This window comes from Sphaerisporangium flaviroseum, assembly GCF_039537005.1.
GTDB classification, from domain to species: domain Bacteria; phylum Actinomycetota; class Actinomycetes; order Streptosporangiales; family Streptosporangiaceae; genus Sphaerisporangium; species Sphaerisporangium flaviroseum.
This window is the reverse complement of record NZ_BAAAZR010000003.1, coordinates 101,080-158,322: the sequence shown is the minus strand read 5'-3', so window position 1 is coordinate 158,322 and position 57,243 is coordinate 101,080. Positions and strand designations below refer to the sequence as shown.

The following is a 57,243-nucleotide window of genomic DNA, read 5'->3' as shown; positions in this document are numbered from 1 at the left end:
GTGCGGGCAGAGGCGCCGGGCGCGCGTCATCGGCATCGCCGAGTGCACGCCGAACCGGCGCGCCTCGTAGGTGGCGCTGAGCACCACCCCGCGAGCGCCCGTGGCCCCGATGATCACCGGGGTGCCCTTCAGCTCAGGACGCTCGAGCAGCTCGACGCTGGCGAAGAAGGCGTCCATGTCGACATGGAGGATCGGGCAGCCGGTGTCGTCGGCAAGCGGCGCCGGGCCCGGGACACGGCCCTGCCGTGACTCCGACCGCATAACCTGCTTGCGCGACACAGGACAATCCTAACCGAACATGCGTTCTACCAGTGGCTTCCGGTGACATCCATCGGCGGCGGTCACCGGTGACCGAGCACGTGGAGCTGGGTGGCGATGTCCCGGAGCACGGGATGAGCCGCGGCGGCCTGCTCCAGCGCGATCAGCGCCCGCGCCGCCCCCGGCTCCCCGTCGAGCAGGCGGCCCGGCACCAGGTCGGCGAAGACGCGCACGCCTCTCGCCTCTCCAGGCGTGAACCCGGCGGCCGACAGCAGCCCGGCGAGGGCCTCGCCGCTGAACCGGCGGGGCGTCGGATCCTGCTCGCCCCACCTGCCCGCGGGGTCGGCCAGCGCCTGCCGCGCCTCGTCGAAGTGCCCGGAGAGCGAGCGGTGGATCGCCGTGGCGACCGGGTTGGCCGCGAGCACGCTGACGACGCCGCCGGGCCTCAGCAGGCCCGCGACGGCGGCCAGCGCACGCTCGGGATCCTCGACGTATTCGAGGACGCTGTGGCAGAGCACCAGGTCGGCGCTGTCCGGCTCGAGCAGGTCGCGCAGGTCGGCGGCGTCGCCCTGGATGCCCTTGACGCTCATGCCCGCCTCGGCGGCCCGACGCTCCAGGGCCGCGAGCGAGTCGGGGCTGGGATCCACGACGGTGACCGCGTGGCCCAGCTCGGCGAGCGGCACGGCGAACCCGCCGGTGCCGCCTCCGGCGTCGACGATGTCGAGCCGCTCACGCCCGGTGGCCCCCACCCGCTCGGCCAGCGCGGCTCTGAGCGCGTCCCACACCACGGCCGTGCGCACGGCCGGAGAGGTGGCCGCCTGGCGTGTGGCGCCTTCGGTGCGCAACTTCAGCTCGCCTCCTTGAAGCATGTCGGTCGGGCCCAGCCTACGTCGTGCCGGCGGCATGCCCGCTGATTACCCGGACCCTTCCGGGTCCGGGCCACCCGGTCGGTCCACGAGCGGGGTCAGAGGGCGAGGGAGGGCTTGAGCTGCTTGAAGCGGGCCAGCAACCCGTTGACGAACTGCGGGGACTCGTCGGTCGACAGCTCAGAGGCGAGATGGACCCACTCGCTGATGACGACCGCCTCGGGGACGTCCGCCACCCACAGAAGCTCGTAGGTGCCGGCCCGTAACAGGTTGCGGTCGACGGCCGGCATGCGGTCGAGGGTCCAGCCCTCGGCGTAGGTCGAGATCAGCTCGTCGATCCGCGCCCGGTGCCGGTTCACCCCCTCGACCAGCGTCGAGGTGTACTCGTTGACCGGTGGCTCGGCCCGCTCGATCCGCTCCGCGAGCACGCTCGCCGGGGGCTCGCCCCGCAGCTCGGCCTCGAACAGGATGTCCAGTGCGCGCCTGCGCGCCTTTCCCCGAGCGGACACCTCAGGCCCGGCCGAGGTACTCGCCGGTGCGAGTGTCGACCTTCACCTTTTCGCCGGTCGTGATGAAGAGCGGCACCTTGACCTCGGCGCCGGTCTCCAGCGTGGCGGGCTTGGTGCCGCCGGTGGAGCGGTCGCCCTGCAGGCCCGGCTCGGTCTGGGCGATCGTCAGCTCGACGGCCGCCGGAAGCTCGATGTACAGGACGTTGCCCTCGTTCACCGCGACGGTGGCGAGGGTGTTCTCCAGCAGGTAGTTGGCCGCGTCGCCGACGGTGGGCCGCGAGACGTGCAGCATGTCGTAGGTCTCGGTGTCCATGAAGACGAAGTCGTCGCCGTCCATGTAGGAGTACTGCATCTCACGCTTGTCGACGTTGGCCACCTCGACCTTGACGCCGGCGTTGAAGGTCTTGTCGACGACCTTGCCGGACAGCACGTTCTTCAGCTTGGTGCGCACGAAGGCGCCGCCCTTACCCGGCTTGACGTGCTGGAAGTCCACCACCGTCCAGAGTTCACCGCCGTCGAGCTTGAGCACCAGGCCGTTCTTTAGGTCGTTGGTCGTCGCCACTCGTTCTCTCCTGCGTCGTCTTGGTCGCGCGTCGCCCGGCCGCCGTCCTGCCTACAGGATCAGCAGCTCCTTTGTCGTGCGGGTGAGGAGCTCCGGACCGTCGGCGCGCGTCACGAGAGTGTCCTCGATCCGGACGCCGCCCCTGCCTGGCAGGTAGACGCCGGGCTCGACGGTGATCGGAACCCGATCCTCAAGTCTACCGGCACCCGCAGGACGCAGGAACGGATCCTCGTGGATCTCCAGGCCGACACCGTGACCGAGGCCGTGCCCGAAGTGCTCGCCGTATCCGGCGTCCTTGATCACGTCGCGGGCCGCGGCGTCCACCTCCTCGGTGCAGGCTCCCGGCACAAGGGCGTGCCGCCCGGCCCGCTGCGCCTCGCGGACCAGGTCGTACAGCTCACGCTGCCAGCCGGAGACCTCTCCCATGGCGACGGTCCTGGTCATGTCCGCGTGGTAGCCCTCGTACAGCGCCCCGAAGTCCATGGTGACCAGATCTCCCCGTTCGACGGGCCGGTCGGACGGGGAGTGGTGGGGAACCGCGCCGTTCGGCCCGCTCGCCACGATGGAGTCGAAGGCCGGCTTGTCGGCGCCGAGCTCCACCATGCGCGACTCCAGCGCCTGGGCGATCCGCTTCTCGGTCATGCCCGGGACCATCGTGGCGACCACGTCGGCGAAGGCCCGGTCGGTCAGGTCGCAGGCGGTGCGCAGGGCGTCGATCTCGGACTCGTCCTTCACCACGCGCAGGAGCTCCACGATGCCGTCGAGGGCCGCGGGCTCGCCGCCGAGACGCCGGTAGAGGGCCACGGACATGTCATGCGCCTCGATGCCGGGACGCCGCGCCATCTTCACAAGGGCGCCGGCCGCGTCCCGCTGCTCCATGACCTCGATGCCGTCGCAGACCCGGCGCGCCGTCTCGATGTAGCGGGAGTCGGTCGCCAGCACCGCGGACGCGTCGTCCCGCACGAGCACGGCGGCGTTCGTGCTGACCAGGCCGGTCAGGTAGCGAACGTTGACGCCCCGGGTGACCAGCAGCGCGTCCACGTCGTTGGCGGCCAGCAGGGCGGCGAGCCGGGCACGCCGGGATTCATGCATGACGGACATGGTCCCGACTGTACGGCCTGCCCCTGCCGGTCGCGGCCCGGCTCCGGCGCGCATACGGCGCGGTCACGCGACCCGGCCGGTGCCGCCATCGCTGCCGGCGCCTTCGCCGGTGCGGGACGAGCGCAGCGGCAGCTCGCGCAGGAACAGCACCGCGACGAAACCGAGCACGGCCGCGGGCACCGACGCGAGGAACACCGACTGCATGGCCCGGGTGAAGGCCTCGATCACGATGTGCTGGATGGCCGGGGGCAACCGGCCGATGGCCTCGGGGGTGCCGAGGCTCAGCCCTTCGCCGCCGGGCACCGCGAGGTGGGCCGCCGCCAGCATTCCGGACATCTCGTCCCTGACCCGGTTGGCCAGGACGGCGCCCAGGGCGGCCACCCCGACCGCGCCGCCGAGGTTGCGGAAGAAGGAGATCCCGGAGGTGGTCACGGCCATGTCCCGGGGCTGGGCGGCGTTCTGCGCGGCCAGGATGAGCACCTGCATCGTGAGCCCCATGCCCGTGCCGACGATGGCGATGGCGGCGCCGATGACCCAGTGGCCGGAGTCGCTGTGCAGCAGGGAGAGCACTGCCATGCCGGTGGCGACCAGCAGCAGGCCCGCCGCCGGGAAGATCTTCCACCGGCCCGTACGGGTGACGATCCGCCCGCAGCCCACCGAGGAGACCAGGAGGCTGACGACCAGGGGGGTCGTCATGATGCCGGACATGGTCGGGCTCATGCCCTTGACGATCTGCAGGTACTGCGGCAGGTAGATCAGGATGCCGAACATCGAGACGCCCACCAGCAGTGACGCCGCGCCCGCCAGCACGAACGTACGGTCGCGGACGAGCCTGGGCGGCAGGATCGGGTCGGCGGCGCGCCGCTCGGCCATGATCGACAGGCCGAACAGGACCAGCACGACCCCGCCCAGCCCGTAGGTCCACGGGGAGTTCCACGCGAACTCGTGGCCGCCGAAGGACAGGAGCAGCATCAGCGCGGACGCTCCCCCGGTGAGGGTGAAGGCCCCCCACCAGTCGATCCGGGCGTCCCGCGGGTCGTGGTCGAAGCGGAGCACCCTCTGGATGACGGCGAACGCCACGATCGCCAGCGGGACGCAGACGTAGAAGCACCAGCGCCAGCCGAGCCACGAGGTGTCGACGAGGAAACCGCCCACCAGGGGTCCTCCGACGGTGGAGACGCCGAACACCGCGCCGATGTAGCCCGAATAGCGGCCCCGCTCCCTCGGTTCCACCACGTCGCCGAGGATGACCTGGGTGAGCGCCGACAGGCCGCCGGTCCCGAGGCCCTGCACGGCGCGGGCGGCGATGAGCATGCCCATGCTCTGCGAGAGCCCGGCGACCATGGACCCGGCGACGAACAGCCCGAGGGCGAGCTGGAACATGCGCTTGCGCCCGAACAGGTCGGACAGCTTGCCCCACAGCGGGGTGGAGGCCGTCATCGTCAGCAGCGTGGCGCTCGCGACCCAGGAGAGCTGCTCCTGGGCGCCGAACTCGCCGACGATCGTGGGCAGGGCGGTGGCGACCACGGACGTGGAGATCATGGACGTCAGCAGGGCGAGCAGCAGCCCTGACATGATCTTCATGATCTCGATGTGGGTGTAGGTCCGCCGCGCCCCCGGATCGCCGTGCGACTCCGCCTGGGCCTCCCCCTGCACTACCACCAAAGACCCCCCGACATCACCGCTTTACCAACTCTTTGTAGTAGGCGCTTGTTTACCTGTCAAACCACTACACTGCGTCACATAAGGAGAAATGGGGTATAAGTGACGGATTCGTCGCAGGTTCGGGACCGCGAGGCCACGAGGCGCCGGCTTCTCACGGCGGCCCGGCACCTGTTCGCCGAGCACGGGTACGACCACGTGACCGTGCGGATGATCGCCGCCACGGCCGGGGCCAATGTGGCGCTGATCAACCGCTACTTCGGGTCGAAGGCCCAGTTGTTCGCGGAGGTGCTGGTCAGCGAGTCGGCGATGGAGTCCGTCATCGAGGGCGATCCGGCGAAGCTGCCGCAGAGGCTGGCCGCGCACATGGCCCACCGGCTCAGCGCGGGGGCCTCGGACCCGATCGTTCGGGTGATCGACCGCGCGGGCAGCGGCCCGGAGATCAGGGCGGTGCTCCGCGACCGGGTGGAGTCGGCCCTCGCGGGACCGCTCGCCGCGCGCCTGAGCGGGCCGAGGGCCGAGGAACGCGCGCTGCTCGCGACGTCGGTGATCCTCGGCGGAGGGTCCCTCCGCCGCGTCCTCGGCGCCGAGTCGCTGCGCGACGCCGACCCCGCCTACCTGGAGGACCGGCTGACGGCCATCTTCACCGCCTGCCTCGCACCCTGACCGCACCTGCTCGTACGTCCCCGATCGGGCCTCCAGGTACCCCCTGAGGACCGCAAAGGCCGCAAAGGCCGCAAAGGCCGCGCAGTACGTACCGGCCGCACGGGAGGCGGGTGAGCGCGGGACGGCCGTGGGTCAGGCGGCCAGATCCTTGATCTTCTCGATGAGCTTGAGGCGTTCCTGATGGGTGCCGGCGATCGGCGCGACGTTGATCGTGGTGACCCCGGATTCCTTCATGGCCGCGATGCGGTCGCGGACGAACCCCTCGGACCCGACCAGCGACATCTTCTCCAGCAACTCCATGGGGACGAGCGCCGCGGCCTCGTCCTTCTTGCCCTCGAGGTAGAGGTCCTGTATCTGTTCGGCCTCCTTCTCGTAGCCGTAGCGCCGGGCGAGGTCGTTGTAGAAGTTCTTGCCCTTGGCGCCCATGCCGCCGATGTAGAGCGCCGCCATCGGCCTGCCGAGCTCCAGGAGACCGGAGACGTCGTCCCCGATCGCCAGGGTGGCCTGGGCGATGACGTCCAGCTCGCCCAGCTCCTCGTCGCGCCTGGCCTTGCCCGCCGCCAGCGAGGCGCCCCACACGTCGGCGGCCTTCTCCGGCACGTAGAAGATCGGCTCCCAGCCCTCGGCCAGCTCGGCGGTCAGCTCGACGTTCTTCGGGCCGATGGCCGCGATCACGATGGGGACGCGCGGGCGCACGGGGTGGTTGATCAGCTTGAGGGGCTTGCCGAGGCCGGTGCCCTGGCCGGGGGGCAGGGGCAGCGTGTAGTGCCTGCCCTCGTAGGTCAGGCGCTCGCGCCGCCACACCTTGCGGCAGATCTCGATCACCTCGCGGGTGCGGCCCAGCGGGGCGGTGTACGGCACGCCGTGGAAGCCCTCGATCACCTGCGGGCCGGACGCGCCGAGGCCTAGCACGAAGCGGCCGTCGGAGACGTAGTCCATGCCCGCGGCGGTCATGGCGAGCAGTGTGGGCGTGCGCGAGTAGATCGGCAGGATGCCCGAGGCGATCTGCACCCGTTCGGTCCTCGCGGCGATGTACCCCATCTGGCTCACGGCGTCGAAGCTGTAAGCCTCGGCGACGAACACGATGTCGAGACCGGCGTTCTCGTAGTCGGCCAGCTCCGCCACGGTCTCCTTGAAGCCTCCGGCGTAGTTCAGGGCCATGCCGATGCGCATCCCGCGTCCTTCCGTCCAAGGCGAACCGAATGTTGTTCCAGTCAGTGTGAGGCAAGGCTACCGAGTCGCCTCGCCGGGGCCAACCCCAGGTGACGCCGGTGCCTCCTCGCGGCCGGAGAGCCGGAGGAGGTCGTCCACGGTGTCGATGTCGGACGGGTCGCCCACGTCGTCACAGGGAACCGGCGTGACCAGGTCCCGGTGCGCCCGCAGGAAGGGGCGCGCCCCCACGTCTCCGACCGCGAGCCTGCCCACCTCGCCGAAGTGCTCCCTGCCGATCAGCACGGGGTTGCGCATGGCGCCGCCGTAGGTCGCCACCGCCACCGCCGCGCCGCCCTTCCTCGCCTCGATCAGGCGTCGTACGGCCTCCGCCCCGATGAGGGGCTGGTCGACGAGGGCGATCACGACGGCCTGGGCGGCGAGGGGCACCGCGTCCAGCCCGACGCGCAGGGACGATCCCATCCCCGTCGCCCAATCGGGGTTGCGCACGGCCACGGCGCCGTGGACCTGCACGGTGACGGCTCCAAGGACCACCACGACCGGATGGCAGCCGCCTTCGTGGAGCAGGCGCGCTCCCCGGTCGACCAGCAGCTCCCCCCCGAACCGGACGGCCGCCTTGGGGGTGCCGAGCCGCTCGCCCCGCCCGGCCGCGAGCAGCAGCCCGGCGCATCCGGATCCGCTGGTCACGTTCACGCGCCCCCTCCCCCGGCCTCCTCCGCCGGGTCGTGCCCGTGGATGCGCCCGCTGGTCTCGGTGAGCGGCCGGGCCGATCCGCCCCAGCGGAGCTGGATCAGCTCGGCGGCGATCGACACCGCCGTCTCCTCAGGGGTTCTCGCGCCCAGGTCGAGGCCGATCGGCGAGCGCAGCCGCGCCAGCTCGTCCTCACTCAGCCCGGCCTCGCGCAGCCGTTCGAGCCGGTCCGCGTGGGTGCGGCGGGAGCCCATCGCGCCGACGTATCGCGCGCCGGTGCGCAGCGCCACCTCCAGCAGGGGCACGTCGAACTTCGGGTCGTGGGTGAGCACGCAGATCACCGAGCGCTCGTCGACGTGGGCGGTGGACAGGTAGTCGTGCGGCCACTTCACGATCACCTCGTCGGCGTCCGGGAAGCGCTTGGCCGTCGCGAACACCGGCCGGGCGTCGCACACCACGACGTGGTAGCCGAGGAACTTGCCGATCCTGGCGACCGCCGCGGCGAAGTCGATGGCGCCGAAGACCAGCATCCGCGGCGGCGGGGCGAAGGACTGGACGAAGACCGGCAGGTCGTCCAGCCGCCGCTCGCCCTCGGGACCGTATCGGCGCACGCCCGTCAGCCCCTGGGCCAGCATGCCGCGCGCGTCGTCGTCGACGGCGGCGTCGAGCCTCGGCACTCCCAGCGAGCCCGCCACGCGGTCGCGCCAGATCACCCGGCGCGCGCCCGCGCGCCCCGGCTCGGACAGGATCGTCGCCACGGCCACCGGCTCCTGCCGCCGCACCGACTCGGCGATCTCCCCCAGCTCGGGGAAGCCGTCTCTCGACACCGGCTCGACCAGGATGTCGATGATGCCGCCGCAGGTGAGGCCGACGGAGAAGGCGTCGTCATCGCTCACGCCGTACCTCTGCAGGACGGGGCGGCCCTCCTCCACGACCCGTCGCGCGAGCTCGTACACCGCGCCCTCCACGCAGCCGCCCGACACGCTGCCGACCGCCTCTTCCCCGAGCACGGCCATGGAGGCGCCGGGCGGCCGGGGCGCGCTGGAGAAGGTGTTGACCACCGTGGCGAGGCCGAACCGCTCGCCCGCCTCCCACCAGCGCAGGATCTGCGACAACACATCACGCATGGGACAGCCTCTCAGCGAGCTCCTCGAACGCGGCCAGGCTGTGCCCGGCGACGAAGGCTCCAACGTACGGCAGGGCCGCGCGCATACCGCCGGTGAGCGGCTGGTAGCCCTCCTGGCCCTTGTGGGGGTTCACCCAGATCACCCGGTGGGCGAGCCGTGACAGCCGGGCCATCTGGCGGCCGAGGAGGGAGGGGTCGCCGCGCTCCCACCCGTCGGAGGCGATCACGACGATGGCGCCCCTGGCGCCGGACCCCCGGTCGATGAACTCCTTCAGCTCCTCGCCGAGCCGGGTGCCCCCGCTCCAGTCGGGGATGGCCGCCGACACCTCGCGCATCGCCGTGCCCGCGTCGCGGTGGCGCAGTTCGGCGGTGACCCGCGTGAGCCGGGTGCCGACGCTGAACACCTCGGTGGCGCGCGGCTCGCACCGGACCAGCACGTGGGCGAACCGCAGCAGCGTGTCGGCGTAGGGGGCCATCGAGCCGCTGACGTCGACCAGCAGCACGACGCGCCGCGGCCGTACCCGGTGCCTCCTGCGGCGCAGGCGGGAGGTCTCGCCGCCCCGCCGCAGGGTCTCCCTGATGGTGCGGCGGGCGTCGAGCCGCCCGCGATGGGCCGGGGCGAACCGGCGGGACCTGCGCGACTCCCGCCGCATGCGCAGGATCGACAGCAGGCGCTGGACCTCGGCGAGCTCGGCGGGGGTCATGCGGGCGACGTCGCGCTGCCTGAGCACCTCGGTGCGGCTCGCGGTGGCGGGCAGCGCCTCGTCGTCCCCGGCCTCTCGCGGCCCCGCGGCGTCCAGGGACACCGTGTGCCGGGTGACGGTCACGACGGGCGGGGCCGTACGGCCGGCGCGCGGCCGCTCGCCGCCGAAGTAGGCCGCGAAGCACCGGTCGTACCGCGGGAGGTCGTCCGGGCCGGAGCACAGGGTGAGGCGGCCGGCCCAGTAGACCGCGTCGCGATCGGTCACGTCGAGGTGGCCCGCGGCGCGCAGGAGGTTCTGGGTGCGTTCGTGGTCGGCCGCGACCCCGGCCGCCCGCAGCGTGCGGGCGAAACCGGTCATCGTCGCGGTGAGGTCACGCATGGTGGAGGAGCCCGTTCTTCAGCACGGCCTCCTGGTCCTCGCGGTACTTCAGCACCGCGCCGAGGGTCGTCGCGGCCAGGCCGGGGTCGAGATCGCGGGCGCCCAGCGTGAGCAGGGCCTCGGTCCAGTCGAGGGTCTCGGCGACCCCCGGCGGCTTGATCAGGCCGGCGGAACGCAGGCGCCCGGCGGCGCGGGCAACCTGGCCGGCGAGGGTCTCGGTGCATTCGGGCAGCCGCCGGAGCAGGATGGCGACCTCGCGGTCGAACGCCGGGTGCTCCAGCCAGTGGTACAGGCACCGGCGCTTGAGCGCGTCGTGGACGTCGCGGGTGCGGTTGGAGGTCACCACCACGACCGGAGGCGTCTTGGCGCTGATCGTGCCGAGCTCGGGGATGGAGATCGTGAAGTCCGACAGCACCTCCAGCAGGAACGCCTCGAACTCGTCGTCGGCACGATCGATCTCGTCGACCAGCAGCACGCTCGGCTGGGTCTCCAGCGCCTTGAGCAGCGGGCGCGCGATCAGGAACCGCCGGTCGTACAGCTCGCCCTCCAGGCGCGCGGCGTCGGTGGCGCCGGTGGCCTCGGCGGCCTTGAGGTGCAGCAACTGGCGGGCGAAGTCCCAGTCGTAGAGCGCCTGGGCCGCGTCGAGCCCTTCGTAGCACTGCAGGCGGATGAGCGGCGCGCCGAGGACCGCGGCGAGCGTCTTGGCCAGCTCGGTCTTGCCGACACCCGCCTCCCCCTCCAGGAACAGCGGCCGGCCCATGCGCAGCGCGAGGAAGCACGCCGTCGCCAGCCCCTGGTCCGCCAGGTAGGCGTGCTCGTCGAGCAGTTCGGCGAGCCTGCCTGGGGTTTCGATGTCAGAGGTCCGGAGCGTCCTGTGCCACACCCCCTCAGGTTACGCGTCACCGGTGTCACACGGCTGTGGCTGAAATCGCCAAAGGGAACCGGGAACGAAGAGCAGGAAAAACCTATTGACTTGGTAGGTAATAGCGGCAATTATTCGGGTGACGCCGCACGCGACAACCCCTGCGAGGTCCTTCCATGCCCTCCCCCGCACTGGACGTTCAGGCGGCACGCGAGCCCATCCGGCCCGCCGGCCCGCCGGACATACGTGATCGCCCACCGCGCCCTCCGTCCGCCCGTACGCCGGCCCGGTCCACGGCGTGGCGGCGGTGGCTCAGCCCGCTGGCCGTCGTCGTGATCTGGCAGGCCGCCAGCGCCACCGGGCTGCTGCCCGAACGCCTGCTCGCCGCGCCCACCACGATCGCCGCCACCACCGTCGACCTGCTCACCGACGGCACGCTTCCCACGGCCATAGCCGTCTCGATCCAGCGGGTCGCCGCAGGGTTCCTGCTCGGCGGGCTCTGCGGCGTGCTCCTCGCGCTGGTCGCCGGGCTGAGCCGGGCCGGCGAGCACGCCGTCGACCCCATCATGCAGATGCTCCGCGCGCTGCCGTTCTTCGGGCTGATCCCGCTGTTCATCCTGTGGTTCGGCATCGGCGAGACCCCCAAGGTGGCCCTGGTCGCCCTGGCCGTCTCGTTCCCGCTCTACCTCAACACCTTCGCGGGCATCCGAGGGGTCGACGGAAAGCTCGCGGAGCTGGCACGCACCCTGAAACTCAGCCGTACCGCCCTGGTCCGCCACATCGTGCTGCCGGGGGCGCTCCCGCAGACGCTGGTCGGGCTCCGGCAGAGCCTCGGCGTGGCCTGGCTCGCGCTCATCGTGGCCGAGCAGGTCAACGCGGACGCCGGGCTCGGCTTCATGATCAACGACGCGCGGGAGTTCCTCCGCACGGACGTCATCGTGGTCGGCCTGCTCGTCTACAGCGCGCTCGGCCTGCTCACCGACGCCGTCGTACGGCTACTGGAACGGAGGGCGCTCTCGTGGCGGCGCGGCTTTCTCAGCGCGTAGCCGGGGTCCGGGACCTGACCCGGCGGTTCGGCGACCGCGTCGTCCTCGACGGGCTGGACCTGGACATCGAGGGCGGGGAGTTCATCGCCCTCCTCGGCAGGAGCGGGTCGGGCAAGTCGACGCTGCTGCGCGCCCTCGCCGGGCTCGACCGCGACGTCGAGGGCCGGCTGGAGGTGACCGGCTCGGTGGCCGTCGCCTTCCAGGAGCCGCGCCTGGTGCCCTGGAAACGCGTGGGGTCCAACATCACGCTCGGCCTCGCCGTACCGGACGCCGGCGAACGCGCCCGCCGGGCGCTCGCGGAGGTCGGGCTGACCGAACGGGCGGGCGCCTGGCCGCTGACGCTGTCGGGCGGCGAGGCGCAGCGTGCCAGCCTCGCCCGCGCGCTGGTCAGGGAGCCGGAGCTGCTCCTGCTCGACGAGCCGTTCAGCGCGCTGGACGCGCTCACCCGCATCACCGTGCACCAGCTGGTGGTCCAGCTCTGGACCGTGCACCGCCCGGCCGTACTGCTGGTCACCCACGACGTCGACGAGGCGCTGCTCCTCGCGAGCCGCGTGCTCGTCCTGGACGGCGGCCGGATCGCCTACGAGGCCGCCGTCACCGCGGCCCGGCCCCGCCACCGCGACCATCCCGAGCTGGTGTCCCTGCGCACGCGCCTGCTCACCGTGCTCGGAGTGACCGGAGACGCCGATGACGTACGCACGGCATGACCCCGAAGGGAAGACGATGATCGGCAAGGTCGTCCGGATGGTAGCGGCGTTGGGGCTGGCGGCGGTGCTGACCGCCTGCGGAGGCGCTTCGGCGGGCGGACCCGCCACGGGCGAGGCGTCCGGGACCGCGGAGGTGACCCTGCGGATCGGCGACCAGAAGGCCGGCTCCCAGGTGCTGCTCACCGCCGCCGGCGAGCTCGGCAAGCTGCCGTACAAGGTCACCTGGGCGCAGTTCACCTCCGGCCCGCCGCTGCTGGAGGCCGTCAACGCCGGAGGAGTCGACCTCGGCGGGGTGGGGAACACCCCGCCGATCTTCGCGGCGGCGGCGCGCTCGAAGATCGCCGTGGTGGCGGCCGAGCGGCAGAGCGTCGCCGGGTCGGCCATCGTGGTGCCCTCCGGATCGACGCTCACCTCACCCGCCGCGCTCAAGGGCAGGCGAGTCGCGGTCGCCAAGGGCAGCTCGGCGCACTACCACCTGCTCGCCGTGCTGAAGAAGGAGAACCTCACCTTCAAGGACATCACGGTGAACTACCTGCAGCCCGCCGACGCGCTCGCGGCCTTCAGCGCGGGGCAGATCGACGCCTGGGCCATCTGGGACCCGTACACCTCGCAGGCCCTGCTGCGGAACAACGCCAAGGTGCTGGTCAACGGCAAGGACTACGTCAACGGCTACGCCTTCCAGGTCGCCGGGCAGGCCGCGCTCGCCGACACCGCCAAGGCGGAGGCCATCCGCGACTACCTGAGCCGCCTCCAGCGCGCCAAGCTCTGGGCCAACACCCACCAGGCCGAGTGGGCCAGGGTGTGGGCGAAGGAGACCGGCCTGCCGATCGAGGTCACCACGGCCGCCGCCGCCAACCGGACCACCACCCCGGTGCCGATCGACGAGGCGCTCATCGCCTCGGAGCAGGAGATGGCCGACGCCTTCACCGCCGAAGGGCTGATCCCGGGGAAGGTCGCGTTCGCCGACTTCGCCGACCGCAGGTTCAACGACATCGTCACGAAGGACGCCTGACCATGGCTTTGAAGTTCCACTGGTTCCTGCCCACCTCCGGAGACAGCCGCTCGATCGTCGGGGGCGGACACGGCCTGCAGCGCGGGCACGGACGCGCCACCGCTAGCGCCTACCGGCCGCCCTCCATCGACTACCTCGGCCAGATCGCCCGATCGGCCGAGCAACTCGGATTCGAGGCGGTGCTCACGCCGACGGGCACGTGGTGCGAGGACGCCTGGCTGGTCACCGCCGCGCTGACCCAGCAGACCACGCGCCTGAAGTTCCTCGTCGCCTTCCGGCCGGGGTTCGTCTCCCCCACCCTGGCCGCCCAGATGGCCGCCACCTACCAGCGCATCTCCGGCGGGCGCCTGCTGCTCAACGTCGTCACCGGCGGCGAGACCACCGAGCAGCGCCGCTTCGGCGACTTCCTGTCCAAAGACGAGCGGTACGCGCGCACCGACGAGTTCCTGTCGATCGTGCGCGGCGCGTGGAGCGGCACGCCGTACGACTTCACCGGCGCCCACTACCAGGTGGAGGGCGCCACGGTCGCCGAGCGGCCCGACCCGGCGCCCGAGCTGTACTTCGGCGGCTCGTCCGCGGCGGCGGGGACCGTCGCGGCCCGGCACGTCCAGACCTATCTGACCTGGGGCGAGCCACCCGCCCAGGTGGCCGAGAAGATCGCGTGGGTACGCGGCCTCGCCGCCGAGCAGGGACGGACGCTCAGATTCGGCATCCGGCTGCACGTCATCACGCGCGACACCTCCGAGGAGGCATGGGCGGAGGCTGGCCGCCTGCTCTCCGCGATCGACCCCGCCGACATCCGCACCGCGCAGCAGACGCTCGGGCGCAGCGACTCCGTCGGGCAGAAGCGAATGCTCGCCCTGCACGAGGGCTACCGGCGCGACGGCGGAAGCGTCCACGACCTGGAGGTCTACCCGAACCTGTGGGCGGGCGTGGGGCTCGTGCGCGGAGGCGCGGGAACGGCGCTCGTCGGCGGCCACAGCGAGGTCGCCGACCTCATCGAGGAGTACGCCGGCCACGGCATCACCGAGTTCGTCCTGTCCGGCTACCCGCACCTGGAGGAGGCCTACTGGTTCGGCGAGGGAGTGCTACCGGAACTGCGGCGGCGGGGCGTCCTGGACCGTGCGGAAGGACTGGCCCGCCTCAGCGCGTGATCCGCCGTTGAGCACCGGGTCGGGAGCGTCGGTGCTTTCTCCTGCCCGTTCCGGGGTTTTTGCCGGATTTCTCGGCTTTCGAGCATTGAGGACCCGCGGCTTCCGGGGAGCCGAGTTCCGGGGCGACGGATATCCCGCCGGTGCTTCCGGCGGGATATCCGTGCGCCGTAAGACCCCTTGCTTCCCTCAGGCGCCGGGGTCGGCGAGGTGTTCCAGCGACTTCTTCGTGAAGGAGAGGATTCCTCGCACGACATCAGGCGCGGACACCCAATCGAGCATGTCCATCGCGACGACGATGGCGAGGAACTGGACGCCGAGCAGAATCAGATGGGCGAAACACCCGTACTGGCCGCCCTCGAACAACCCGACGAAGACGTTGCCGACCCCGACGGCGAGCGCGACGAAGGCGCCCAGCTTGTAGGCCCAGGTGTCGGCCGTGATCCCCATCTCCCTGCCGAAGGTCACCACGAGGATCATGAGGATCCACGCCCCGAACATGGCGAACCACCCGAAGCCCCCCACACGCGAGTTCGGCGTGCGCCGGTAGGGGGGCGCCTCCGTCTTGCTCGTCGCCAGCTGTTTCCTCGCCACGACCAGTTGATGCCACCCGATGTACACCGATATCAGGCTCGCCAGAAAGGCGACGGCACCCGCTATGCCGACTGGACTCGAATCGTTCTCCGTGACCGCACCGAGTGTGGTGACGATTGTCATTGCGCCTCACGCTTCACCGGTTCCCCATCGTGATCGGTGAACGAGCGAGCTTCGGCTAAAGACTCCCGAAGTAAGGAACATATCTACTCGGCGTGACATGCCCGGCTAATGCGTGAGATAGTTTGAATGGCTATCTATTACTTAAGCGATTCAAGGGTAATATGTCGCCTTTATGGGCATTTGCCCCTGCGTTGACGGGAATTGCGCGGGTCAATGGAAATAATGCGCCGGTAAGTCATCCGTAGACGTCCCGGATACGATTCACCTCTGAACGGGGATCGCCGCGTACTGCAAACGATCTCAACTCAGGTTCCGACGAAGGGAAGCTTTCCTAGTGGCCCCCACGCACGCCGCCCGATTCCATGCGCCGCGCCGTCCCTCCGGGAAGCCAGGAAGGCCGACCACACACTCCGGGGACACGGCACACGTCCGATGAACGCGAACGGCCTGACGCTCGCGCAGGTCCAGCGGAGCTACGGCAATACGTGGGAGATCGTGGACTTCTACGGGGGGTGGGTGGCCTACCGGCGCCATCCCTGGTCCACCGCCGCCGCGGGGTTCGGCGTGTCCAACGTGCTGGGCGCCGACGACCTGGAAGACCTGGTCCGCCAACTGGAGGAACAGTCCGCGGCCGAATCGCGCCGCAAGAGCCGTTACCCCCCTCCCGAACCCACGTGAGAGGTGTCAGGTCGCATGCCGTCGCCGGTAACGGCGGGCGGCTGAACCCGACCCCCTGACCCACCGGCTAGCGCCGGTCGGGGGCCTCGCCGTAGTGGTGGATGAGGGCGCGGAGTTCGCCCACGGCCTTTTGGGAGCGGGCCTTCTCGGTGCCCTGGATGCCCATGGCTCCCACGCTGGAGCCGTCGGCCAGGTCGAGTTTGGGCCACGGCTCCCCCTCCGGCAGGGATACGCCGAGGACCTCCGGCCATTCGTAGCGGTGGACGCGTACGGCGTTGACCACGGTGATCCCGCCCTCGTCGGCCTCGACCCGGAGCCGTCCGAGCAGGTGAAGGATGAAGGCGACCAGGCACCCGAAGGCGACCAGACCGATCCTGTCGGGGAGCTTGAACGGCGGAGGGAGGAGCACGGCGAGCACGATCGAACCCACGATCATCACCATGGCGAAGCCGTACGCCAGAATCCTGGCCCGGCGCGGCCGCCAGGTGATCGGCAGGGAAGGCACGTCGCTGTCAGGCACGGCTGCCCGCCCGGCGGATGCGGCAGGTTGATCGGCGCGGCAATTCCTCATCCCTTCAGTTCACGCAGTACCAGGGCTGTCTCGATCGCCGCGACCGTGGCCTCGTAACCCTTGTCCTCGTGGCTTCCGGGCAGGCCCGCCCGGTCGACGGCTTGATCAAGGTTGTCACACGTGAGGACCCCGTTGCCCACCGGAGTCGACTCGTCCAGGGACACCCGGGTCAGTCCCGAAGTGACCGAGTCGCAGACATACTCGAAGTGCGCCGTCTCCCCCCGGATGACCACACCGAGCGCGACCACCGCGTCACACCGCCGGGCGAGCGCCTGGGCCACGACGGGGATCTCCAGCGAGCCCGCCACCCGCACGGTGACGCCGGCCGCGCCGCAGTCCTCCACGGCCCGCTCGGCGCGGGTGAGAAGCTGGTCGGTGATCTGCTCGTGCCAGCGGGCCGCGATGATGCCGACGGTCAGCCCCTGGGCGGTGACGGGGGTGGCCTGGGGCCGTCCGGTGCCGCTCATCGCTTCCCCTTCCGATCGGCTGGAGGTGCGCCGTGCGATCGACGCGCGTCACCCGCTCCGCCTTGGAGCCGCGGCGCGTGGCCGGTGTGCCGGGCCGGGCGGTTCATCGGACTCCTTCTATCTGGTGGCCGAGGCGGTCGCGCTTGGCCGTGAGGTACTTGATGTTGTGTTCGTTGGCCGCCACCGGCATCGGTTCACGGCCGAGGACCTTGATGCCGTAGCCGTCGAGGCCGCGGAGCTTCGCGGGGTTGTTGGTCAGCACCCGCACCGACTTGACCCCGAGGTCGGCCAGCATCTGCCCGGCGTTGGAGAACTCGCGGGCGTCCACCGGAAGGCCGAGCTCCAGGTTGGCGTCCACGGTGTCGCTGCCGTTGTCCTGAAGACTGTAGGCCCTGAGCTTGGCGAGCAGCCCGATGCCACGCCCCTCGTGTCCGCGCAGGTAGACGATGACGCCTCGGCCCTCGGCGGCGACGGCCCGCATGGCGTGGTCGAGTTGCACCCCGCAGTCGCAGCGCAGCGAGCCGAACACGTCCCCGGTCAGGCACTCCGAATGCGCGCGTACGAGGATGTTCTCACCGTCCCCGAGCTCTCCGTAGACCAGGGCGATGTGCTCGCCGCCGTCGATGCCGCTCGCGAAGCCGTACGCGCGCCACAGGCCGTACCGGTTGGGGATCTCGGTCACGGCGACCCGCGTGACGACCCGCTCGGTGCGGCGGCGGTACTCCGTCAGTTGCTCGATGGAGACCAGCGCGAGGTCGTGCTCGTCGGCGAACCTCCGCAGTTCGGGCAGCCGCGCCATCGTGCCGTCGTCGTTGACGATCTCGGCCAGCACGCCGGCCGGGGTGAGGCCGGCCAGCCGCGAGAGGTCGACCGCCGCCTCGGTGTGTCCCCGGCGGGCCATCACCCCGCCCTCGTGGTAGCGCAGGGGGAAGATGTGGCCGGGGCGCACCAGCTCGAACGGCTCGGTGGCGGAGTCCGCGAGCGTACGGATGGTCTTGGCCCGGTCGGCGGCGGAGATGCCGGTGCTCACGCCGTCACGGGCGTCCACGCTGATCGTGTAGGCCGTACGGAGCCGCTCGCGGTTCTGGTGGACCATGAGCGGAAGGCCGAGACGGTCGAGGTGCTCGCCCAGCATGGGCACGCAGATCACGCCGCTGGTGTAGCGGATCGTGAAGGCCAGCAGTTCGGGAGTGGCCTTGGACGCGGCGAAGATGATGTCGCCCTCGTTCTCACGGTTCTCGTCGTCGACGACGACGACGGGCCGGCCCTCGCGGATGTCGTTGATCGCGCGCTCGATGGGGTCGAGCGTGATGTCGCTCATACTGTGACTACCTCCAGCCGGCGGCTGTACTGCCGCCGCCATTCGCGGATCCCGAGCAGAACCATGACGAAGAAGACGCCGTACACCACGCCGGACACCACGAGTCCGGAGCTGAACGCCAGGGGGACGCCCACCAGGTCCACCGCGATCCAGATCCACCAGAAGTCGATCAGCGCCCTGCCCTGGGCGTAGGTGGCGATCGCGCTTCCGACGAAGATGTAGGCATCGGGCAGGGGCGCCCACGACCAGCCCGTGGCGGAGAAGAACAGGGCGACCAGCCCCGTGGCCACCACCATGACCGCGATCAGGGTGAGGCGCTCGCCGGTGGTGCCGGGCCGTACGGGCAGGGTCTTGCCGTCCTTGGTGCCGCCTATCCAGCGGACCCAGCCGTAGACGGCCAGCAGGCCGAACATCGCCTGCTTCAGCGCGTTGCCGGTGATGTGCGCCTCGATCGAGGCGACGAACAGCAGCACCGAGCCGACGAGCTGTACCGGCCAGGTCCAGATGGTGCGCTTCATGGCCAGCCACACGGTGGTGAGCGCGCAGGCGTTGCCGACGAGGTCGATCCAGAGCACGTGCTGGCCGGCCAGGGTGAAGCCGGCCTGGGTCCAGTTCATGACGCCGTGTCCCGGGCGCCGATGAGCTTCTCGACGTACTTCGCGATGATGTCGACCTCGAGGTTCACCGGGTCGCCCGGCTGCTTGGAGCCGAGCGTGGTGAGCTGGAGCGTGGTGGGGATGAGGCTGACGGCGAACTCGGCGGCGTCCACGCTGACGACGGTCAGGCTGATGCCGTCGACGGTGATGGACCCCTTCTCGACCACGTAGCGGCCGAGCCCGGCCGGCAGGGAGATCCGCACGACCTCCCAGTGCTCGGCGGGCTCGCGGGACAGCACCTCGCCCGTGCCGTCGACATGGCCCTGCACGATGTGGCCGCCGAGGCGCTGGTCGGCGCGGACCGCGCGTTCCAGGTTGACCGGCATGCCCGGCGTGAGGGACCCCAGTGAGCTGCGGTCGAGGGTCTCCTTCATCACATCGGCGGTGAAGGTCTCGCCGCCGACGTCCACGACCGTCAGGCAGACGCCGTTGACCGCGATCGACTCGCCGTGCCGGGCGTCGGCGGCGACGGTCTTGCCGCGGATCGTGAAGCGTGCCGCGTCGGGCAACACCTCCACCCCGGCGAGCTCCCCGAGCTCCTCAACGATTCCAGTGAACATCAATGCTCCTTATGCGACACGGCCGGGCGAGGAGCCGGAGCTCGGGCCGATCAGAACCTGCGTGAGGAAGCAACCCGCGAGGCCCCGCCCGTCTTCCGGAGGACAAGGGAGTCCCCAGATGGGCGTGGGCAGGAGGACGCGTACGAGCACGGGGGTACTGGCCGGTCCGGTACGACCGTCGTGGGGCGGCTCGTACGGGGCTGGGCCAGGTGGCGCGCATGCGCAAGCCGGGAACGGCAGGGAAAGGTGCGGCGCGCCCGGTCGCGCGGCACGTGGTGACGTCCGGTCGGCCCACCCGGCCCCTCCTACTCGCCAGTAGCTCTATTGCCACGGCGGGCCCCGGGGGGATCGGGTGCGGCACACGCACCACGGAGGCGTCCGGCGACAGGGTCGCCGAACGCTCGCGCGCTTCCTCCCATCCGGACTTTCACCGTCGGTCCCGGAATTTCACCGGATCCACCGGCCGATGGACTCGGCCGGGTCGCGGACTGTCACCGCCGGTTCGGAATTACACCGACCCCGGAGCACGCTGCTCTGCCTATCAGTGTGCCATGCGTGGCAAAGCCGGCGTAACCCTCGCACCCCCACTAAAACCAAGCGCTTGCTAGGTAGGGGTGTCCCCTGCTTCCGGCGACCGTTCCCCAGGTGACGGCCTCACAGGGCCGGCCGCGACGGCACCAGACCCCAGAAGGTTCGAGCCCGGACCGCCGAGGGAGCGTGTCAGGCCGCCGACATCAGGCGACGGGCCCGCCGGGCGTCGGGGCTGTAGCGCAGGTACTCGGGGATCGCGTGGGTGCCGCAGTGCAGGGCCCTCAGCGTCGCGGTGGCCCACAGGTCTTCCAGCGGCGTGGCAGGCAGGCTGTACAGCCTGCGCGCCCAGCGCGGCAGCGTCGCGAAGGCGAGCAGTGTGACCAGCGGGAAGGCGGGCTTGAGCGCCGCCAGGCGAAGCGGCAGCGGCGCGTTGAGCGACAGGCGCAGAGGGTGGGCCGCCTCCGGGACGAAGTACAGGCCAGGGCGCTCGGCCGCGATGTAGTCCTTCAGCTCCGCCACCGAGCCCGGCACCTCATCTGGGCACAGGCCCACGAGCTCGGCCGCCCGGCGCTGCTCGGCCACGAACCGGTCGGCGTCGTCGTCGCTCAGCGCGACCCCGGCGCGGCGGGCCACCGTCAGGTAGGAGTCGACCTCTCCAACGTGGACCCAGCGCAGCGCGGGCGGGTCGTCGAGGCGGAAGCGCTCGTCGCGGTCGGGGTCGTACGCGGTCAGCGTGGCATGGATCCTGCGTACCCGGGCGCCCGCCTTCGCCACCTCGGCATGGGTGCCGTAGGTGCGGACCCGGACGAACTCGGTGGTGCGCAGGAAGCGCGACCAGGCCTCCGAGGAGTCCATCAACGCGGAGTTCTGCACGACGCCGCGCATCGCCCGAGGGTGCAGGCCCTGCATCAGCAGCGCGCGAAAGCCGCCCACCAACTGGACCGGCTCACCCATCACCCGCCATGTCACCGACTCGGGACCGAACAGCCCATGGTCCATTGCGCCACCTCCGGGGGACCCTGTAAGCAAGGGGTTACCCCTCAGGCCCGGCGCCCACACCCGGCGGCGAACATCACGACGCTTTTGGGCGCTTGGTGAATAATCGGGCGATTTCGTCATGGCCACGTCATGCTTGTGTCACAAAATCGTGACAATGAACATTGCATGCAATGGATAGTCTGTCCCAGGGCATCGTCGCAGGTCAATGGGTTTACGGACACAACCTGATCGACATTCCACAACGAACGGCGAAACCGTGTAAAGAATGCGTCGCGGACATTGACCAACGGGTAATAAATTGCCAAGGTTCCCTCAAGTCACGATTTACTGCGATCGATCTCTGGTGGCACCCGCACAATGACTCTCCCCTCAAAGGCCGCGACCGAGGCCGGTTCCACCCTCGACCCCGTCCCGGCCCCGCAGGCCGGCGGGGGCGGCTCCCCTATGGTGGGCCGCTCGCCCGCTCAGCTCATGTGGCGGCGCTTCCGCCGTGACCGCACCGGGGTGGCGTCCGCCTGCGTCGTCGCGTTCTTCTTCCTCGTCGCGATCCTCGCCCCCGTGATCTCGTGGCTGTACGGCAAGGACCCGTACACCACCTACGGGCAGAACACACCCGGGCTGCTCAACGAGTACGGCTATCCCATCGCGCCCAACGGAGGCGTCAGCGGCGACTTCTGGTTCGGCCTGGAGCCGGGCCTCGGCCGCGACGTGTTCATGCAACTCGTGTACGGCATCCGCACCTCGCTGTCCATCGCCATCATCGTCACGATCATCACGACGATCATCGGGGTCGTGATGGGCATCTGGTCGGGCTACGTGGGCGGCAAGACCGACTACGTGATCGGCCGGGTCATCGACACGCTGCTGGCGTTCCCCTCGCAGTTGTTCCTCATCGTGATGCTGCCGGTGGTGGAGGCGGCATTCGTGTCGCCGGAGCAGGAGACGCCGGTCTGGCTGAGGTACGTCTCCATCTGCGTGGTCCTCACCGTTCTCGGCTGGGCCACCATCTCCCGCCTCCTGCGCTCGCAGGTCCTCTCGCTGCGCGAGCGGGAGTTCATCGAGTCGGCCAGGGTCACCGGGGCCTCACCGGGCCGGATCATCTTCAAGGAACTGCTGCCGAACCTCTGGACGCCCATCATCATCCAGTCGACCCTGGCGCTGCCGCTGTACGTCGGCGCGGAGGCCGGGCTCGGATTCCTCGGCGTCGGCATGACCGAGCCGACCCCCGACTGGGGCCGCATGTTCCTGGTCGGCTCGAACGTGTACCACCAGGACATCACCTACCTGGTCTTCCCCGGCGTATCCATGGTGATCTTCGTCGTCGCCTTCAACCTCCTCGGAGACTCCCTGCGGGACGCCTTCGATCCCAAGACCCGGCGTTGAGCCGTCCACCCCGCTGACCTGCCGACCAGGAACAGCAAGCATAATGATCAGGAAGGTCGATATGAGATTCGCACGCAGGAGGGCGACCGCAGCGGCGGTGATCCTGACGGCCGGGGCCCTCGCTCTGGCCGGCTGCGCCAAGGGCGGTGGCGGCGGTCCCGTCGCGACGGGCGGAAGCAACGCCCCCACCAAGCAGCTGGAGAACAAGGAAGTCAGCTCGATCACCGTCGGCACGGCCGCGGATTCCACCGGCCCGGCCCCCGCTGTCGAAGGCTCCAAGAGCGGCGGCACGGTCAACATGATCGACCGTGACGACTTCTCGCACCTCGACCCCGGTCGCATCTACCTGAACTACAACTCGACCGTCTCGTTGCTGTTCACCCGGCAGCTCACCGGTTACCGCCAGGAGGCCAACGGCATCAAGCTCGTCGGCGACCTCGCGACCGACACCGGCACCACGACCGACGGCGGCAAGACGTGGAAGTTCACGCTCAAGGACGGCCTCAAGTGGCAGGACGGGACGCCGATCACCTCGGCTGACATCAAGTACAGCGTCGAGCGCCTGTACGCCCCGTTCATCACCGAGGGCCCGACCTACGTCCAGCAGTGGCTGGTCAAGGGCGACTACCGCAAGGCCTACGAGGGCCCGTACAAGGGCAAGTCGCTGGACGCCATCCAGACGCCGGACGACAAGACCGTCGTGTTCAACCTGCAGAGCGCGCACCCGGACTTCAACTTCACCGTGGCCATGACCGGCTACGGAGTGGTGCCCAAGGCGCAGGACACCAAGGAGAAGTACGACAAGAAGCCGTTCTCCTCGGGTCCGTACCAGATCGAGAGCCACGTGACCGACAAGTCACTGGACCTCGTGCGCAACCCGCACTGGGACCCCAAGACCGACCCGATCCGCAACGCCTTCCCCGACAAGTGGCACATGGAGTTCGGCGTGCAGGCGCAGAACTCCACCGAGCGCTTCCTCGCGGACTCCGGACCGGACAAGACCGCGATGACCTTCCACAACGCCATCGCGGCCGAGCGGGTGCAGGAGGTGCTGAACAACCCCGAGGCGATGTCGCGATCGCTCCAGGGCCTGACCCCGTTCACCACCTTCTACAACATCAACACCAAGCGGATCACGAACCTGAAGGTCCGCCAGGCGATCATCAAGGCCTGGCCGTCCAAGCAGATGCAGCTGATCTCGGGCGGCGAGGTCAACACCGGCAAGATCGCCACCACGGTGATGAGCCCGACGGTCCTCGGCTACGAGGCCTTCGACCTGTACGGCATGCTGGACAAGCCGACCGGTGACCCCGAGGCCGCCAAGGCGCTGCTGAAGGAGGCCGGCGAGCCGAACCCGACGGTCGTCTACGCCTACAACCAGACGCCGACGCAGGAGAAGATCACCGTCGCGGTGAAGGACGCGCTGACCAAGGCCGGCTTCAAGGTCGTGGCCAAGCCGCTCAACCCGGCGACCTTCTACGACGCCATCGGCCCGGTGGACAACAAGTTCGACATCTACTGGGGCGGCTGGGCCGCTGACTGGCCGACCGGTTCCACGGCCATCCAGCCGCTGTTCGACGGCCGGCTGATCGCGGACAACGCGTCCAACTACAGCCACCTCAACGTCCCCGAGATCAACGAGGGGATCGACGCCGCGAACGCCATCACCGACCCGGTCGAGGCGGGCAAGGCCTGGGCCGCGCTGGACAAGAAGATCATGGAGCAGGCGGCCATCGTGCCCGAGTACTACCAGACCTACTTCGGTCTGTACGGCTCCGGCCTGGGCGGTGTGAAGTTCGACCCGATCTCGGGCGAGCAGTACCCGCTGAACGTCTACGTCAAGTAGTCACCGCGGGCGCCGCCCGGACCCTCCTCCGGGCGGCGGCCCCGCGGCCCCGCCCTCACCGGGGCGGGGCACGGACCCGATCCCCACGGGCCGCAAGGCGCCCTGACATCGCGTTCGACCGGCACGGCCCCGCGTACCATCGGCGCCGGCGGGGTCCACGAACCCACAGTCCCACCAGCAGGAGAAGAAGCCCGAGGCCATGTTCCGGTTTTTCGTCCGTCGACTCATCGGCGCCGCCGTGATCCTGCTGATCATCAGTGCCGTCACGTTCTTCCTCTTCTACGCCATCCCCCGCGACCCCGCGCGAGCGTTCTGCGGAAAGATCTGCCCGCCCCAGAACCTGGTGCTGATCCGGCACAACCTGGGCATGGACGAGCCGCTCTTCCTGCAGTACTGGCATTGGCTGGTCGGCATCTTCGCGGGCCGTGACCTGGTGCAGTTCGGACAGTGCGACGCTCCTTGCCTCGGCTACTCGTTCGCCAGCCAGGAGCCGGTCTTCAGCGCCATCCTCGACCGCTTCCCCGTCACCCTGTCGGTGACCATGGGAGCGGCCGCCGTGCTGCTGAGCTTCGGCATCATCACCGGAATGATCGCGGCCTGGCAGCAGGGGAAGCCGCTCGACAAGATCGCCAGTACCTCGTCGGTGATCGGCGCCTCCCTGCAGATCTACTTCGTCGGCCCCCTGGTGGTCTTCTTCGTCGTGGACAGCATGGGCCTGCTCCCCCGGCCCTCCTACATCCCCTTCACCGAGGATCCGGTGGGCTGGTTCGTCCACCTGTTGATCCCCTGGGTGGTGCTGTCGATCATCTTCACGGCCAACTACACCCGTATGACCCGGTCGGTGATGGTCGAGCAACTGGCCGAGGACTACGTCCGCACGGCCAGGGCCAAGGGAATGTCGAGTCGCACGGTCTTCCTCCGGTTCGCCTGGCGCGGCGCCATGATCCCCATCATCACCATCTTCGGCGTGGACCTCGCCACCTTGCTGGGCGGAGCCATCATCACCGAGCAGACGTTCACCCTGCACGGCATCGGAGAGCTGGCCGTCCGCGCGGTGCAGAACACCGACCTGCCGATGCTTCTCGGGGTCACCCTGGTGGGAGCCTTCGCGATCGTGCTGCTGAACATCGTGGTGGACGTGCTCTACGCCTTCATCGACCCCCGTGTCAGGCTGGGCTGACCGGCCGATGCGCGCAAGCCGTACGACCTCAAGGAGCAGCAAGTGACCACCGTGACCTGGGACCGCGAGCCTGCCACACCGCGTGGTCCCGGGCCGTTCCTCTCGGTCCGCGATCTTTCGGTGCAGTTCAGCACCGAGGACGGCGTCGTCCACGCGGTGGACGACCTGTCGTTCGACCTGGAGAAGGGCACCACCCTCGGCATCGTCGGCGAGTCCGGATCAGGCAAGTCGGTGTCCAACCTGTCGATCCTGGGCCTGCACGACCCGTCGTACACCACGATCAGCGGTGAGATCTGGCTGGAGGACAGGGAACTCGTCGGAGCCGATCGCCGCACGATGGAGAAGCTCCGGGGCGACAAGGTCGCGATGATCTTCCAGGACCCGCTGACCTCGCTGTCGCCGTACCACTCGATCGGCCGCCAGATCTCCGAGGTCTACCGCAAGCACAAGGGCGCCAGTAAGGCCGAGGCCCGCGCGCGGGCCATCGAGATGCTGGAGCGCGTGGGCATCCCCCACGCCAAGACCCGGGTGGACGACTACCCCCACCAGTTCTCCGGCGGCATGCGCCAGCGCGTCATGATCGCCATGTCGCTGGTGTGCGACCCCGACCTGCTCATCGCCGACGAACCGACGACGGCGCTGGACGTCACCGTGCAGGCGCAGATCCTCGACCTGCTCAAGGACCTCCAGCAGGACTTCGGGACCTCGATCATCCTGATCACCCACGACCTCGGAGTGGTGGCCAAGACCGCGCACAACGTGCTGGTGATGTACGCCGGGCGGGCCATCGAGCAGGGAAGCGTCCAGCAGGTGCTGCGCGAGCCGCACCACCCCTACACCTGGGGGCTGCTCGGCTCGATGCCGAAGCTGACCTCCAACGTCGACCTTCCCCTGCTGCCCGTGCGCGGCACCCCGCCTAGCCTGCTCAACCCCCCGTCGGGCTGCCCCTTCCACCCTCGCTGCGACTACCGCGAGCTGGTCGGATCCGACCTGTGCGCCACCGAGCGGCCCGAGCTCTCCCCCGCCGAGGGACACCGGGACGCCTGCTACCTGACGCTCGCGCAGAAGCGGGAAATCTTCAACGGCAAGATCAAGGAACGACTGTGACCGAGACCCTGCTGGAGCTGTCCGGCCTGACCAAGCACTTCCCCGTCATGGGAGGGCTGATCTTCAAGCACCAGGTCGGGCGCGTGCACGCCGTCGACGGCATCGACCTGACCGTCGGGGCGGGCGAGGCCCTCGGCCTCGTCGGCGAGTCGGGCTGCGGCAAGTCCACCACCGGCCGCCTGGTCGCCCGGCTGATCGAACCGACGGCGGGCACGATCCGCTACGACGGCAAGGACATCTCCCACGCCAGCCGGCGCGAGCTCAAGCCGATCCGGTCGGAGATCCAGATGATCTTCCAGGATCCCTACTCGTCGCTGAACCCGCGCCACACCGTGGGCACCATCATCAGCGGGCCCATGGAGGTCAACGGCATCCAGCCCCCCGGAGGACGTCAGAAGCGCGTCCGGGAACTGCTGGAGATCGTCGGGCTCAACCCCGAGCACTACAACCGGTTCCCCCACGAGTTCTCCGGCGGCCAGCGGCAGCGCATCGGCGTCGCCCGCGCCCTGGCCCTGGAGCCCAAGCTCATCGTCGCGGACGAACCGGTGTCCGCCCTGGACGTGTCCATCCAGGCCCAGGTGGTCAACCTCCTGCAGCAGCTCCAGCGCGACCTCGGCATCGCGTTCCTGTTCATCGCCCACGACCTGGCGGTGGTACGGCACGTCTCCCAGCGTGTGGCCGTGATGTACCTGGGCAAGATCGTCGAGGTGGGCGACCGTGAGTCGATCTACGAGCGTCCCCGCCACCCCTACACCCACGCGCTGCTCTCCGCCGTGCCCGAAGTGGCGCTCCCGGAAGACGGCGCGGGGATCGAACGCATCCGGCTCGCCGGCGACGTGCCCTCGCCGATCGACCCGCCGTCCGGCTGCCGGTTCCGCACGCGGTGCTGGAAGGCCCAGGACAAGTGCGCCGCCGAAGTGCCGCCGCTGATCCAGATCAGCGGCAACCGCGACGGCCACCTCACCGCCTGCCACTTCCCCGAGGAGCCGACCACCCACGGCAAGGACATCGTCCTCGACCCCGCTCTGGCCTGAAACGCGCTCGCGCCGCCCGTACGGAGACCGTAGGTTCGACCATGAGCCGGTGCACTTGGTGGATCCGGCCGGGGTTGGATCGGTGAACGAACGGCAGGGTGGAGGCCGGAGTGACCGTACTGCAGGGGAAGAAGGCCGTCGTCACCGGAGGATCCCGGGGCATCGGGCGGGCGATCGTCGAACGGCTCGCCCGCGACGGAGCGGACGTGGTGTTCACCTACGCGAGCAACGCGCAGGCCGCGTCGGAGGTCGAGGAGGCGGTCAAGGCGGAGGGCGGCAGCGCCCACGCGGTGCACATCGACCTGGCGGAGCCCGGGGCCGCCGAGCGGCTGATGGAGCTCGCCGCCGACCATCTCGGGTCCGTGGACATCGTCGTCAACAACGCCGCCATGAGCTTCACCCTCTCCGTCATCGCCGAGACCGACGAGGATCTCTACGACAGCGTCATGGCGGTCAACGCCAAGTCGACGTTCCTGACCACGCGGTACGCCGCCCGGCACATGCGCGACGGCGGCCGCGTCATCAACATCTCCACGATCAACACCGTGCGCCCCGCGCCGGGCATCGTCGCGTACGCGGCCAGCAAGGGAGCGGTGGAGCAGATCACCGCCGTGGCGGCGCAGGAACTCGGGCCGCGCGGCATCACCGTCAACACGGTCTCCCCCGGCGCGACCGACACCGACCTCCTGCGCGGCACCAACCCGGAGGAGAGCCTGCGGATGGCGGCCTCCATCACCCCGCTCCGCCGCCTCGGACAGCCCTCCGACGTGGCCGACGTCGTGGCGTTCCTCGCCGGTCCGGACGGCCGCTGGGTCACCGGGCAGAACATCCACGCCGCCGGCGGCATGGCTTAGCGGGTCTTTGGCGGTCTTGCCGGGTTGTTTCGGCAGTCGGCCGGGTCGCTCCGGCAGTCGGCCGGGTTGCTTCGGCGTTGCTTCGGCGCTGGGCCGGGTTGCTTCGGCAGTCGGCCGGGTTGCTTCGGCGTTGCTTTGGCGCTGGGCCGGTTGCTTCGCCAGTCGGCCGGGGTTGCCTCGGCAGTGGTTCTTACCAGTGGCCGTGTGATCGGCTCAGTGGAGATCGGGGAGTTGCATGGCGGAAGACGCAGCGGGCCCGCCGCAGGTGGGCGAGACGGTACTGCTCGTCACCGTGCCCGAGGCCGAGCCGCTTGTGGGCCGATGGCGTCAGCGGTACGACGCCTCGGCCGCGGCGGGGGTTCCGGCGCACGTGACGGTGCTCTACCCGTTTCTGGAGCGCGCCCGCATCGACGATGGCGTACTGGGCGACCTGGAGACACTCCTGGGCGCCCACCGCGCCTTCGACGTCCGGTTCCGATCGTGTGCGCGGTTTCCCGACGTGCTCTACCTGGCACCGGTACCAGACGGCCCGTTCCGGGCCCTCACCGAAGCGGTCACCGGACGCTGGCCCGAGGCCCCGCCCTACGGGGGCCGGTTCGCTGAAGTCGTCCCGCACCTGACGATCGCCCACGACCAGGGGCTGAGCGTGTACGACGAGATAGAGGCCGACCTCACCGGCCGCCTGCCGGTAACCGCACGCGTCTCGTCGGTCCGGCTATTGGTCCGCGACGGCACCCAATGGCACGAACGGGCGATGTTCCCTTTGGGGAGATGAGATCGGGGACGCGGGAGCGCGAAGGGCCTTTCACCGGCTTTCGGGTCTACCTATGAAAGGCCCTCCCGGCACCGAGGCGTTGCACTTGGTGGATACGGCTGGGGTTGCTAGATCTATGGAAGGCCCTCCCGGCACCCGTTTGATCGGGGAACCCGGTTGACTCCCACCCAGACCAGGACCACACCCCGTCGAGATAGCAGGAACCTACCGGGCAAGCCGGAAAGCCGGGGGATCCGCCTGGTGTGAGGTGTCGGCCCCGAGCGCCCGGCGAAGATCGCGGAACCCAGCGCCCAGCGAAAACCGTGGGCCCCAGCGCCTGGCGAAGATCGCGGAGCGAGACGGTCGCCTATGTGGCCGTGAGGCGGCGGGCCGACGTGGCACTACGGCATCGCTGTGAACAGGGCTGTTCCGGCTAGGAGGCGTGCCGGACGAATATGGCACCACGGCATCGCTGTGAACAGGGCTGTTCCGGCTAGGAGGCGTGCCGGACGGATGTGGCGGAGGGCGGCGTTCTAGACTGCGGCCTCATGGCCGTACAGATCTCACCCAGCATCCTCACCGCCGATTTCGCCCGGCTGGCAGACGTCGCCGCCAAGGTCGCCGATGTCGCCGACTGGCTGCACGTGGACGTCATGGACAACCACTTCGTGCCCAACCTGACGATCGGGCTCCCGGTGGTGGAGTCGTTGCTCAAGGCGACCGATCTGCCGCTCGACTGCCATCTCATGATCGAGAACCCCGATCGCTGGGCGCCTGCCTACGCCGAGGCGGGCGCGGGCAGCGTCACGATCCACGCGGAGGCCGCCAAAGCACCCGTACGGACGCTGCGTCAGATCCGGTCCGCCGGGGCCAGAGCCGGGTTCGCACTCAACCCCGGCACGCCGGTCCAGGACTACGAGGACCTGTTCGGTGAGATCGACATGCTCCTGGTGATGACAGTCGAGCCCGGGTTCGGTGGACAGTCCTTCCTCGACATCATGCTCCCGAAGATCCGCAAGGCCCGAGAGATGATCAGCAAGCATGGCGGACAGATCTGGCTCCAGGTCGACGGCGGCGTCTCGCCCAAGACCATCGAACGCTGCGCCGAGGCCGGAGCCGACGTGTTCGTCGCCGGCAACGCGGTCTACGGCTCCGACGACCCGGCCCGAGCCGTCCAGCACCTACGCGCCCAAGCTGAACACGTGATCTAGCCCGAATACGGCGCCCAGTCCGGGACGAGCGTGCCTCACCTGGGAGGTGAAGTGCTGCTTGACGGCCTGACGTTCGAGGTAGACCACAACCTGGCCATTGGACCGAACCCCGAACTACCCGGTCCGGGGACTACGTCCCCCACTGCCCGGTCCGGGGAGTACCTCCCTCACTGCCCGGTCCAGGGACTACGTCCCCCACTGTCCGATCCAGGAGTAAGTCCTGGCTGCCCGACGTCCCGGCTGTCTGGTTCGCAAGTACGTCCGGGCTGACCGGTCCGGGAGTACGTCCCGGCTGACCGGTCCGGTAGGTCGCGGCCCGTCCGGTACGAATGGCCGCCGGCTGCTGGTTCGGCCGATAGGTCCCCTTCGGGCTCGTCCTGGGCTGCTCCTTGGCTGGGTGGGCATCAACCGGGTTCCCCGATCAAACGGGTGCCGGGAGGGCCTTCTACCTAGACCACCAACCCCAGCCGTATCCACCAAGTGCACCGCCTCACGGTCTACCCACGACCGGCTGCTGGTTCGGCCGATAGGTCCCCTTCGGGCTCGTCCTGGGCTGCTCCTTGGCTGGGTGGGCATCAACCGGGTTCCCCGATCAAACGGGTGCCGGGAGGGCCTTCTATCTAGACCAATCGCAGCCATATCTACCAAGCGCACCGCCTCACGACCTACCCCGTCCACCCGATGCACCAGCCCACGGCCCCCCGCAAGCCGACCAAACCCCAACCGCCGTCTCCCGAAATCAGCGGCGCCCGTCGCCTGGTTCCTGGCCTCCGAGGACGACCTCCTCCATGTACCGTCCCCAGTCGGGCCGGGTGCCGTCCGTGTCGCGGAAGCCGTACTCCTTCGCCAGCCGCCACGATGAGAGCGCCTGGCCGGACCAGCGCGCCACCTCGGGGTCGGCCGCGAGCGCGGCCACCGCTCTGCCGACGTACGCCGGTGTCTCGGAGGCGATGAAGTGCGGGTCCTTGGCCGTGCCCGCGCGCCAGTCGTCCTCGGTCACGCCGAAGTGGTCGAGCATCGCCTCTGACCGGAGGAAGCCGGGCGTCAGCGAGAGCGCGGTGACGCCGTGACCGCTCAGTTCCTTGGCCTGCGCCACCGCAAGGCGCATCACCGAGACCTTGGCGAGGTCGTAGAAGAACGAGCCCCGGTAGTCGAGGGAGTCGCCGTCGGTGATCTCCACCACCAGCCCGCCGCCCCGGGCGACCATCAGCGGGACCAGGTGCCAGCTCGTGATGATGTGAGTGTGCACGGCGGTCTCGTGCAGGCGAAGCCCGTCCTCCAGGGGGTGCTCGTAGAAGGGCACGTCCCACCGGGTGAGCGGGTCGCCGCCCCAGATGTCGTTGACCAGCACATCGAGCCGCCCGTCCTGCTCCCGCGCGACCCGTTCTGCGAGGTTCTTCACCTGCGCGGGGTCGAGGTGATCGACCTGGACGGCGATGCCGTGCCCGCCCGCGGCGGTGACCAGTTCGGCGGTCTCCTCGATCGTCTCGGCCCGGCCCATCGGCGATCCGCCTGCCCGCGTGGTGCGCCCGGTCGCGTAGACGGTCGCCCCGGCCGCACCCAGCTGCACCGCGATGCCGCGCCCCGCGCCCCGTGTGGCGCCCGCCACGACCGCGACCTTGCCTTCCAGCGGCTGACCCATCTCGCCTCCATTAGTAAATGACTGTTCATTAACTAATCTAGGCCCTACCGAGGGGAAAGCGAAAGCACCACCGTGCGCCCCCGCCCGGAGGCGCACGGATCGCGGTATGCCGGAGACCTCAGACCATGTACTGGTCGTGGCGGAGGTAGAGCTCGGCCCACTCCTCAGAGGTGAGCCGGCGTCCGGTCTCGGCGATCTCGGCCAGCTCCTCGAAGTACGCCTCGCGTGGGGCGCCCGGCGAGAAGTGCACCAGCATCGACGCGGGCTTGCCGGACTCGTTGGCGAACGCGTGGACGCCGCCCGGCGGGACGTACAGGAAGTCGCCCTGGGTGGCCTCGATCCACTTGTCCCCGTTGAACAGGCGCATCGTCCCGGACAGGATGTAGAACGACTCCGAGATCGTGCGGTGGAAGTGGGGACTCGGACCGGTGGGCCGCCCGCTCATGTCCCACCTGTACAGGCCGAACTGCCCGTCCGTGGTCGCGCCGGTCGCCAGGTAGCTCACCTTCGTGCCGCCGGCGCCGAGGGTGAGCTCGGCCGCCTGCCCCGAGGACCGGTAGACCGCGCTGACCTCGCCCTCGTCCGCGAGATACCGCGCATCCGGATAAGACATATATGCCACCCTTCATGACCATATTTCGTTCGGGCCAGCTTACGGACAACGCGCCCGCGGGTGGCCACGGCCGGGAACGCCGCCGAACGGGTCAGGACACCTTGCGCAGCAGAGCGAGGAACATGGCGTCGGTGCCGTGGCGATGCGGCCAGAACTGGGCGTACGGGCCGTCGCCGAGCTGGTCGACCTCTTCGAGGAACCCGGGAGCGTCGAGGAGCTCCGCGCCCCCTCGGCGCTTCACCACATCGCCCACCACGGCCTGGGTCTCCGCCAGGTGCGGCGAGCAGGTCACGTAGGCGACCACCCCGCCGGGGCGCACGGCGTCCAGGGCCGAGCCGAGCAGCCGGCGCTGGAGGGCGGCCAGGTCGGGCACGCTCGCGGGATCGCGCCGCCAGCGGGCCTCGGGACGCCGGCGGAGGGCGCCGAGACCCGTGCACGGCGCGTCCACCAGCACCCGGTCGAACGCCCCGGAACGCCAGGCGGGCTCGGTGCCGTCGGCCGTGATGACCCCCGCCCTCCGCGTCGCCCGCCAGACCAGCCGGGACCGGTGGAAGCGCTGATCGGAGGCCAGCAGGTGGCGGCCCTCCTCCACGGCGAGCGCGTCGAGCAGCCCGGCCTTGCCCCCAGGACCGGCGCACATGTCGAGCCACAGGCGGTCGGAACCGTCGACCGGGGGCCGGGTCAGGGCCAGGGCGACGAGCTGGCTGGCCTCGTCCTGGACGGCCGCGCGCCCCTGGGCGACGGCCTCGATCGAGGCCGGGTCGCCTTCGGGGAGGTAAGCGGCGTACGGCGAGTAGCGCGCGGCGACGGCGCCGGCGTCGACCAGCTCATCCACCGTGCTGCGGCCGGGCCACGCGACCAGCGTCACCCCGGGACGCTCGTTGTCGGCGGCGAGCAGCGCCGCGGTCTCCTCGGCGCCACCGCCCACGGCGTCGCGGAGCGCCGAGGTGATCCACCGGGGATGGCTGTAGGCGACGGAGAGATGGCCGACCGGGTCCTGTTCGGCGTCGGGCGCCACGATGGGCAGCCACTCGTGGAGATCCCGCGTGGCGACCTTGCGCAGGATCGCGTTGGCGAACTTGGACGCGCCGGTGCCGATGCGCAGCCGTACGAGATCGACCGTCGCACTGACGGCGGCGTGCGGCGGCACCCGGGTCTTGAGCAGCTGGTGGACCCCGATGCGGATCGCGTCGAGCAGCGGCGGGTCGATCTCCTCGGGCGGCCGGTCGCTGCACGCGGCGATGATCTCGTCGTAGGTGCCGAGGCCGCGCAGCGTGCCATAGGCCAGCTCGGTCGCCAGGGCGGCGTCGCGCCCGGCCAGGCCACGCTCGCGCAGCAGAGTGGGCATCAGCAGGTTGGCGTAGGCGTCACGCTCGTCGACGGCCCGGAGCAGGTCGTAGGCGACGTTGCGCGCCTCGTCGCGCACCGGCTTCGGACGCCTGCCGTGCACACGGCCCCGGGCCTTCGACCGACCGGCCGCCCCGTCACCCTGCATCACATTTCCCCCGTAACGTCGCGTCCATCACCACTGCCGGTCCACCGGCGTCACACCTCGGCCGTCACCTTGATCGCCTGCCTGAGGCGAGCGGCTCATGGCCGCGGTCAGTCGAGCCGGTCTCCAGGCGCGAGACGGACGCCGCGTGCCCACTCCCCTGCCGTCATCAGGCGCTTGCCCTGCGGCTGGACCTCACCGAGCCGCACGGGGTGGCTCGCGGTGCCCACCAGGACGGTGTTCTTGGCGACCGCGATCTCACCGGGCGCCAACGGGCCGATGCCGGGGACGAGCTGCGCCGCGTCGGGCGCGAGCCGCACCGGTCCGAGCTTGAGCCGCTGACCGCGGAACTCGGCCCAGGCGCCCGGCGAAGGGGTGCAGGCGCGGACCAACCGGTCGACCCGCATGGCCGGAGCGGTCCAGTCGACCCGGGCGTCCGGGACGTCGATCTTGGAAGCGTAGGTCGTGCCGTCGCCCGGCTGCGGGCGTGCCTCGAGCTTGCCGTCCTCCACGCCGTCGAGCGTCGCGGACAGCAGCCCGGCGCCCGACTCGGCGAGCCGGCCCAGAAGCGAGCCGGTGGTGTCGTCAGGCCGGATCTCCTCGGTCACGACACCGTAGACCGGTCCGGCGTCGAGCTCCTTGACGATCTGGAACGTCGTCGCGCCGGTGATCGGATCGCCGTGCAGCACGGCATGCTGAACGGGGGCGGCGCCCCGCCACGCGGGCAGCAGCGAGAAGTGCAGGTTGATCCAGCCGAACCGCGGGATGTCGAGCGCCGACTGCGGCAGCAGGGCACCGTAGGCGACGACCGGGCAGCAGTCGGGATCGATGGCCTTCAGCCGGGCGAGGAACTCCGGATGGCCGGCCTTCGCCGGCCGGAGCACCTCGATGCCGGCGGACTCGGCGAGCTCGGCCACGGGGCTCGAATGGACCTTGCGCCCCCGCCCAGACTGGGCGTCCGGCCGGGTCACCACGGCCACCACCTCGTGCCGGGGCGAGTCGAGCAGCGCCCGAAGCGACGGCAGGGCGGTTTCCGGGGTTCCGGCGAAGACGAGGCGCACGGGCTAGAGAGCCTTCCCTTGAGTGGCATGCGGCGAGAACTTGACCGCGGGGACGGAAAGGCCGCTCCACTCCGCCTCGCGGATCGCCTTCATCGCCAGCTTGCGCTGCTTGAGATCCATGCGGTCGATGAACAGCACCCCGTCGAGATGGTCGGTCTCATGCTGCACGCAGCGGGCCATCAGGTCGGTGCCCTCGATGGTGATGGGCTCGCCGTGCATGTCGACCCCCTTCGCCACCGCGCGGATCGCGCGCGGCGTCGGGAAGGTGAGGCCCGGGAAGGACAGGCAGCCCTCCTCGCCCTCCTCGTCCTTCTCGTCCGACAGGTCGAGGGTGGGGTTGATCAGATGGCCGAGGGTGTCGTCGACGTAGTAGGTGAACACGCGCAGGCCCACGCCGATCTGCGGCGCCGCGAGCCCCGCCCCCGGAGCGTCCATCATGGTGTCGGTGAGGTCCTTGACGAGCTTGCGCAGCTCCTTGTCGAAATCCACCACCGGCTCCGCGGGGGTGCGCAGCACCGGATCGCCGAACAGGCGGATCGACTGAATTGCCACGGACGACTCCGATCACATCACGAATTAAGGGTCCCTCTAGTTTATGGCTCACAGCGGACCCGGCGATTACCGATCAGCCAGCGCGCCGGAGGACCCAACCGGGGGCCGCTCGGTCGGGAGCGACCGAAGCCGCGGCACTGATCAGCGGGAACGCGCCTTCATGGCGGCCTTGCGCGCCGCCTTGGCGATCGCGGTGTCCGGGTGGTGGGAGCCGAGCAGCTCCAGGACGGCGATGGCGTCGGGATGGCTGCTGCGGCTGACCTCCTCCACCAGGCGAAGCAGCTCGTCGCCCGCCTCCAGCGCCTCGAACTCGCCCATCGCCTCCTGGGCGTCGGGGAGGTGCAGCAGGGTGGCCAGCGTGTCGACCGCGAGCCAGGTGCCGTCGTCCTCGGTGAGGACGGGCGCGTCCAGGTCGCGCACGCCGAGCCAGACCGCCGCGTGCCGCCACATCGTGGGCTCGGCCAGCGCCTCCCTCAGCGCGGGCTCGGCCTCCGGCCCCATCTCCTCGAGGACCGTGCCGATGACCCCCCGCTGCCCGGCGGTGCCGGAGGCCGCGACCTTGATCAGCTCGCGTGCGGCGTCCTCTGGGACGCGACGCTCCACCCACAGCATCGGGGCGCTCGACGGCGCCTCGCCCGACAGCATCGCGTCGACCAGCTCGGCGGCGCTGAGCTCGGCGAACCCGGCGACCTCGGAGAGCAGCGGCGCGTCATGGCCCTCGCGCAGCAAATCCTGGCGGACGGCCCACACGCCGAGCGGGGTCAGCCGGACGCCGTCGGCGGTGCGCTCGAAAAGCCCGCAGTAGCGCAGGAGGTCGAGGGCGACGTCGAGCTCGGCGGGAAGCTCCTCGCGCAGCCGCCGCATCTCGGGGGCACGGGCCTCACAGCCGATCTCGTGCGCCTGGAGCATGCCCTCGACCAGGGCGGCGTAGGTGATGCCGTCGCTGGTGGCGTAGATCGTGGCGAGCATCTCGGTCAGGTGCTCGTCGGCCACCGCGGAGCCCGTGAGCCCTTCGTCGGTGCGGTCGAGCACATCCATGACCACGCCGTCCCAGAACTCCATCAGGTCGGGCGGAAGGGCACGCCCGGGCGAGGCGCCGGCCCGGTCGATGCGGAGCAGGCCGCTGTTGACGGCCACGATCCAGACCAGGCGCAGCCGCTCGCCGGTGAGACCGAGCTCACGGCCGGCCTCGGCCGCGTCGGCGGGGAACAGCATGCCCTCTTCGGTCACCTCGCGGGCGCCGGTCCACACGGCCAGCCGCCGGGCGTCGCTGACCAGCGGCACGGAGAGGACCGCCTCGGCGAGCTCGGCCGCGGACGCGACCTCGACCGGCGGAAAGCTCAGCACCTCGCTCCCGCAGTCGCCACAGTCGCACTCGTCGTGTCCACCTGCCATCTCGGCGAGCAGCGCCTCGCGCTCTTCGCCGGAGACGCCACCCAGCTCGTCGATGAGGCTGCGCAGCTCCCCAAGATCGAAGATACCGCCGTTCCCACTGTTGGCCATTCAGGCAACTTACTCCACAGCAGCCACACCCGATGACCGACTCCGGACGTTGGCCGCGACCCGTCAGTGAATCCCGCGAGAGCGGGCCTTGAACGCCGCCTTCCTGGCGGCCTTGGCGACGTTCCGGTCGGGCAGGTGACGGCCAAGGAGGTCGAGCACCTCCGCGACGTCGGGGTGGTCGACCCGCCACATCTCCTCGATGACGTGGGCGGGAGGCCCCGCGCCTGCGAGGTTCCCTGCGAACTGCTCGGGGTTCTCCTCGGCGGCCGGCATCGCCAGGGCCAGCATGTCGACGCTCACCCACAGGACCTCGTCGGCGGTCAGGGCCGGTGCGCCCATGCTCTTGGACTCCAGCCAGTGGACGGCGTGCGGGCGCAGCTCCGGGTCGTCGAGGAACGACCGCACGGCGGGGGCCGCCTCGGGCCCCAGGCGGTCGACGATCGTGACGGCCACCCCGCGTGTCACCGCCACCGCTCCCCGGACGGCGGTGAGCAACTCGCGTGCCGCCTCCTCGGCGGAGCGCCGCTCCAGCCACGAGGCGATGTCCCGCTCTGCCTGCTCGGCCGGCATCTCGCCCAGCAGCGCCGCGATGAGCCCGTGCGCGTCCCCCTCGGCGGGGTCGGGGGCGATGGGCGCCGCGACGCCCATGCGGGAGTACATCTCGCGCAGCCCCCACAGACCGTGAGGGGTCAGCTCAACGGCGTCCCCCCGGCGCCGCACGGTGCCGCAGGACGCGAGGACGTCGAGCGCCGCGTCCAGCTCACCGGGGTCGTCGCCGCTCGGCCGGTCACCCGCCCAGGTCTCGTCGAGGTGCTCGCGGATCGCCAGGACGGTCATGGGCGCCTGCAGCCGGTAGAGCAGGTCGTGGATCGCGTAGAGCTCCCGGTCGAGCTCGGCCCAGCCGGTGACCTCGGCGGCCGGGCCGCCGGTCAGGAAGGCCACCGTGCCCGCCCAGAGCTCCAGGACCTCCTCGTCGTCGCGTTCGGCCAGCGGCCGAAGGCCACGCGCCGTGACCGTCGTGCCGGAGACCTCCGCCAGCTCGATCGTGACCGCCAGCTCCCAGGCCAGGGCCGGAGCGGCGATGCCGAGCTCTCTGGCGACGCGCCCCGCGTCCCTCACACGCAGCGCCCCCCGCACCGTCGGCGCGCGACCGGTGTCCAGCATCCAGGTCACCACCCGGTGGGCGTCGCGGAGCAGGCCCACCTCGCGAACCGCCTGTGCGACCGCCTCGGGCGGCGCCAGCCGTACGGCGGGCAGCGGCGAGCAGCCGGGACAGTCGCACTCCTCGTCGGCCGTGACGCCCCGCAGCCGGTGCGACGACTGCCCGGGGAAGTCGTCGGAACCGGGTGAGGTCGCGTCGAGGGCGTCGGTGTCGGCGCCCATCGCTCCGAAGATGCTCTTGGCCATGCCGAACCTCGAGGTGTCGGCCAGGGCCGCCGGCATCTGGGGCGCGATCTCGTCGATCTTCGCCCGCATTCGGACGGCCATCTTGGCGCCGATCTCTCCGCTTTCGAGCAGGAAGTCGACCAGAGTATGCGCCGCCGCGACCGTCTCCGCCGCGCTCTCCGGCGGTGCGATGACCTTGCGCGGGTAGATGTCGAGCAGCAGTTGCTCGAACGTGCCGGGCGTGATGTCGGACAGCTCGCTGACGTCGAGATAGTCGCTGGCGTAGTCGCACAGGAGCCGGACCTCGTCGACGTCCACCGCGACATTCCTCGAACGCCCCCACGCCCGGATCTCCTCGATGGCCCCGTTCACCCATTCGATCGACACAGGGAGAAACTAACGGCTTACTTTCGGCACCGCGAATCGGCGACGCCGGGTCAGATCAGATCGATCGGATCCATACACACCCGGACCAGGTCGGGAGCCTTACGCGCGGACCTCACGCCCGACGCTCCCTTGAGCGCCCGGGCGAGCCGGCCGCCTACCCCGCGGGGCACACGGATCATCAGCCGTTCCTCTGCCTCTCCCTTGGCGCGACGGGAGGTCTCGACGGGAACGGGGCCGAGAACCTGCGCGCCCTCGGGGAGCCTGAGGCCGGCCGCCATCTCCCTGACTCCCGCGGCGGAACCGGTCAGCGTGGCCATCCGTACGGCCGGCGGGAACCCCAGCGCCGTACGCTCGGCAAGCTCGCGCTCGGCGTGCGTGACCGGATCCCACCGGAGCAGCGCCTGCACCGCGGGCAGGGCCGAGTCGGCGAGCACCACCAGCTCGGCGGCCGGGCGGCACAGCGCCGCCGCGTTCATCCAGCGGCGTACCGTCTCCTCGGCCGCTCGCAGGTCGGGGCGGCCGAGCAGGGCCCAGCCGTCCAGGAGGACCGCCGCCGCGTACCCGCCCTCGGCGACCGGCTCCGCGCCCGGGGTGGCCACGACGAGCGCGGGCGCCGCGCCCACCGTGGCGAGGACGCCGTCGCGCCCGGAGGTCTTCACCGGGACGGACGGGAAGGCGCGCCCCAGCTCCTCGGCCGTGCGCCGGGCGCCGACCACCACCGCCCTCATCCGGTTGCTCCCGCACGACTGGCACCGCCAGGTGCCGGCGATGCGGCCGCACCAGCGGCAGTAGGGCGCCGCATGCCCGCTACGCAACGCCAGCGGCCCTCCGCACAGCGGCCCTTCCCCACCCCGCACACCCGCGTCCCCGGCCTCGGACCCGTGGTGCCGGCCTTGGGCGTGGCCTTCGGCGTGGGCGTGGCTTTGGGAAGGCGAGTGGCCGTGGGTGCGCCCATGGACGTGGGGCGAGAGCGCCGGTTCGGTGGGGGGCGCCGGCGACTGGACGCAGCGTGCGAGCGCCCGGCAGGACTGGCAGGCGAGCGCGGGCAGGTAGCCGCGGCGCGGCACCTGGACCAGGACGGGGCCGCTCGCGAGGCCGTGCTTGAGCGCCGCCCACGCCACGCTGGGCAGGCGGGCCGCGCGCGCGGCCTCGTCGCGGGCCAGGTCGGTGTCGTCGCCGGACGGCCGCACGCGCGGCGCGTACCGCCGGAGCGCCTCTCTGGTGGCGCCGATCGGGCGGGCCCAGCCCGTGGCGATGAGCTGCGTCGCCTCTGCCGTCCGGGCGTAGCCCGCGATCAGCATGGCGGCCCCCGTCTGGTGGGCGCGCAGGGCCAGGACCTCACGCGCGTGGGGGTAGGGGGCGAGCCGTTCGGCGTGCAGGTCGTCACCGTCATCCCAGATGACCGCCAGACCGAGGTCGGCGACCGGGGCGAACGCCGCCGCCCGGGTGCCGACGGCGACGCGTACCTGCCCTCTCAGCACCCGCAGCCACCGGCGGTAGCGCTCGGCCGGGCCGAGGTCGGCGGTCAGCGCGACGTGCCCGCCCTCCCCTAGGACGCGGCGCAAGGCGGCGTCGAGCGAGGCCACGTCCTTGCCGTCCGGCACGACCACCACGGCTCCCCTGCCACCCCGCAACGTGGCCAGCACCGCCAGAGCGATCCCTTCCACCCACCCGGGCCCGTCATCACCGACGGCCTTAGCCGCAGCCCCGCTCCCGGTCCCAGTCCCGGCCCGAGTCCCAGCCCCGGTCCCAGCTCCAGCCCCGCTCCCAGCCCCAGTCCCGGTCCCAGCTCCAGCCCCGCTCCCGGTCCCAGTGCCAGTGCCAGTGCCTGTGCCTGTGCCTGGCAGAACGTTCCACACGGCGCGGGGCGAACGGCCTTCCAGGAGTGCCGTCAGGAAGGACGGCCCGGTGGGGTATTCGGCCCATCGCCCCGGGGGCACCGGCTCCACGGGACCCTCGCCCGCCATGGGCTCTTGCGGCGCGGCCTCTCCGGTCGTCTCACTGCGGCCGGCCGCCTGCTCAGGCCCGTGGGTCCCGGCCGGGGCCTCTCCCGGCCCGCCCGCCTCGGTCGCCCTGGCCGCGGTCTCCGCCTGCTTGCGTTCCTCGGCCTCCACCTTCGCGTGCCGGGGTGGGACGGCCAGGCGCAGGACATCGGACATGGTGCCGGCGTAGCGGTCGGCCACGGCGCGGCAGAGGGCGGCGATGCGGGGGGTGAGCACCGGTTCGGGGGAGACCACCCGTTCGAGGCCCGCCAGCTTGCCCTCGTGCTCGGTGGACTCGGCCCGCTCCAGCAGGAAACCGTCGATCAGCTTGCCGGCGAACCGCACCCGTACCCGGCAACCCGGCACCGCGTCGGCGGCCATCGCCTGGGGCACGAGGTAGTCGAAGGGACGGTCGAGATGGGGCAGCGGGGTGTCCACCAGGACACGGGCGATCGGGAGGACCTCGGCGGGCACCATCGCCCCCTTGGCCGTCGTGGAGGCGAGCGGAAGCAGGGCTTCATCGTGGAGGGGGCTCGCTTCGGTCACCTTTAGGTCCTACCAGAAGAGACCGGCGGGGCCGGAATCGAATCGCGGCCCGCAGGAGCTCCCACGGACCGCGATCGTGTTCGAGGTCGAAGACCGGCGCGGCCCGCGGGAGGCCCCGCGGGCCGCGATCGTGCCTGAGGTCAGAGACCGGCGGCCTGGCGGAGCTGCTCGGCGCGGTCGGTGCGCTCCCAGGAGAAGTTGGGCTCCTCGCGGCCGAAGTGGCCGTAGGCCGCGGTCTGGGAGTAGATCGGGCGCAGCAGGTCGAGGTCGCGGATGATCGCGGCCGGACGCAGGTCGAACACCGCGAGGATCGCCGCCTGGATCTTGTCCACCGCGACCTTCTCGGTGCCGAAGGTCTCCACGAACACGCCTACCGGCTGGGCCTTGCCGATGGCGTAGGCCACCTGCACCTCGGCGCGGTCGGCCAGCTCGGCCGCCACCACGTTCTTGGCCACCCACCGCATGGCGTAGGCGGCCGAACGGTCGACCTTGGAGGGGTCCTTGCCGGAGAACGCGCCGCCACCGTGACGGGCCATGCCGCCATAGGTGTCCACGATGATCTTACGGCCGGTCAGCCCCGCGTCGCCCATCGGGCCGCCGATCTCGAACCGGCCCGTGGGGTTCACCAGCAGGCGGTAGCCCTCGGTGTCGATGTCGAGCTCGGCGAGCACGGGCTCGACGACGTGCTCCTTGATGTCGGGGGCCAGCATCTCCTTGAGGTCGATCTCCGGAGCGTGCTGGGTGGAGACGACGACGGTGTCGAGGCGGACTGGGCGGTCGCCGTCGTACTCGATGGTGACCTGGGTCTTGCCGTCGGGACGCAGGTAGGGGACCGTGCCGTTCTTGCGGACGTCGGACAGCCTGCGGGCCATGCGATGCGCCAGCGTGATCGGCAGCGGCATCAGCTCGGGGGTCTCGCGGCAGGCGTAGCCGAACATCAGGCCCTGGTCACCGGCGCCCTGGCGGTCGAGCTCGTCGGCACCCTCGCCCTCACGGACCTCATAGGCGTCGTCGACGCCCTGGGCGATGTCGGGCGACTGCGCGCCGATGGACACCGACACACCACACGAGGCGCCGTCGAAGCCCTTGTGCGAGGCGTCGTAACCGATCTCCAGGATCTTCTCCCGGATGACGCCCGGAATGTCGACGTAGGTCTCCGTGGTCACCTCACCGGCGACATGGACCTGACCGGTCGTGATCATCGTCTCGACCGCGACGCGGCTCGTGGCGTCATCCTTGAGCATGGCGTCGAGGATGGCGTCACTGATCTGGTCGGCGATCTTGTCCGGGTGACCCTCGGTGACCGACTCGGAAGTGAACAGGCGGCGGGACAACTCAGTGGCTCCTCATGCAGCGGCTGCTGACGTCGTGGGCTTGGCGTGAGACGGCCAAAGCGCTCCGCCGAGTCTAGCCTTACATGAAGCGGCGTCGCTCAACCGTCTTGGCAGATGGTCGTGGTCGACGGCCTAGAGATCGGGAAGCGGGTCTCTCGGCAGGTCACCCGGGGCGAACGCCTCGGCGTCCGCCGCCCCGACGACGGCCACGTATTCATCGTCGACCTCGAAAACCGTACCACCCAACTCGATCGTGGGCCCGGCGGCGAACTGCAGGGGACCGAGCCGGGTCTGACGGGGGTAGGTCGCCCACACGGCTGCGGGTTCGTAGCGGCTGAAGACCTTGGTGGCCAGCACGGTGATGGATCGCACCGATACGACGATCATGTAGTTGGCCACACCACCCGAGCCGACCAGCGTGACGGGGAAGACATAGTGGATGTCATCGCCGGGCGGCAGCATGTCACGGCAGCGTCCTCTGATGGCGGCGGTCACCGGCATTGTTCAGCCCTCTCGCTGCGGCATCCTCATGGAGTATCCGTCGCGGAGCGGCCGTCATCAAGCGATCGTCCCCGGGTGGTGACCCGCTCAGACGAGCCGTGCGGCGATCAGGTCCCAGACGACGTCGGCCAGCGCTTCCTTGGGGCCGCGCGGAACCTCGACGGCGTCACCCTCCGCGATCAGGATCACCGCCGCGTTGTCGGGCGTGCCGAAAGCGAGGCCCTCCCCCACCTGGTTGACGACGAGCAGGTCACAGCCCTTGCGGGCGAGCTTGGCCCTGCCGTTGGCGAGCACGTCGTCGGTCTCGGCGGCGAACCCGGCGATCACTTCCGGTGCGGGCTTGCGCCCTTCCCGCCGACGGTCGCACAACTCCGCGAGAATGTCGGGATTTTTCGCCAGATGGATGGGCTCAGGATCGGCCGACGTCTTCTTGATCTTCGAATCGCTCCGGCCGGTGGGACGGAAGTCGGCGACGGCCGCGGCCATCACCACCGCGTCGGCCCGCTCGGCCGCATCGAGCACGGCGGCGCGCAGGTCGAGCGCCGACTCCACGGGGACCACCGTCACTCCGGCGGGGTCGGGCAGCGCGACGTTGGCGGCGACCAGGGTCACCTCGGCGCCGCGCGCGACGGCAGTGCGGGCCAGGGCGTACCCCTGGAGGCCCGAGGAGCGGTTGCCGATGAAACGGACCGGGTCGATGGCCTCGCGCGTGCCTCCGGCCGAGATGACCACGCGGCGGCCGGCCAGGTCGCGCCCGCGCCCGGCCAGGACCCGGCGGCAGACCTCGAAGATCTGCAGGGGGTCGGGCAGGCGCCCGGGACCGGTGTCGGCGCCGGTCAGCCGCCCCACCGCGGGATCGATGACCAGCGACCCCCGCTCGCGCAGCGTCGCGACGTTGGCGCGGGTGGCGGGGTGCTCCCACATCTCGGTGTGCATGGCGGGTGCGAAGACCACGGGACAGCGCGCGGTCAGCAGCGTGTTGGTGAGCAGGTCACCGGCCAGCCCGTGGGCGGCCTTGGCGAGGATGTCGGCGGTCGCGGGGGCCACCACGACCAGGTCGGCGCCCTGGCCGATGCGGACGTGGGGCACCTCGTGGACCGACTCCCACACCTCGCTGGTCACCGGGTTGCCCGACAGCGCCGCCCAGGTGGGCTCGCCGACGAAACGCAGGGCGTCACGGGTGGGAACGACGCGGACGTCGTGCCCTGACTCGGTGAACAGCCGCAGGAGCTCGCAGGCCTTGTAAGCGGCGATGCCCGCGCCGACGCCGAGAACGACTCTCGGCCTCGCGCGGACCTGGCTCGCCATCACGATCTCCGGACGGAGCCGTCTCAGCCCTCGATCGGCTCGGAGGTCAGCAGACCCTCGGAGACCTCGCGCAGCGCGATGGACAGCGGCTTCTCCTGAGCGTGGGTCTCCACCAGGGGACCGACGTACTCGAGAAGGCCCTCGCCCAGCTGGGAGTAGTAGGCGTTGATCTGGCGCGCCCGCTTCGCGCCCATGATGACCAGGCTGTACTTGCTGTCGACGACCTCAAGCAGCTGGTCGATCGGCGGGTTGGTGATGCCTTCGGCAACCGGGGCAGTGCCTGCCACGTCGTCGGCCTCTCAGTCGAATATCGAGTCTTCGTTCTTGGCCTCGAAGGATACCAAGGGAAACCGGCAGGGGCCGACGCGTCAGTCCTGGCCGATCTTCACCGCATCAAGGCTATCAGGCGGCCGCACACATCCTTGACTTCCGTGTTGACCAGCGAGAGATCGAACTCGCTCTCGGCGGCCAGCTCGACGCGCCCGGTGGCCAGCCGGCGGGCGATGACGTCGTCGGGTTCGGTGCCCCGGCCGCGCAGGCGGTTCTCCAGCTCCTCCCAGCTCGGAGGGGCCAGGAAGACGAGCAGCGCCTCGGGCATGCTCTCACGCACCTGACGGGCGCCCTGGAGGTCGATCTCCAGCAGCGTCGGCACGCCCTTCGCGAGCCTTCGCTCGACGGGGGCGCGGGGTGTCCCGTAGCGGTTGCCGGCGAACTCCGCCCATTCGAGCAGCTCACCGCACGAGACCATGCGGTCGAACTCCTCACCGGACACGAAGAAGTACTCCACGCCGTGCGTCTCGCCCGGACGGGGCGCCCTGGTGGTCACCGAGACCGACAGCCACACCTCAGGGTGGGACCGCCGAAGCTCGGCGACGACCGTGGACTTGCCCACGCCCGACGGCCCGGAGAGGACCGTAAGGCGTTTTCCCGTCGGTCCGGAGGAGACCACCGCCGCCTCCGGACTGCCGGATGAAGGCATGGAGTCACCGCCACATGTCCCGGACCCCCCGAAAACGGGCGCCTCGTGGGCTCCGCCCTCTTCGGGCCAGGACGTACCGGTCACTCCACACCCCCCGTGAATCTTGCCGTGCGAGCCGAGATCAGCTCTCGGCGCCGCCGAACTCGCGCTCCAGAGCGGCGCGCTGGTTCGCACCGAGGCCCCGTACGCGACGGGACTCGGCGATACCGAGCCGCTCCATGAGCTGCTTGGCGCGGACCTTGCCCACGCCGGGGAGCGACTCCAAAAGTGCCGACACCTTCATCTTGCCGATGACGTCGTCGGCCTGACCATCTTTCAGCACCTCAGCCAGAGAAACCGCGCCGTGCTTCAGCCGGTTCTTGACCTCGGCACGCTCCTTGCGGGCCTTGGCAGCCTTCTCCAGGGCTGCGGCGCGCTGCTCGGGGGTCAGGGGAGGAAGAGCCACGCCGGGTCACCTCGAATTTCTGTCGATGTACTCGGACGGGAGGGGAAACTAGCTGGTCTTGGGCCTTCAAGCAACGTCAAGACCAGTTTCTCCCCTCGAAAAATTCATTTCATCACTCTGCGTGCCCGGGATATCGCGTTGCGTCGACAAAATGCGCCTGTACAGGCCCCTCGCGGGACGCTGATCGCCGGGTGGCGCGTGCCCCGGGCGGAGGGTTTCCGAGTGCCCGGCACCGCTTTCGGCACGACCGTGCGAGTCAGCTCGAAACCACCCGCCGGATGGCCGCGGCGATGCCCGCGGCGGCCGCTCCGGGGTCCGCGGAGCCGGTGATGGGCCGTCCGATCACCAGAAGATCGGCCCCGTCGGCGATGGCCCGCTCCGGAGTCGCTACCCTTGCCTGATCCTGGGTGTCGGAACCGGCGGGCCGCACCCCCGGAGTGATCAGCATGATGCCGGGCCCGACCTCCGCCCGCACCGCGGCGACCTCGCGGGGCGAGCAGACGAGGGCCTGGGCGCCCGCGCCGACGGCCTCGACGGCCAGACGGCGCACGGCGTCGCCGGCGGGTCCCCTGACCCCGATGCGCTCGAGATCGGCCTCTGAGAGCGATGTCAGCGCCGTCACGGCGGCGATGCAGGTGTTGGGGGCCGACTCCACGGCCGCCTGGATCATGGCGCGCCCTCCGGCGGCGTGGACGGTCAGGATGGCGGGCTTGAGCCGCGCGACCGCCCGGGCGGCGCCGGCGACCGTGTTCGGGATGTCGTGGAGCTTCAAATCGAGGAAGACCTGGATTCCGGTGGCGCCTCGCACGGAAGCGATCACATCGGGGCCGTAACGGAGGTAAAGTTCGAGGCCGACCTTCACGGTGCTCACGTGCGGAGTGACCAGGGCCGCCCAGCGGGCCGCCGTCTCCAGATCAGGCGCGTCCAGGGCGACGGCGATGGGTGCGGACGTCACAGAGAGCTCTCCTCCAGGTCGATTCGGTGCCGGGGCCCCGCCCCGGGTGGTCGGTGCGCCAGCCCGACGGCGTCGGCGAGGCGCTCGAAGCCGCGCTCCTTGAGCAGGTCTTCCAGCTCCCGCAGGATCCGCAGGCAGGCGTAGGGGTCGTGGAACAGCGCGGTGCCCACCGAGACGACGCAGGCGCCCGCGAGTATCAACTCCAGGGCGTCGCGGCCGGTCAGCACACCGCCCATGCCGACGATCGGCACCCCGGGCAGCGCGGCGTGCACCTGCCACAGGCAGCGCACGGCCAGCGGCCGGATGGCGGGCCCGGAGAGCCCGCCGGTGCCGGCGGCGAGCGAAGGCCTCATGGTGTCGACGTCGATGCTCATGCCGAGCGGCGTGTTGATCATGGCGAGCGCGTCGGCGCCGCCGTCAACGCACCCGCGGGCCACGGCGACGATGTCGGCCACGTCCGGCGCGAGCTTGGCCACCACCGGGACGTCGTAGCGCATGGTCGCCCGCACCGACGCGATCACCTCGGCGGAGGCGGCCGGGTCGCGGGCGAACACCCGCCCGAGGTCCTCCACGTTGGGGCAGGACAGGTTGACCTCGATGGCGGCCACGCCCGGCGCGTCGGCCAGCCTGCGCGCGAGCGCGGTGTACTCGGCGATGCTGCCCCCGGCGATGGAGACCACAGCTCGCGCCCCCCGCTCGACCAGGCGGGGAAGCTCCTGCTCCAGGAAGACGTCGACGCCCGGGCCCTGGAGCCCGACCGCGTTCAGCAGGCCCGACGGCGTCTCCGCCATGCGGGGCGTCGGCCGCCCGGCCCTGGGCGCCATGGTGATCGAGCGCGTGACGACCGCGCCCAGGCGGGCGAGGTCGAAGAACTGGGAGAGCTCGGCGCCGGAGGCGGCGCACCCGGCGGCCGTGGTGATCGGGTTGGCCAGTTCGACGTGCGCGAGGTACGTCCGCATGTCAACTGACATTTCGGGTGTGAGCACCTCCCTCCTGTGCTCGTCCCCCGGGCGCGCCCAGGGCGTCGAAGGGGATCGTGCCGATGTCCTCGAACCGCACCCGCTCGCCGCGGAAGACCGGCCCCTCCACGCAGGATCGCACCATACGGGTGACCCCGTCGTCGCCGATGACCGGCAGCACGCACGTCATGCAGACGCCGTACCCGCACGCCATCGACTCCTCGACCGAGACCTGCACGGGGATGTCGAACTCGACGGCGACGGCGCTCACGCCGCGCAGCATCGCCATGGGCCCGCACGCGTACACCACGTCGGCCCGCGCGTCGGCGATCACCGCCGGCAGGGCGTCGGTCACCCGCCCGCGCAGCCCGAGCGAGCCGTCCTCGGTGGTCAGCGTCGTGGTCTCCCCCATGCGCCTGGCACGGAGCGCGCCGAACACCCGGTCGGCCGAGGCGGCGCCCAGCACGAAGTCGACCCGGCAGCCGCGCTGCTGCAAGGTGTCGGCCAGCGCGAACAGCGACGCCGAGCCGTACTCACCGCCGACCAGCACGCAGGCGCACGGGTCGCGGGGCACGGGGAACGGGCGGCCGAGCGGCCCGACCAGGTCGAGACTGTCCCTGGCCTTGCGCTCGGCCAGCCACGAGGTGCCGCGGCCCCGCACGGCGAAGACGAGCTCCACCGTGCCGCCGTAGTCGGGCTTGACGTCGTGCACGGAGAAGGCCCGGCGCGTCGGCATGGCGGTGTGCGGCCCGCCGACGGCCACGGAGACGAAGTGCCCCGGACGGAAGCGCTCGGCGATGCCGGGCGCCACAACGGTCAGCGCGTGGTAGGCGTCGACGCGGCGCGTCGTCAGCACCGTGCCCGTCACCTGCACCGGAGTACCGGCCGTCTCCTTCACCTCCCGCCGGGGTGTCCTCAGCCCCTCAGCCGCTTAGCGTGCTCCTGGAGCGACCGTACGCCCACGGATCCCGCGGTGATCGCCTGGATGCCCTGTACGGCCGCGCCGAGACCCTGCACAGTGGTGACGCACGGAATGCCCCGCAGGACGGCCGCCGTGCGGATCTCGTAGCCGTCGAGACGCGGCCCGGACTGCCCGGGGCTGCCGAAGGGGGTGTTCACGATGAGGTCCACCTCGCCGTCCAGGATCCGCGTCACGATGGTCGGCTCACCGTCCGTGCCGACGCCGTCGCTCTGCTTTCGCACGATCTTGGCATGGACGCCGTTGCGGCGCAGCACCTCCGCCGTGCCCTCCGTGGCGAGGATCTCGAACCCGAGGTCCGCGAGCGCCTTGACCGGGAAGATCATCGCCCGCTTGTCGCGGTTGGCCACCGAGACGAACGCGCGGCCCTTGGTCGGCAGCGAGCCGTACGACCCCGCCTGCGACTTGGCGTACGCCGTGCCGAAGACCTCGTCGATGCCCATGACCTCGCCCGTGGAGCGCATCTCCGGCCCGAGGATCGTGTCGACGCCCAGGAACCGGTTGAACGGCAGCACGGCCTCCTTGACCGCGATGGGGGCGTCCATGGGCAGCGTGCCGCCGTCGCCGGAGCGCGGCAGCATGCCCTCCTCGCGGAGCCCCGCGATGGTGGCGCCCATCATCACCCGGGCCGCGGCCTTGGCGAGCGGCACGCCGGTCGCCTTGGACACGAACGGCACCGTGCGGCTCGCGCGCGGGTTGGCCTCCAGGACGTACAGGATGTTGGCCGACATCGCGTACTGGACGTTCAGCAGCCCGCGCACGCCCACCCCGCGGGCGATGCCCTCGGTGGCGGCGCGGATGCGCTTGATGTCGTACCCGCCGAGCGTGATCGGCGGCAGCGCGCACGCCGAGTCGCCCGAGTGGATGCCGGCCTCCTCGATGTGCTCCATGACGCCGCCGAGGTAAAGCTCTGTGCCGTCGTAGAGGGCGTCCACGTCGATCTCGATGGCCTCGTCGAGGAACTTGTCCACCAGCACGGGATGGTCGCTGGCCGCGCCGGCCCGCGACATGTACCCGCTCAGCGTCTCGTCGTCGTACACGATCGCCATGCCCGCGCCGCCGAGGACGTACGAGGGGCGCACCAGGACGGGATAGCCGATCTCGGCGGCGATGCCGAGCGCCTCCTCCACGGTGACGGCCACACCGTGCTTGGGGGCGGGCAGGCCCGCCTCGGCCAGCACCCGCCCGAAGGCGCCGCGCTCCTCGGCCAGGTGGATGGACTCGGGGCTGGTGCCGACAATGGGCACGCCCTCGTCCTTCAGCGCCTGGGCGAGCCCCAGCGGCGTCTGGCCGCCGAGCTGGACGATCACTCCCGCGACCGGCCCGGTCCGCTGCTCGGCGTGCACGACCTCCAGGACGTCCTCCAGGGTGAGCGGCTCGAAGTAGAGCCGGTCGGAGGTGTCGTAGTCGGTCGAGACCGTCTCGGGGTTGCAGTTGACCATCACGGTCTCGTACCCGGCGGCCGACAGTTCGAACGAGGCGTGCACGCAGGCGTAGTCGAACTCGATGCCCTGCCCGATGCGGTTCGGGCCGCTGCCCAGGATGATGACCTTGGGGCGGTCGCCGTACGGTACCTCGGTCTCCTCGTCGTAGGTCGAGTAGAGGTAGGGCGTCTTGGCCGCGAACTCGGCGGCGCAGGTGTCCACCATGTTGTACACCGGCCGCACGTCCAGCCCGTGGCGCAGCGCCCGCACCTCGGCCTCGGGGACGCCGCGGATCTCGGCGATCTGCGCGTCGCTGAAGCCGTGCCGCTTGGCCCGCACGAGCGCCCCGGCCGTGAGCTCGCCCTCGCCGAGGGCCCGGGCCTCCTCGTCGATGAGGTTCAACTGGTCGAGGAACCACGGGTCGATGTTCGTCGCCTCGTACAGCTCCTCCAGAGTCGCCCCGGCCCGGATGGCCTGCTGCATCGTGCGCAGCCGCCCGTCGTGCGGCGTGCGTGCGGCGTTGAGAAGCCCGTCCTTGTCTCCGGGGTCTCCAACCCAGCCGAAGGAGGATCCCTTCTTCTCCAGCGATCTGAGGGCCTTCTGGAGGGCTTCGGGGAAGGACCTGCCGATGGCCATGGCCTCGCCGACCGATTTCATGTGGGTCGTGAGGGTCTGGTCGGCCCCGGCGAACTTCTCGAACGCGAAACGCGGCACCTTCACCACGATGTAGTCGAGCGACGGCTCGAACGACGCCGGGGTCTCGCGGGTGATGTCGTTCGGGATCTGGTCGAGCGTGTAGCCGACGGCGAGCTTGGCCGCGATCTTGGCGATCGGGAAGCCGGTGGCCTTGGAGGCCAGCGCGCTCGACCGTGACACACGCGGGTTCATCTCGATGACGATCATGCGCCCGGTGCGCGGGTCGACCGCGAACTGGATGTTGCAGCCGCCGGTGTCGACCCCGACCTCGCGGATGACCGCGATGGCGACGTCGCGCATGTTCTGGTACTCGCGGTCGGTCAGGGTCAGGGCCGGGGCGACCGTGACGCTGTCGCCGGTGTGCACGCCCATCGGATCGATGTTCTCGATGGAGCACACGATGACGACGTTGTCGGCCCGGTCGCGCATGACCTCGAGCTCGTACTCCTTCCATCCGATGATCGACTCCTCGAGGAGCACCTCGGTGGTCGGCGAGGCGTCGAGCCCGGCGCCGGCGATGCGGCCCAGGTCGTGCTCGTCGTAGGCGAACCCCGAGCCGGCGCCGCCCATGGTGAAGCTCGGCCGCACCACCACGGGGTAGCCCAGCTCGGCCGCCGCCGCGGCGCACTCCTCCAGCGTGTGGCAGATCACCGATCTGGCCGACTCGGCGTTGAGGCCGTGCTCGGCGGCGACCCTGGCGACGATCTTCTTGAACAGCTCGCGGTTCTCGCCCGCCTGGATCGCGTCGATGTCCGCGCCGATCAGCTCGACGCCGTACCGCTCCAGCACCCCGGCCTCGTGCAGCGCCACCGCGGTGTTCAGCGCGGTCTGGCCGCCCAGGGTGGGCAGCAGGGCGTCCGGCCGCTCCCTGGCGATGATCTTCTCGACGATCTCGGGCGTGATGGGCTCGACGTAGGTGGCGTCGGCGAACTCGGGATCGGTCATGATCGTGGCCGGGTTGCTGTTGACCAGGACCACCCGGTAGCCCTCGGCGCGGAGCACCCTGCACGCCTGGGTGCCGGAGTAGTCGAACTCGCACGCCTGGCCGATCACGATCGGCCCGGAGCCGATCACCATGATCGTCCTGATGTCTGTGCGCTTAGACACGCTTGCCAGCCTCCGTTTCCACCGTGGTGCCCGGGCGCGCCATCAGGGCGCAGAACTCGTCGAACAGGCGGGCGGCGTCGTGCGGGCCCGCCGCGGCCTCGGGGTGGTACTGCACGCTGAACGCCGGGTGGTCGAGCAGCCGCAGTCCCTCCACGCAGTCGTCGTTGAGGTTGACATGGCTCACTTCCGCACGGCCGTAGGGGGTGTCGAACGGGCCGTCCAGGGGCGCCTGTACGGCGAAGCCGTGGTTGTGGGCGGATATGTCGACCTTGCCGGTGCGGAGGTCCTGCACCGGCTGGTTCACGCCGCGGTGGCCGTACCGCAGCTTGTACGTGCCGAGCCCGAGGGCCCGGCCGAGGATCTGGTTGCCGAAGCAGATGCCGAAGACCGGCATGCCCGCGTCGAGCACGCCGGTGACGGCCTCCACGGCGTAGTCGGCGGTCGCCGGGTCGCCCGGGCCGTTCGACAGGAACACCCCGTCGGGGTCGAGGGCCAGGATGTCGGCCGCGGTGGCCGACGCCGGCAGCACGTGGACCTCGCATCCCCGCTCGGCCATGCGGTAGGGCGTCATGGCCTTGATGCCGAGGTCGACCGCCGCGACCGTGAACCGCTTCTTCCCGTGGGCGGGGACGACGTACGGCCGCCGGGTCGACACCTCCTTGGCGAGGTCGGCGCCCACCATCGAAGGGCTCTCGCGCACCTTGCCGACCAGGTCTTCCACCGGAGCCGTGGGGGCGGTGAACACGCCGGCGCGCATGGCCCCGCGCTCGCGCAGGTGGCGGGTCAGCGCACGGGTGCCGGGCATGGCGATGCCGACCACGCCCTGCGCGCGCAACTCCTCGTCGAGCGAGCGGCGGGACCGCCAGTTCGACGCGACCCGCGCCGGCTCCCGTACGACGTACCCGGCGGCCCAGATGCGGGAGGACTCGGGATCCTCGTCGTTGACGCCGGTGTTGCCGATGTGCGGCGCGGTCATCGCCACGATCTGCCGATGGTAGGAGGGGTCGGTGAGCGTCTCCTGGTAGCCGGTCATGCCGGTGGAGAAGACCATCTCGCCGAACGTCTCGCCCTCGGCCCCGTACGCGGTGCCGTGGAAGACGCGGCCGTCCTCCAGCACGAGAACCGCTGTGGCCGTGGTCGCACCCGTCACGTGAGCTTCCCTTCGAGAACGGTGGGACGGCCGCGCAGGAACGTCGCGACGACCCTGCCCGGCAGTGTCATGCCCTGGTAGGGCGTGTTACGGCTCTTGGAGGCGAACCCTCCGGGCTCGACGGCCCAGCGGACGGAGGGATCGACCAGGGTGAGGTTGGCGGGAGCGCCGACGCGGAGAGCGTGGCCGTGGCCCGGCACCCGCCCGATACGCGCGGGCCGCGCGGACATACGGTCGGCGACGCCCGCCCAGTCGAGCAGGCCGGTCTCGATCATGGCCTCCTGGACCACCGACAGGGCGGTCTCCAGGCCGATCATGCCCATGGCCGCCGCCTGCCACTCGGTCTCCTTGTCCTCGACCGGGTGCGGCGCGTGGTCGGTGGCCACGCAGTCGATCGTGCCGTCGGCGAGCGCCTCACGCAGTGCCCGCACGTCGGCCTGCGTGCGCAGCGGCGGGTTCACCTTGTAGATCGGGTTGTAGGCGCCGGCGGGCGAGGTCTCCGCGCACGCGTCGGTGAGCAGGAGGTGGTGCGGGGTCACCTCGGCGGTGACGTCCCAGCCCTTCGACTTGGCCCAGCGGATGATCTCCACGGACCCGGCGGTGGAGACGTGGCAGATGTGCAGCCGGGAACCGACGTGGGCGGCCAGCAGGCAGTCGCGCGCGATGATCGCCTCCTCCGCCACGGCGGGCCAGCCGATCAGCCCGAGGCGTCCCGACACCGAGCCCTCGTTCATCTGGGCGCCCTCGGTCAGGCGCGGCTCCTGGGCGTGCTGGGCGATCACCCCGTCGAACGCCTTGACGTACTCAAGGGCGCGGCGCATCAGGACGGCGTCGGAGACGCAGACCCCGTCGTCGGAGAAGACCCGGACCTGGGCGGCGCTGTCGGCCATCGCGCCGAGCTCGGCGAGCTGCTTGCCCGCCAGGCCCGCCGTGACCGCGCCCACCGGCAGCACGTCGCAGTGCCCGGCCGCCTGGCCGAGCCGCCAGACCTGCTCCACCACGCCCGCCGTGTCGGCGACCGGGGAGGTGTTGGCCATGGCGTGGACGGCCGTGAACCCGCCGAGCGCCGCCGCGGCCGTACCGGACTGGACGGTCTCGGCGTCCTCACGGCCCGGCTCGCGCAGGTGGGTGTGCAGGTCGACCAGGCCGGGCAGCGCGATCAGCCCGCCGGCGTCGACCTCCGACGCCCCCGCGCCGCCGACCTCCCCCGGGGCTCCGATCGCGGCGATGTGCGAATCCTGGATGAGGACGTCCTTCGGCTCGCCCCCGAGGATGCGGGCGCCCTTGAGAAGGTAGGTCACTGGTTTCCCCCGATCGCGGACTCCGAGCCGGACAGCAGTAGGTACAGGACGGCCATGCGCACGGTCACGCCGTTGGTGACCTGCTCGACGATGGTCGAGCGGCCGGAGTCGGCGACGTCGGCCGCGATCTCCATGCCGCGGTTCATCGGCCCGGGGTGCATCACGATCGCCCCTTCGGGCATCCTGCCGAGCCGGTCGGGGTCGAGGCCGTAGCGGCGGCTGTACTCGCGGGCGGAGGGGAAGTAGGAGGCGTTCATCCGCTCGTGCTGGACGCGCAGCATCATGACCACATCGGATTTGGGGAGCACGGCGTCGAAGTCGTACGCGACCTCGCACGGCCACTCGCCCATCGCCACCGGCAGCAGCGTCGGCGGCGCGACCAGGGTCACCTCGGCGCCCAGGGTGTGCAGCAGATGGACGTTCGAACGGGCGACCCTGCTGTGCAGGACGTCCCCGACGATCGTCACCTGGCGGCCCTCGAGCTCGCCGAGGCGGCGGCGCATGGTGAAGGCGTCGAGCAGCGCCTGCGTCGGGTGCTCGTGGGTCCCGTCTCCGGCGTTGACCACGCTGCCGTCGACCCAGTTGGCCAGGCGGTGCGGGGCGCCGGACGCGCCGTGGCGGATGACCACGGCGTCGGCGCCCATCGCCTGCAGGGTGAGCGCGGTGTCCTTGAGGCTCTCGCCCTTGGACACGCTCGACCCCTTCGCCGAGAAGTTGATCACATCGGCCGACAGCCGCTTGGCGGCGGCCTCGAAGGAGATGCGGGTGCGGGTGGAGTCCTCGAAGAAGAGGTTCACCACAGTGCGGCCGCGCAGGGTCGGCAGCTTCTTTATGGAACGGTCCGAAACCTTCGACAGCTGCTCGGCCGTGTCCAGGATCAGCAGCGCGTCGTCACGGGAGAGGTCGGCCGTGGACAGCAGGTGGCGGTTCATCGCTGGCCCCCCCTCAGCAGGACGGCGTCACGCTGGTCGGTCTCCGAGAGGCACACCCGAACGGTCTCCGCGCGGGAGGTCGGAAGGTTCTTGCCGACGTAGTCGGCGCGGATCGGCAGCTCGCGGTGGCCGCGGTCGACCAGCACCGCCAGGCGGACGGCCGTCGGGCGGCCGAGGTCGTTGAGCGCGTCGAGCGCCGCTCGGACCGTGCGGCCCGAATACAGCACGTCGTCGACCAGGACGACGATGCGCCCGTCGACGCCGTCCTTGGGAAGATCGGTACGGCCGAGCGCACGCGTGGGCCTGAGCCTGAGGTCGTCGCGGTACATCGTGACGTCGAGGGAGCCCGAGGCCACCGGATGGCCCTCGACCTGCTCGATGCGGTCGGCGAGCCGGCGCGCGAGGACGGTGCCCCTGGTGGGGATGCCGAGCAGGAGAAGCTTCTCAGGGCCCTTGGCCCTTTCGAGGATCTCGTGGGCGATGCGTGTGAGCGCCCGGTTGATGTCGGAGCCTTCCAGCACCGCGCGCTCGCCTTGCGCTGATGGCTCGGCGTCATGCGCCTGGCGGCCGTCGGGCCGCCGGTCGTCGTCACGTGCCTGGTTTCGGGCGACGTTCATGGGGGTCACCACCTTTCCCGCCTCACAGGACGGGTCTTAAAGGAACTGGCACCACCACGTTAGCAGCCTCGCAGGAAAGCTCTCGAACCGGTTCGGCCCGCCCAACCTGGGCAGATGCCCTTATGCCGGATGTCACGCGCCGAGTTCGCGTGCCCTGACGGCCGATCGGGAGCGGCGCGAGAGCGGTAGGGGATTCGCGTGGTGCGTTGTACGGAAGGAGCGGGGGCCGCGCTTGTGACCGAGCAGATCAGGGCCTGACCGGACAGGATTCGGCATCTTTTTTCCAATCAGCTTGACCAATCTCGCCCACACCTTTACCGTCACTGTCCGTAACCACACCTCGCGACGTTCTCGGGTAAACCACGACGCGTCGGTCACCGATGGTGCCTCCCCGGGTGCCACCCGATCGCCGTGGCAATCGTCGCAAGGCGCACAATAAGTGAGAACGTTCATAGAAAGCCGGGGGGCCAAAACGATGCCGTCTGACTACGCCAAGTCGCTGGGCGCACGACTCCGCGCCATCCGCACCCAGCAGGGACTATCACTGCATGGAGTCGAAGAGAAGTCCCGGGGCAGGTGGAAAGCCGTTGTCGTGGGGTCCTACGAGCGTGGCGACCGTGCTGTCACCGTACAGAAGCTCGCCGAGTTGGCCGACTTCTACGGAGTGCCCGTCTCCGAGCTGCTTCCCGGCGGCTCCGCGCCGAGCCCGCTTGGCCCGACGCCCAAACTGGTGATCGACCTTGAGCGGCTTGCCCAGTTGCCCAAGGAGAAGGCCGGGGCCCTTGCCCGTTACGCGGCCACGATCCAGAGCCAGCGTGGGGACTACAACGGCAAGGTCCTGTCGATCCGCCAGGAGGATCTGCGCTCCCTGGCCGTCATCTATGACAAGTCCCCCACCGAGCTCACCGAGGAGCTCATCAACTGGGGAGTCCTCGACGCCGAGGCCCGTCGCGCCGTTGAGTCCTTCTGAGGCCTTCCCTTTCCTCGGAGCCGGGTGCGTCCTCGGCCTGACACATTCTCGCTGACCGCCCGCCGGGTGAGCCTCTCCGCTCA

55 protein-coding genes and 1 riboswitch (1 of these 56 only partly in view) are annotated in these 57,243 nt (G+C 70.6%); of the genes, 15 read left to right on the top strand and 40 right to left on the bottom strand.

Annotated features, from left to right (window positions below):
- The 6 genes from dinB to ABD810_RS11670 all read right to left on the bottom strand — a co-directional run.
- Positions 1-279 carry the start of a DNA polymerase IV gene (gene dinB, locus ABD810_RS11695; protein ID WP_344937864.1) on the bottom strand. The gene continues 978 nt to the left of window position 1, outside the view, so 279 of the gene's 1,257 nt are visible here — the first part of the coding sequence; its start codon is at positions 277-279; the stop codon falls past the left edge of the window.
- Positions 280-341: 62 nt separating this feature from the next.
- Positions 342-1,127, bottom strand: coding sequence for a methyltransferase domain-containing protein (locus ABD810_RS11690; protein ID WP_425566889.1), 786 nt, complete (start codon positions 1,125-1,127; stop codon positions 342-344).
- 95 nt (positions 1,128-1,222) lie between these two features.
- On the bottom strand, positions 1,223-1,633 hold the full coding sequence (gene nusB, locus ABD810_RS11685; protein ID WP_344937860.1) for a transcription antitermination factor NusB: 411 nt from the start codon (positions 1,631-1,633) through the stop codon (positions 1,223-1,225).
- A gap of 1 nt (position 1,634) precedes the next feature.
- Positions 1,635-2,195 (bottom strand): elongation factor P, encoded by a 561-nt coding sequence (efp, locus tag ABD810_RS11680; protein ID WP_344937858.1) that lies wholly within the window; start codon positions 2,193-2,195, stop codon positions 1,635-1,637.
- Positions 2,196-2,246: 51 nt separating this feature from the next.
- Positions 2,247-3,287 carry a M24 family metallopeptidase gene (locus tag ABD810_RS11675; protein ID WP_344937856.1) on the bottom strand — a complete coding sequence of 347 codons (1,041 nt, stop codon included), beginning with the start codon at positions 3,285-3,287 and terminating at the stop codon, positions 2,247-2,249.
- 72 nt (positions 3,288-3,359) lie between these two features.
- Positions 3,360-4,958 carry an MDR family MFS transporter gene (locus ABD810_RS11670; protein WP_344937854.1) on the bottom strand — a complete coding sequence of 533 codons (1,599 nt, stop codon included), beginning with the start codon at positions 4,956-4,958 and terminating at the stop codon, positions 3,360-3,362.
- 102 nt (positions 4,959-5,060) lie between these two features.
- Here ABD810_RS11670 and ABD810_RS11665 point away from each other — a divergent pair, with 102 nt between their 5' ends.
- The gene (locus ABD810_RS11665) at positions 5,061-5,624 is read left to right on the top strand and encodes a TetR/AcrR family transcriptional regulator (protein WP_344937853.1); all 564 of its coding nucleotides are present in this window, start codon (positions 5,061-5,063) and stop codon (positions 5,622-5,624) included.
- 132 nt (positions 5,625-5,756) lie between these two features.
- Here the strand turns inward: ABD810_RS11665 and ABD810_RS11660 are convergent, their stop codons facing one another.
- The 5 genes from ABD810_RS11660 to ABD810_RS11640 are packed head-to-tail and all read right to left on the bottom strand — an operon-like array spanning position 5,757 to position 10,575.
- Positions 5,757-6,797, bottom strand: coding sequence for an LLM class F420-dependent oxidoreductase (locus ABD810_RS11660; RefSeq protein ID WP_344937852.1), 1,041 nt, complete (start codon positions 6,795-6,797; stop codon positions 5,757-5,759).
- A gap of 57 nt (positions 6,798-6,854) precedes the next feature.
- Entirely contained in the window at positions 6,855-7,487 is a 633-nt protein-coding gene (locus ABD810_RS11655) for a nucleotidyltransferase family protein (protein ID WP_344937851.1), read from the bottom strand.
- Entirely contained in the window at positions 7,484-8,611 is a 1,128-nt protein-coding gene (locus ABD810_RS11650) for an XdhC family protein (RefSeq protein ID WP_344937849.1), read from the bottom strand. The genes ABD810_RS11655 and ABD810_RS11650 overlap by 4 nt, the downstream gene beginning before the upstream one ends.
- Positions 8,604-9,692 (bottom strand): vWA domain-containing protein, encoded by a 1,089-nt coding sequence (locus ABD810_RS11645; protein WP_344937847.1) that lies wholly within the window; start codon positions 9,690-9,692, stop codon positions 8,604-8,606. Before ABD810_RS11645 ends, ABD810_RS11650 begins: the two co-directional genes overlap by 8 nt.
- A complete protein-coding gene (locus ABD810_RS11640; protein ID WP_344937845.1) occupies positions 9,685-10,575 on the bottom strand; it encodes an AAA family ATPase in 891 nt (296 codons plus the stop codon). Before ABD810_RS11640 ends, ABD810_RS11645 begins: the two co-directional genes overlap by 8 nt.
- 155 nt (positions 10,576-10,730) lie before the next feature.
- On the opposite strand from ABD810_RS11640, the gene ABD810_RS11635 reads away from it, so the two are divergent.
- Genes ABD810_RS11635 through ABD810_RS11620 form a run of 4 tightly spaced genes read left to right on the top strand, consistent with a single transcriptional unit; the run spans position 10,731 to position 14,473 of the window.
- Positions 10,731-11,600, top strand: a complete 870-nt coding sequence (locus ABD810_RS11635; RefSeq protein ID WP_344937843.1) for an ABC transporter permease — start codon at positions 10,731-10,733, stop codon at positions 11,598-11,600.
- On the top strand, positions 11,573-12,307 hold the full coding sequence (locus ABD810_RS11630; protein WP_344937841.1) for an ABC transporter ATP-binding protein: 735 nt from the start codon (positions 11,573-11,575) through the stop codon (positions 12,305-12,307). Before ABD810_RS11635 ends, ABD810_RS11630 begins: the two co-directional genes overlap by 28 nt.
- Positions 12,288-13,319 carry an ABC transporter substrate-binding protein gene (locus ABD810_RS11625; protein WP_344937839.1) on the top strand — a complete coding sequence of 344 codons (1,032 nt, stop codon included), beginning with the start codon at positions 12,288-12,290 and terminating at the stop codon, positions 13,317-13,319. Before ABD810_RS11630 ends, ABD810_RS11625 begins: the two co-directional genes overlap by 20 nt.
- 2 nt (positions 13,320-13,321) lie before the next feature.
- Positions 13,322-14,473 carry an LLM class flavin-dependent oxidoreductase gene (locus ABD810_RS11620; protein WP_344937837.1) on the top strand — a complete coding sequence of 384 codons (1,152 nt, stop codon included), beginning with the start codon at positions 13,322-13,324 and terminating at the stop codon, positions 14,471-14,473.
- Between the two features lie 186 nt (positions 14,474-14,659).
- On the opposite strand, the gene ABD810_RS11615 is transcribed toward ABD810_RS11620, so the two are convergent.
- Positions 14,660-15,187, bottom strand: a complete 528-nt coding sequence (locus tag ABD810_RS11615) for a hypothetical protein (protein WP_344937835.1) — start codon at positions 15,185-15,187, stop codon at positions 14,660-14,662.
- A gap of 432 nt (positions 15,188-15,619) precedes the next feature.
- Here ABD810_RS11615 and ABD810_RS11610 point away from each other — a divergent pair, with 432 nt between their 5' ends.
- Positions 15,620-15,865: a hypothetical protein gene (locus ABD810_RS11610; RefSeq protein WP_344937833.1), complete on the top strand. Its 246-nt coding sequence runs from the start codon at positions 15,620-15,622 to the stop codon at positions 15,863-15,865.
- 67 nt (positions 15,866-15,932) lie between these two features.
- On the opposite strand, the gene ABD810_RS11605 is transcribed toward ABD810_RS11610, so the two are convergent.
- The 6 genes from ABD810_RS11605 to ABD810_RS11580 form a co-directional block, all read right to left on the bottom strand.
- Positions 15,933-16,385 carry a PH domain-containing protein gene (locus ABD810_RS11605; RefSeq protein WP_344937831.1) on the bottom strand — a complete coding sequence of 151 codons (453 nt, stop codon included), beginning with the start codon at positions 16,383-16,385 and terminating at the stop codon, positions 15,933-15,935.
- A gap of 47 nt (positions 16,386-16,432) precedes the next feature.
- On the bottom strand, positions 16,433-16,903 hold the full coding sequence (gene ribH / locus ABD810_RS11600) for a 6,7-dimethyl-8-ribityllumazine synthase (RefSeq protein ID WP_344937829.1): 471 nt from the start codon (positions 16,901-16,903) through the stop codon (positions 16,433-16,435).
- A 103-nt stretch (positions 16,904-17,006) separates the two neighbouring features.
- Positions 17,007-18,224 (bottom strand): bifunctional 3,4-dihydroxy-2-butanone-4-phosphate synthase/GTP cyclohydrolase II, encoded by a 1,218-nt coding sequence (locus ABD810_RS11595; protein WP_344937827.1) that lies wholly within the window; start codon positions 18,222-18,224, stop codon positions 17,007-17,009.
- Complete coding sequence (locus ABD810_RS11590) at positions 18,221-18,841, bottom strand: nicotinamide mononucleotide transporter family protein (protein WP_344937825.1); 621 nt, start codon at positions 18,839-18,841, stop codon at positions 18,221-18,223. Before ABD810_RS11590 ends, ABD810_RS11595 begins: the two co-directional genes overlap by 4 nt.
- Positions 18,838-19,440 (bottom strand): riboflavin synthase, encoded by a 603-nt coding sequence (locus ABD810_RS11585; RefSeq protein WP_344937823.1) that lies wholly within the window; start codon positions 19,438-19,440, stop codon positions 18,838-18,840. Before ABD810_RS11585 ends, ABD810_RS11590 begins: the two co-directional genes overlap by 4 nt.
- Before the next feature lie 401 nt (positions 19,441-19,841).
- Positions 19,842-19,972, bottom strand: a riboswitch (FMN riboswitch).
- 188 nt (positions 19,973-20,160) lie between these two features.
- Entirely contained in the window at positions 20,161-20,970 is an 810-nt protein-coding gene (locus ABD810_RS11580; RefSeq protein WP_344937821.1) for an oxygenase MpaB family protein, read from the bottom strand.
- 357 nt (positions 20,971-21,327) lie between these two features.
- Here ABD810_RS11580 and ABD810_RS11575 point away from each other — a divergent pair, with 357 nt between their 5' ends.
- The 8 genes from ABD810_RS11575 to rpe all read left to right on the top strand — a co-directional run bounded on the left by ABD810_RS11575 (position 21,328) and on the right by rpe (position 30,339).
- Positions 21,328-22,353 (top strand): ABC transporter permease, encoded by a 1,026-nt coding sequence (locus ABD810_RS11575; protein WP_344937819.1) that lies wholly within the window; start codon positions 21,328-21,330, stop codon positions 22,351-22,353.
- 61 nt (positions 22,354-22,414) lie between these two features.
- Positions 22,415-24,199, top strand: coding sequence for an ABC transporter substrate-binding protein (locus ABD810_RS11570; RefSeq protein WP_344937817.1), 1,785 nt, complete (start codon positions 22,415-22,417; stop codon positions 24,197-24,199).
- Positions 24,200-24,398: 199 nt separating this feature from the next.
- Positions 24,399-25,379, top strand: coding sequence for an ABC transporter permease (locus ABD810_RS11565; protein WP_344937815.1), 981 nt, complete (start codon positions 24,399-24,401; stop codon positions 25,377-25,379).
- A 42-nt stretch (positions 25,380-25,421) separates the two neighbouring features.
- The gene (locus ABD810_RS11560; RefSeq protein ID WP_344937813.1) at positions 25,422-26,486 is read left to right on the top strand and encodes an ABC transporter ATP-binding protein; all 1,065 of its coding nucleotides are present in this window, start codon (positions 25,422-25,424) and stop codon (positions 26,484-26,486) included.
- A 47-nt stretch (positions 26,487-26,533) separates the two neighbouring features.
- On the top strand, positions 26,534-27,520 hold the full coding sequence (locus tag ABD810_RS11555) for an ABC transporter ATP-binding protein (RefSeq protein WP_425566888.1): 987 nt from the start codon (positions 26,534-26,536) through the stop codon (positions 27,518-27,520).
- Between the two features lie 110 nt (positions 27,521-27,630).
- Positions 27,631-28,374, top strand: a complete 744-nt coding sequence (locus ABD810_RS11550; protein ID WP_344937809.1) for a glucose 1-dehydrogenase — start codon at positions 27,631-27,633, stop codon at positions 28,372-28,374.
- A gap of 235 nt (positions 28,375-28,609) precedes the next feature.
- Positions 28,610-29,149, top strand: a complete 540-nt coding sequence (locus tag ABD810_RS11545; protein WP_344937807.1) for a 2'-5' RNA ligase family protein — start codon at positions 28,610-28,612, stop codon at positions 29,147-29,149.
- Positions 29,150-29,676: 527 nt separating this feature from the next.
- Positions 29,677-30,339 carry a ribulose-phosphate 3-epimerase gene (gene rpe / locus ABD810_RS11540; protein ID WP_344937805.1) on the top strand — a complete coding sequence of 221 codons (663 nt, stop codon included), beginning with the start codon at positions 29,677-29,679 and terminating at the stop codon, positions 30,337-30,339.
- A gap of 739 nt (positions 30,340-31,078) precedes the next feature.
- Here rpe and ABD810_RS11535 read toward each other — a convergent pair.
- From ABD810_RS11535 to pyrR, 22 genes are all read right to left on the bottom strand, one after another.
- Complete coding sequence (locus tag ABD810_RS11535) at positions 31,079-31,981, bottom strand: SDR family oxidoreductase (protein WP_344937803.1); 903 nt, start codon at positions 31,979-31,981, stop codon at positions 31,079-31,081.
- A gap of 118 nt (positions 31,982-32,099) precedes the next feature.
- Positions 32,100-32,594 (bottom strand): cupin domain-containing protein, encoded by a 495-nt coding sequence (locus ABD810_RS11530; RefSeq protein WP_344937801.1) that lies wholly within the window; start codon positions 32,592-32,594, stop codon positions 32,100-32,102.
- Between the two features lie 91 nt (positions 32,595-32,685).
- On the bottom strand, positions 32,686-34,089 hold the full coding sequence (locus ABD810_RS11525; protein ID WP_344937799.1) for an RsmB/NOP family class I SAM-dependent RNA methyltransferase: 1,404 nt from the start codon (positions 34,087-34,089) through the stop codon (positions 32,686-32,688).
- A gap of 107 nt (positions 34,090-34,196) precedes the next feature.
- A complete protein-coding gene (gene fmt / locus ABD810_RS11520; protein ID WP_344937797.1) occupies positions 34,197-35,147 on the bottom strand; it encodes a methionyl-tRNA formyltransferase in 951 nt (316 codons plus the stop codon).
- Between the two features lie 3 nt (positions 35,148-35,150).
- The gene (gene def, locus ABD810_RS11515; RefSeq protein ID WP_344937795.1) at positions 35,151-35,699 is read right to left on the bottom strand and encodes a peptide deformylase; all 549 of its coding nucleotides are present in this window, start codon (positions 35,697-35,699) and stop codon (positions 35,151-35,153) included.
- A gap of 141 nt (positions 35,700-35,840) precedes the next feature.
- The gene (locus ABD810_RS11510; RefSeq protein WP_344937793.1) at positions 35,841-37,202 is read right to left on the bottom strand and encodes a hypothetical protein; all 1,362 of its coding nucleotides are present in this window, start codon (positions 37,200-37,202) and stop codon (positions 35,841-35,843) included.
- A 63-nt stretch (positions 37,203-37,265) separates the two neighbouring features.
- Entirely contained in the window at positions 37,266-38,975 is a 1,710-nt protein-coding gene (locus tag ABD810_RS11505) for a hypothetical protein (RefSeq protein WP_344937791.1), read from the bottom strand.
- A gap of 50 nt (positions 38,976-39,025) precedes the next feature.
- A complete protein-coding gene (locus ABD810_RS11500) occupies positions 39,026-41,503 on the bottom strand; it encodes a primosomal protein N' (protein ID WP_425566884.1) in 2,478 nt (825 codons plus the stop codon).
- 140 nt (positions 41,504-41,643) lie between these two features.
- Positions 41,644-42,837, bottom strand: coding sequence for a methionine adenosyltransferase (metK, locus tag ABD810_RS11495; RefSeq protein WP_344937789.1), 1,194 nt, complete (start codon positions 42,835-42,837; stop codon positions 41,644-41,646).
- A gap of 132 nt (positions 42,838-42,969) precedes the next feature.
- The gene (locus tag ABD810_RS11490; protein WP_344937787.1) at positions 42,970-43,338 is read right to left on the bottom strand and encodes a hypothetical protein; all 369 of its coding nucleotides are present in this window, start codon (positions 43,336-43,338) and stop codon (positions 42,970-42,972) included.
- 87 nt (positions 43,339-43,425) lie between these two features.
- Positions 43,426-44,646: a bifunctional phosphopantothenoylcysteine decarboxylase/phosphopantothenate--cysteine ligase CoaBC gene (coaBC, locus tag ABD810_RS11485; RefSeq protein ID WP_344937785.1), complete on the bottom strand. Its 1,221-nt coding sequence runs from the start codon at positions 44,644-44,646 to the stop codon at positions 43,426-43,428.
- Positions 44,647-44,669: 23 nt separating this feature from the next.
- Entirely contained in the window at positions 44,670-44,933 is a 264-nt protein-coding gene (gene rpoZ, locus ABD810_RS11480) for a DNA-directed RNA polymerase subunit omega (protein WP_203982740.1), read from the bottom strand.
- 98 nt (positions 44,934-45,031) lie between these two features.
- Entirely contained in the window at positions 45,032-45,625 is a 594-nt protein-coding gene (gene gmk, locus ABD810_RS11475) for a guanylate kinase (protein WP_344937781.1), read from the bottom strand.
- 121 nt (positions 45,626-45,746) lie between these two features.
- Positions 45,747-46,070, bottom strand: coding sequence for an integration host factor, actinobacterial type (gene mihF, locus ABD810_RS11470; protein WP_344937779.1), 324 nt, complete (start codon positions 46,068-46,070; stop codon positions 45,747-45,749).
- A gap of 256 nt (positions 46,071-46,326) precedes the next feature.
- Positions 46,327-47,025 (bottom strand): orotidine-5'-phosphate decarboxylase, encoded by a 699-nt coding sequence (pyrF, locus tag ABD810_RS11465; protein ID WP_344937777.1) that lies wholly within the window; start codon positions 47,023-47,025, stop codon positions 46,327-46,329.
- Positions 47,022-47,996 carry a dihydroorotate dehydrogenase gene (locus ABD810_RS11460; protein ID WP_344937775.1) on the bottom strand — a complete coding sequence of 325 codons (975 nt, stop codon included), beginning with the start codon at positions 47,994-47,996 and terminating at the stop codon, positions 47,022-47,024. The genes pyrF and ABD810_RS11460 overlap by 4 nt, the downstream gene beginning before the upstream one ends.
- A complete protein-coding gene (locus ABD810_RS11455; protein ID WP_344937773.1) occupies positions 47,986-48,882 on the bottom strand; it encodes a dihydroorotate dehydrogenase electron transfer subunit in 897 nt (298 codons plus the stop codon). The genes ABD810_RS11460 and ABD810_RS11455 overlap by 11 nt, the downstream gene beginning before the upstream one ends.
- Positions 48,883-48,899: 17 nt before the next feature.
- Complete coding sequence (carB, locus tag ABD810_RS11450; RefSeq protein WP_344937771.1) at positions 48,900-52,190, bottom strand: carbamoyl-phosphate synthase large subunit; 3,291 nt, start codon at positions 52,188-52,190, stop codon at positions 48,900-48,902.
- Positions 52,183-53,340 carry a glutamine-hydrolyzing carbamoyl-phosphate synthase small subunit gene (carA, locus tag ABD810_RS11445; protein WP_344937769.1) on the bottom strand — a complete coding sequence of 386 codons (1,158 nt, stop codon included), beginning with the start codon at positions 53,338-53,340 and terminating at the stop codon, positions 52,183-52,185. Before carA ends, carB begins: the two co-directional genes overlap by 8 nt.
- Positions 53,337-54,641 carry a dihydroorotase gene (locus ABD810_RS11440; RefSeq protein ID WP_344937767.1) on the bottom strand — a complete coding sequence of 435 codons (1,305 nt, stop codon included), beginning with the start codon at positions 54,639-54,641 and terminating at the stop codon, positions 53,337-53,339. Before ABD810_RS11440 ends, carA begins: the two co-directional genes overlap by 4 nt.
- Complete coding sequence (locus ABD810_RS11435) at positions 54,638-55,573, bottom strand: aspartate carbamoyltransferase catalytic subunit (RefSeq protein ID WP_344937765.1); 936 nt, start codon at positions 55,571-55,573, stop codon at positions 54,638-54,640. The genes ABD810_RS11440 and ABD810_RS11435 overlap by 4 nt, the downstream gene beginning before the upstream one ends.
- A complete protein-coding gene (gene pyrR, locus ABD810_RS11430; RefSeq protein WP_344937763.1) occupies positions 55,570-56,190 on the bottom strand; it encodes a bifunctional pyr operon transcriptional regulator/uracil phosphoribosyltransferase PyrR in 621 nt (206 codons plus the stop codon). The genes ABD810_RS11435 and pyrR overlap by 4 nt, the downstream gene beginning before the upstream one ends.
- A gap of 475 nt (positions 56,191-56,665) precedes the next feature.
- Between pyrR and bldD the strand changes: the two genes are divergently transcribed.
- Positions 56,666-57,160 (top strand): transcriptional regulator BldD, encoded by a 495-nt coding sequence (gene bldD / locus ABD810_RS11425; RefSeq protein WP_189166358.1) that lies wholly within the window; start codon positions 56,666-56,668, stop codon positions 57,158-57,160.
- Positions 57,161-57,243 lie beyond the last annotated feature (83 nt).

Bases quoted from the DNA above. Each gene is read 5' to 3' on its own strand.
- ABD810_RS11530 (WP_344937801.1), bottom strand. From the start codon at position 32,594: ATGTCTTATCCGGATGCGCGGTATCTCGCGGACGAGGGCGAGGTCAGC.
- ABD810_RS11610 (WP_344937833.1), top strand. From the start codon at position 15,620: ATGAACGCGAACGGCCTGACGCTCGCGCAGGTCCAGCGGAGCTACGGC.
- ABD810_RS11565 (WP_344937815.1), top strand. From the start codon at position 24,399: ATGTTCCGGTTTTTCGTCCGTCGACTCATCGGCGCCGCCGTGATCCTG.
- ABD810_RS11435 (WP_344937765.1), bottom strand. From the start codon at position 55,573: ATGAACCGCCACCTGCTGTCCACGGCCGACCTCTCCCGTGACGACGCG.
- ABD810_RS11555 (WP_425566888.1), top strand. From the start codon at position 26,534: ATGGGAGGGCTGATCTTCAAGCACCAGGTCGGGCGCGTGCACGCCGTC.
- rpe (WP_344937805.1), top strand. From the start codon at position 29,677: ATGGCCGTACAGATCTCACCCAGCATCCTCACCGCCGATTTCGCCCGG.
- ABD810_RS11620 (WP_344937837.1), top strand. From the start codon at position 13,322: ATGGCTTTGAAGTTCCACTGGTTCCTGCCCACCTCCGGAGACAGCCGC.
- bldD (WP_189166358.1), top strand. From the start codon at position 56,666: ATGCCGTCTGACTACGCCAAGTCGCTGGGCGCACGACTCCGCGCCATC.
- ABD810_RS11510 (WP_344937793.1), bottom strand. From the start codon at position 37,202: ATGGCCAACAGTGGGAACGGCGGTATCTTCGATCTTGGGGAGCTGCGC.
- ABD810_RS11575 (WP_344937819.1), top strand. From the start codon at position 21,328: ATGACTCTCCCCTCAAAGGCCGCGACCGAGGCCGGTTCCACCCTCGAC.
- ABD810_RS11635 (WP_344937843.1), top strand. From the start codon at position 10,731: ATGCCCTCCCCCGCACTGGACGTTCAGGCGGCACGCGAGCCCATCCGG.
- coaBC (WP_344937785.1), bottom strand. From the start codon at position 44,646: ATGGCGAGCCAGGTCCGCGCGAGGCCGAGAGTCGTTCTCGGCGTCGGC.
- ABD810_RS11625 (WP_344937839.1), top strand. From the start codon at position 12,288: ATGACGTACGCACGGCATGACCCCGAAGGGAAGACGATGATCGGCAAG.
- ABD810_RS11545 (WP_344937807.1), top strand. From the start codon at position 28,610: ATGGCGGAAGACGCAGCGGGCCCGCCGCAGGTGGGCGAGACGGTACTG.
- ABD810_RS11650 (WP_344937849.1), bottom strand. From the start codon at position 8,611: ATGCGTGATGTGTTGTCGCAGATCCTGCGCTGGTGGGAGGCGGGCGAG.
- ABD810_RS11590 (WP_344937825.1), bottom strand. From the start codon at position 18,841: ATGAACTGGACCCAGGCCGGCTTCACCCTGGCCGGCCAGCACGTGCTC.
- ABD810_RS11660 (WP_344937852.1), bottom strand. From the start codon at position 6,797: ATGCGCATCGGCATGGCCCTGAACTACGCCGGAGGCTTCAAGGAGACC.
- ABD810_RS11690 (WP_425566889.1), bottom strand. From the start codon at position 1,127: ATGCTTCAAGGAGGCGAGCTGAAGTTGCGCACCGAAGGCGCCACACGC.
- ABD810_RS11570 (WP_344937817.1), top strand. From the start codon at position 22,415: ATGAGATTCGCACGCAGGAGGGCGACCGCAGCGGCGGTGATCCTGACG.
- pyrR (WP_344937763.1), bottom strand. From the start codon at position 56,190: ATGAACGTCGCCCGAAACCAGGCACGTGACGACGACCGGCGGCCCGAC.
- ABD810_RS11460 (WP_344937775.1), bottom strand. From the start codon at position 47,996: ATGTCAGTTGACATGCGGACGTACCTCGCGCACGTCGAACTGGCCAAC.
- ABD810_RS11615 (WP_344937835.1), bottom strand. From the start codon at position 15,187: ATGACAATCGTCACCACACTCGGTGCGGTCACGGAGAACGATTCGAGT.
- gmk (WP_344937781.1), bottom strand. From the start codon at position 45,625: ATGCCTTCATCCGGCAGTCCGGAGGCGGCGGTGGTCTCCTCCGGACCG.
- ABD810_RS11525 (WP_344937799.1), bottom strand. From the start codon at position 34,089: ATGCAGGGTGACGGGGCGGCCGGTCGGTCGAAGGCCCGGGGCCGTGTG.
- ABD810_RS11535 (WP_344937803.1), bottom strand. From the start codon at position 31,981: ATGGGTCAGCCGCTGGAAGGCAAGGTCGCGGTCGTGGCGGGCGCCACA.
- ribH (WP_344937829.1), bottom strand. From the start codon at position 16,903: ATGAGCGGCACCGGACGGCCCCAGGCCACCCCCGTCACCGCCCAGGGG.
- ABD810_RS11490 (WP_344937787.1), bottom strand. From the start codon at position 43,338: ATGCCGGTGACCGCCGCCATCAGAGGACGCTGCCGTGACATGCTGCCG.
- ABD810_RS11595 (WP_344937827.1), bottom strand. From the start codon at position 18,224: ATGAGCGACATCACGCTCGACCCCATCGAGCGCGCGATCAACGACATC.
- ABD810_RS11580 (WP_344937821.1), bottom strand. From the start codon at position 20,970: ATGGACCATGGGCTGTTCGGTCCCGAGTCGGTGACATGGCGGGTGATG.
- ABD810_RS11645 (WP_344937847.1), bottom strand. From the start codon at position 9,692: ATGCGTGACCTCACCGCGACGATGACCGGTTTCGCCCGCACGCTGCGG.
- ABD810_RS11585 (WP_344937823.1), bottom strand. From the start codon at position 19,440: ATGTTCACTGGAATCGTTGAGGAGCTCGGGGAGCTCGCCGGGGTGGAG.
- ABD810_RS11675 (WP_344937856.1), bottom strand. From the start codon at position 3,287: ATGCATGAATCCCGGCGTGCCCGGCTCGCCGCCCTGCTGGCCGCCAAC.